At 71.3% G+C, this 56,069-nt stretch carries 54 protein-coding genes (1 of these 54 running past the window's edge); 31 read left to right on the top strand and 23 right to left on the bottom strand.

Going from position 1 to position 56,069, the window contains the following annotated elements; genetic code table 11:
* The 5 genes in view from AC3A3J_RS01475 to AC3A3J_RS01455 are tightly spaced (at most 45 nt apart) and all read right to left on the bottom strand, a layout consistent with a single transcriptional unit that may run on beyond the window.
* Positions 1-620, bottom strand: partial view of a PLP-dependent cysteine synthase family protein gene (locus AC3A3J_RS01475; protein ID WP_487670580.1) — the 5' portion only. It extends 439 nt beyond the left edge of the window; the window shows 620 of its 1,059 coding nt (coding positions 1-620); its start codon is at positions 618-620; the stop codon falls past the left edge of the window.
* A 19-nt stretch (positions 621-639) separates the two neighbouring features.
* The gene (locus tag AC3A3J_RS01470; protein ID WP_487670579.1) at positions 640-1,863 is read right to left on the bottom strand and encodes a hypothetical protein; all 1,224 of its coding nucleotides are present in this window, start codon (positions 1,861-1,863) and stop codon (positions 640-642) included.
* Positions 1,860-2,684 carry a GntR family transcriptional regulator gene (locus AC3A3J_RS01465; RefSeq protein WP_487670578.1) on the bottom strand — a complete coding sequence of 275 codons (825 nt, stop codon included), beginning with the start codon at positions 2,682-2,684 and terminating at the stop codon, positions 1,860-1,862. Before AC3A3J_RS01465 ends, AC3A3J_RS01470 begins: the two co-directional genes overlap by 4 nt.
* Before the next feature lies 1 nt (position 2,685).
* Entirely contained in the window at positions 2,686-3,090 is a 405-nt protein-coding gene (gene rbsD, locus AC3A3J_RS01460; protein WP_487670577.1) for a D-ribose pyranase, read from the bottom strand.
* Positions 3,091-3,135: 45 nt separating this feature from the next.
* Positions 3,136-4,101, bottom strand: coding sequence for a ribokinase (locus AC3A3J_RS01455; protein ID WP_487670576.1), 966 nt, complete (start codon positions 4,099-4,101; stop codon positions 3,136-3,138).
* A gap of 120 nt (positions 4,102-4,221) precedes the next feature.
* On the opposite strand from AC3A3J_RS01455, the gene AC3A3J_RS01450 reads away from it, so the two are divergent.
* Positions 4,222-4,884, top strand: coding sequence for a transaldolase family protein (locus AC3A3J_RS01450; RefSeq protein ID WP_487670575.1), 663 nt, complete (start codon positions 4,222-4,224; stop codon positions 4,882-4,884).
* 29 nt (positions 4,885-4,913) lie between these two features.
* On the opposite strand, the gene AC3A3J_RS01445 is transcribed toward AC3A3J_RS01450, so the two are convergent.
* Positions 4,914-5,591, bottom strand: a complete 678-nt coding sequence (locus tag AC3A3J_RS01445; protein WP_487670574.1) for a FadR/GntR family transcriptional regulator — start codon at positions 5,589-5,591, stop codon at positions 4,914-4,916.
* A 47-nt stretch (positions 5,592-5,638) separates the two neighbouring features.
* On the opposite strand from AC3A3J_RS01445, the gene AC3A3J_RS01440 reads away from it, so the two are divergent.
* Complete coding sequence (locus tag AC3A3J_RS01440; protein ID WP_487670573.1) at positions 5,639-6,613, top strand: amidohydrolase family protein; 975 nt, start codon at positions 5,639-5,641, stop codon at positions 6,611-6,613.
* Between the two features lie 181 nt (positions 6,614-6,794).
* Here AC3A3J_RS01440 and AC3A3J_RS01435 read toward each other — a convergent pair whose 3' ends face one another.
* Together AC3A3J_RS01435 and AC3A3J_RS01430 are read right to left on the bottom strand one after the other, a co-directional pair.
* Entirely contained in the window at positions 6,795-7,547 is a 753-nt protein-coding gene (locus AC3A3J_RS01435; RefSeq protein WP_487670572.1) for an SDR family NAD(P)-dependent oxidoreductase, read from the bottom strand.
* Positions 7,544-8,404 (bottom strand): fumarylacetoacetate hydrolase family protein, encoded by an 861-nt coding sequence (locus tag AC3A3J_RS01430; RefSeq protein WP_487670571.1) that lies wholly within the window; start codon positions 8,402-8,404, stop codon positions 7,544-7,546. The genes AC3A3J_RS01435 and AC3A3J_RS01430 overlap by 4 nt, the downstream gene beginning before the upstream one ends.
* A 126-nt stretch (positions 8,405-8,530) precedes the next feature.
* On the opposite strand from AC3A3J_RS01430, the gene AC3A3J_RS01425 reads away from it, so the two are divergent.
* The 3 genes from AC3A3J_RS01425 to AC3A3J_RS01415 are packed head-to-tail and all read left to right on the top strand — an operon-like array spanning position 8,531 to position 11,226.
* Entirely contained in the window at positions 8,531-9,826 is a 1,296-nt protein-coding gene (locus tag AC3A3J_RS01425; protein WP_487670570.1) for an L-fuconate dehydratase, read from the top strand.
* On the top strand, positions 9,813-10,790 hold the full coding sequence (locus tag AC3A3J_RS01420) for an aldo/keto reductase (RefSeq protein WP_487670569.1): 978 nt from the start codon (positions 9,813-9,815) through the stop codon (positions 10,788-10,790). The genes AC3A3J_RS01425 and AC3A3J_RS01420 overlap by 14 nt, the downstream gene beginning before the upstream one ends.
* A 16-nt stretch (positions 10,791-10,806) precedes the next feature.
* Positions 10,807-11,226, top strand: a complete 420-nt coding sequence (locus AC3A3J_RS01415; RefSeq protein ID WP_487670568.1) for an RbsD/FucU family protein — start codon at positions 10,807-10,809, stop codon at positions 11,224-11,226.
* A gap of 59 nt (positions 11,227-11,285) precedes the next feature.
* On the opposite strand, the gene AC3A3J_RS01410 is transcribed toward AC3A3J_RS01415, so the two are convergent.
* Complete coding sequence (locus tag AC3A3J_RS01410) at positions 11,286-12,287, bottom strand: LacI family DNA-binding transcriptional regulator (protein WP_487670567.1); 1,002 nt, start codon at positions 12,285-12,287, stop codon at positions 11,286-11,288.
* Positions 12,288-12,497: 210 nt separating this feature from the next.
* Between AC3A3J_RS01410 and AC3A3J_RS01405 the strand changes: the two genes are divergently transcribed.
* From AC3A3J_RS01405 to AC3A3J_RS01390, 4 genes are all read left to right on the top strand, one after another.
* Positions 12,498-13,367 (top strand): sugar phosphate isomerase/epimerase family protein, encoded by an 870-nt coding sequence (locus AC3A3J_RS01405; RefSeq protein ID WP_487670566.1) that lies wholly within the window; start codon positions 12,498-12,500, stop codon positions 13,365-13,367.
* A gap of 198 nt (positions 13,368-13,565) precedes the next feature.
* On the top strand, positions 13,566-15,068 hold the full coding sequence (locus AC3A3J_RS01400) for a sugar ABC transporter ATP-binding protein (RefSeq protein ID WP_487670565.1): 1,503 nt from the start codon (positions 13,566-13,568) through the stop codon (positions 15,066-15,068).
* A complete protein-coding gene (locus AC3A3J_RS01395; RefSeq protein ID WP_487670564.1) occupies positions 15,068-16,099 on the top strand; it encodes an ABC transporter permease in 1,032 nt (343 codons plus the stop codon). The genes AC3A3J_RS01400 and AC3A3J_RS01395 overlap by 1 nt, the downstream gene beginning before the upstream one ends.
* A 142-nt stretch (positions 16,100-16,241) precedes the next feature.
* Entirely contained in the window at positions 16,242-17,231 is a 990-nt protein-coding gene (locus AC3A3J_RS01390) for an ABC transporter substrate-binding protein (protein WP_314650060.1), read from the top strand.
* A 394-nt stretch (positions 17,232-17,625) separates the two neighbouring features.
* On the opposite strand, the gene AC3A3J_RS01385 is transcribed toward AC3A3J_RS01390, so the two are convergent.
* From AC3A3J_RS01385 to AC3A3J_RS01355, 7 genes are all read right to left on the bottom strand, one after another.
* Positions 17,626-17,922, bottom strand: coding sequence for a putative quinol monooxygenase (locus AC3A3J_RS01385; RefSeq protein ID WP_487670563.1), 297 nt, complete (start codon positions 17,920-17,922; stop codon positions 17,626-17,628).
* A gap of 211 nt (positions 17,923-18,133) precedes the next feature.
* Positions 18,134-19,096, bottom strand: a complete 963-nt coding sequence (locus AC3A3J_RS01380; RefSeq protein WP_487670562.1) for a phosphotriesterase family protein — start codon at positions 19,094-19,096, stop codon at positions 18,134-18,136.
* A complete protein-coding gene (locus tag AC3A3J_RS01375) occupies positions 19,093-20,076 on the bottom strand; it encodes a shikimate dehydrogenase family protein (protein WP_487670561.1) in 984 nt (327 codons plus the stop codon). The genes AC3A3J_RS01380 and AC3A3J_RS01375 overlap by 4 nt, the downstream gene beginning before the upstream one ends.
* Before the next feature lie 9 nt (positions 20,077-20,085).
* Positions 20,086-21,063 carry a phosphoglycerate dehydrogenase gene (locus AC3A3J_RS01370; protein WP_487670560.1) on the bottom strand — a complete coding sequence of 326 codons (978 nt, stop codon included), beginning with the start codon at positions 21,061-21,063 and terminating at the stop codon, positions 20,086-20,088.
* Complete coding sequence (gene xylB, locus AC3A3J_RS01365) at positions 21,039-22,529, bottom strand: xylulokinase (RefSeq protein WP_487670559.1); 1,491 nt, start codon at positions 22,527-22,529, stop codon at positions 21,039-21,041. Before xylB ends, AC3A3J_RS01370 begins: the two co-directional genes overlap by 25 nt.
* 9 nt (positions 22,530-22,538) lie before the next feature.
* Positions 22,539-23,123, bottom strand: a complete 585-nt coding sequence (locus AC3A3J_RS01360; protein ID WP_487670558.1) for a glucose-6-phosphate isomerase family protein — start codon at positions 23,121-23,123, stop codon at positions 22,539-22,541.
* Positions 23,124-23,284: 161 nt separating this feature from the next.
* Positions 23,285-23,821: a CGNR zinc finger domain-containing protein gene (locus AC3A3J_RS01355; protein WP_487670557.1), complete on the bottom strand. Its 537-nt coding sequence runs from the start codon at positions 23,819-23,821 to the stop codon at positions 23,285-23,287.
* Positions 23,822-23,859: 38 nt separating this feature from the next.
* On the opposite strand from AC3A3J_RS01355, the gene AC3A3J_RS01350 reads away from it, so the two are divergent.
* From AC3A3J_RS01350 to AC3A3J_RS01325, 6 genes are all read left to right on the top strand, one after another.
* Positions 23,860-24,927 carry an EamA family transporter gene (locus AC3A3J_RS01350; protein WP_487670556.1) on the top strand — a complete coding sequence of 356 codons (1,068 nt, stop codon included), beginning with the start codon at positions 23,860-23,862 and terminating at the stop codon, positions 24,925-24,927.
* Positions 24,928-25,041: 114 nt separating this feature from the next.
* Positions 25,042-25,719 (top strand): GntR family transcriptional regulator, encoded by a 678-nt coding sequence (locus tag AC3A3J_RS01345; RefSeq protein WP_487670555.1) that lies wholly within the window; start codon positions 25,042-25,044, stop codon positions 25,717-25,719.
* Entirely contained in the window at positions 25,716-27,242 is a 1,527-nt protein-coding gene (locus AC3A3J_RS01340; protein WP_487670554.1) for an MmgE/PrpD family protein, read from the top strand. Before AC3A3J_RS01345 ends, AC3A3J_RS01340 begins: the two co-directional genes overlap by 4 nt.
* Positions 27,242-28,144, top strand: coding sequence for a methylisocitrate lyase (prpB, locus tag AC3A3J_RS01335; RefSeq protein WP_487670553.1), 903 nt, complete (start codon positions 27,242-27,244; stop codon positions 28,142-28,144). Before AC3A3J_RS01340 ends, prpB begins: the two co-directional genes overlap by 1 nt.
* 2 nt (positions 28,145-28,146) lie before the next feature.
* Positions 28,147-29,280 carry a bifunctional 2-methylcitrate synthase/citrate synthase gene (locus tag AC3A3J_RS01330; RefSeq protein ID WP_487670552.1) on the top strand — a complete coding sequence of 378 codons (1,134 nt, stop codon included), beginning with the start codon at positions 28,147-28,149 and terminating at the stop codon, positions 29,278-29,280.
* Positions 29,281-29,398: 118 nt separating this feature from the next.
* Positions 29,399-31,039, top strand: coding sequence for a hypothetical protein (locus AC3A3J_RS01325; protein WP_487670551.1), 1,641 nt, complete (start codon positions 29,399-29,401; stop codon positions 31,037-31,039).
* A 246-nt stretch (positions 31,040-31,285) separates the two neighbouring features.
* Here the strand turns inward: AC3A3J_RS01325 and AC3A3J_RS01320 are convergent, their stop codons facing one another.
* The gene (locus AC3A3J_RS01320) at positions 31,286-31,870 is read right to left on the bottom strand and encodes an antibiotic biosynthesis monooxygenase (RefSeq protein ID WP_487670550.1); all 585 of its coding nucleotides are present in this window, start codon (positions 31,868-31,870) and stop codon (positions 31,286-31,288) included.
* 129 nt (positions 31,871-31,999) lie between these two features.
* On the opposite strand from AC3A3J_RS01320, the gene AC3A3J_RS01315 reads away from it, so the two are divergent.
* Complete coding sequence (locus tag AC3A3J_RS01315; RefSeq protein WP_487670549.1) at positions 32,000-33,187, top strand: thiolase family protein; 1,188 nt, start codon at positions 32,000-32,002, stop codon at positions 33,185-33,187.
* Between the two features lie 154 nt (positions 33,188-33,341).
* Here the strand turns inward: AC3A3J_RS01315 and AC3A3J_RS01310 are convergent, their stop codons facing one another.
* Entirely contained in the window at positions 33,342-33,845 is a 504-nt protein-coding gene (locus AC3A3J_RS01310; protein WP_487670548.1) for a MarR family winged helix-turn-helix transcriptional regulator, read from the bottom strand.
* A 106-nt stretch (positions 33,846-33,951) separates the two neighbouring features.
* Here AC3A3J_RS01310 and AC3A3J_RS01305 point away from each other — a divergent pair, with 106 nt between their 5' ends.
* The 5 genes from AC3A3J_RS01305 to AC3A3J_RS01285 all read left to right on the top strand — a co-directional run bounded on the left by AC3A3J_RS01305 (position 33,952) and on the right by AC3A3J_RS01285 (position 39,632).
* Positions 33,952-34,890, top strand: coding sequence for an NADP-dependent oxidoreductase (locus tag AC3A3J_RS01305; RefSeq protein WP_487670547.1), 939 nt, complete (start codon positions 33,952-33,954; stop codon positions 34,888-34,890).
* 301 nt (positions 34,891-35,191) lie between these two features.
* Positions 35,192-36,691, top strand: coding sequence for a CoA-acylating methylmalonate-semialdehyde dehydrogenase (locus AC3A3J_RS01300; protein ID WP_487670546.1), 1,500 nt, complete (start codon positions 35,192-35,194; stop codon positions 36,689-36,691).
* 34 nt (positions 36,692-36,725) lie between these two features.
* On the top strand, positions 36,726-37,910 hold the full coding sequence (locus tag AC3A3J_RS01295; protein ID WP_487670545.1) for an acyl-CoA dehydrogenase family protein: 1,185 nt from the start codon (positions 36,726-36,728) through the stop codon (positions 37,908-37,910).
* Positions 37,907-38,794, top strand: coding sequence for a 3-hydroxyisobutyrate dehydrogenase (gene mmsB, locus AC3A3J_RS01290; RefSeq protein ID WP_487670544.1), 888 nt, complete (start codon positions 37,907-37,909; stop codon positions 38,792-38,794). Before AC3A3J_RS01295 ends, mmsB begins: the two co-directional genes overlap by 4 nt.
* A gap of 61 nt (positions 38,795-38,855) precedes the next feature.
* Positions 38,856-39,632: an enoyl-CoA hydratase-related protein gene (locus tag AC3A3J_RS01285; RefSeq protein ID WP_487670543.1), complete on the top strand. Its 777-nt coding sequence runs from the start codon at positions 38,856-38,858 to the stop codon at positions 39,630-39,632.
* Positions 39,633-39,676: 44 nt separating this feature from the next.
* Here AC3A3J_RS01285 and AC3A3J_RS01280 read toward each other — a convergent pair whose 3' ends face one another.
* The 3 genes from AC3A3J_RS01280 to AC3A3J_RS01270 form a co-directional block, all read right to left on the bottom strand.
* Positions 39,677-40,120, bottom strand: a complete 444-nt coding sequence (locus tag AC3A3J_RS01280) for a YdeI/OmpD-associated family protein (RefSeq protein WP_487670542.1) — start codon at positions 40,118-40,120, stop codon at positions 39,677-39,679.
* A 62-nt stretch (positions 40,121-40,182) separates the two neighbouring features.
* On the bottom strand, positions 40,183-40,674 hold the full coding sequence (locus AC3A3J_RS01275) for an SRPBCC family protein (RefSeq protein WP_487670541.1): 492 nt from the start codon (positions 40,672-40,674) through the stop codon (positions 40,183-40,185).
* Between the two features lies 1 nt (position 40,675).
* Positions 40,676-41,212 (bottom strand): MarR family winged helix-turn-helix transcriptional regulator, encoded by a 537-nt coding sequence (locus tag AC3A3J_RS01270; protein WP_487670540.1) that lies wholly within the window; start codon positions 41,210-41,212, stop codon positions 40,676-40,678.
* 122 nt (positions 41,213-41,334) lie between these two features.
* Here AC3A3J_RS01270 and AC3A3J_RS01265 point away from each other — a divergent pair, with 122 nt between their 5' ends.
* From AC3A3J_RS01265 to AC3A3J_RS01255, 3 genes are all read left to right on the top strand, one after another.
* Entirely contained in the window at positions 41,335-42,111 is a 777-nt protein-coding gene (locus AC3A3J_RS01265) for an electron transfer flavoprotein subunit beta/FixA family protein (RefSeq protein WP_487670539.1), read from the top strand.
* A 1-nt stretch (position 42,112) separates the two neighbouring features.
* Positions 42,113-43,081, top strand: coding sequence for an electron transfer flavoprotein subunit alpha/FixB family protein (locus AC3A3J_RS01260; protein WP_487670538.1), 969 nt, complete (start codon positions 42,113-42,115; stop codon positions 43,079-43,081).
* A gap of 663 nt (positions 43,082-43,744) precedes the next feature.
* Positions 43,745-45,031, top strand: coding sequence for a cytochrome b/b6 domain-containing protein (locus AC3A3J_RS01255; protein ID WP_487670537.1), 1,287 nt, complete (start codon positions 43,745-43,747; stop codon positions 45,029-45,031).
* 144 nt (positions 45,032-45,175) lie between these two features.
* Here AC3A3J_RS01255 and AC3A3J_RS01250 read toward each other — a convergent pair whose 3' ends face one another.
* On the bottom strand, positions 45,176-45,682 hold the full coding sequence (locus AC3A3J_RS01250) for an N-acetyltransferase family protein (RefSeq protein ID WP_487670536.1): 507 nt from the start codon (positions 45,680-45,682) through the stop codon (positions 45,176-45,178).
* A gap of 130 nt (positions 45,683-45,812) precedes the next feature.
* Here AC3A3J_RS01250 and AC3A3J_RS01245 point away from each other — a divergent pair, with 130 nt between their 5' ends.
* From AC3A3J_RS01245 to AC3A3J_RS01215, 7 genes are all read left to right on the top strand, one after another.
* The gene (locus AC3A3J_RS01245) at positions 45,813-46,373 is read left to right on the top strand and encodes an acyl-CoA thioesterase (RefSeq protein ID WP_487670643.1); all 561 of its coding nucleotides are present in this window, start codon (positions 45,813-45,815) and stop codon (positions 46,371-46,373) included.
* Positions 46,374-46,612: 239 nt separating this feature from the next.
* Positions 46,613-47,173 (top strand): hypothetical protein, encoded by a 561-nt coding sequence (locus tag AC3A3J_RS01240; protein WP_487670535.1) that lies wholly within the window; start codon positions 46,613-46,615, stop codon positions 47,171-47,173.
* 185 nt (positions 47,174-47,358) lie between these two features.
* Positions 47,359-51,039: a proline dehydrogenase family protein gene (locus AC3A3J_RS01235; RefSeq protein ID WP_487670534.1), complete on the top strand. Its 3,681-nt coding sequence runs from the start codon at positions 47,359-47,361 to the stop codon at positions 51,037-51,039.
* Between the two features lie 238 nt (positions 51,040-51,277).
* Positions 51,278-51,778: a hypothetical protein gene (locus AC3A3J_RS01230; RefSeq protein ID WP_487670533.1), complete on the top strand. Its 501-nt coding sequence runs from the start codon at positions 51,278-51,280 to the stop codon at positions 51,776-51,778.
* 337 nt (positions 51,779-52,115) lie between these two features.
* A complete protein-coding gene (gene ddaH, locus AC3A3J_RS01225; RefSeq protein ID WP_487670532.1) occupies positions 52,116-52,994 on the top strand; it encodes a dimethylargininase in 879 nt (292 codons plus the stop codon).
* Between the two features lie 14 nt (positions 52,995-53,008).
* Complete coding sequence (gene rocD / locus AC3A3J_RS01220) at positions 53,009-54,238, top strand: ornithine--oxo-acid transaminase (RefSeq protein ID WP_487670642.1); 1,230 nt, start codon at positions 53,009-53,011, stop codon at positions 54,236-54,238.
* A gap of 56 nt (positions 54,239-54,294) precedes the next feature.
* On the top strand, positions 54,295-55,485 hold the full coding sequence (locus AC3A3J_RS01215) for a hypothetical protein (RefSeq protein WP_487670531.1): 1,191 nt from the start codon (positions 54,295-54,297) through the stop codon (positions 55,483-55,485).
* A gap of 142 nt (positions 55,486-55,627) precedes the next feature.
* Here the strand turns inward: AC3A3J_RS01215 and AC3A3J_RS01210 are convergent, their stop codons facing one another.
* A complete protein-coding gene (locus tag AC3A3J_RS01210) occupies positions 55,628-56,005 on the bottom strand; it encodes a hypothetical protein (protein ID WP_487670530.1) in 378 nt (125 codons plus the stop codon).
* Positions 56,006-56,069 lie beyond the last annotated feature (64 nt).

Raw genomic sequence — 56,069 nt, 5'->3', positions numbered from 1 at the left:
TGCGTCTCGTGGCGCCGGTACCGCACGTACCGGCCGAAGGTGGCGCTGGTTCCGCCGGTTCCTGCTCCCACGACGATCCAGCGGGGGATCGGATGCCGCTCCTGCGCGAGCTGACTGAAAACGCTCTCGGCGATGTTGTTGTTGCCGCGCCAGTCGGTGGCCCGCTCTGCGAACGTGAACTGGTCGAGGTAGTGGCCGTCGCAGTCGCTCGCCAAGCGTCGGGCCTCGTCGGACATGTCCTCCGCGCGGTCGACGAAATGGCAGGTGCCGCCGTAGAACTCGATGAGAGCGATCTTCTCCTGCACCGTCGAGCGCGGCACGACCGTCACGAACGGCAACCCGAGCATCCGAGCGAAGTACGCCTCGGACACGGCCGTCGACCCGCTCGACGACTCGACGAGCGTGGTGCCCTCGTGGATGTGCCCGTTCACGAGGCCGTACAGGATGAGCGACCGCCCCAACCGGTGCTTGAGCGAGCCCGTCGGATGCACCGACTCGTCCTTCAAGTACAGGTCGATGCCCCACTCGGCGGGGAGGGGGAAGACGTGCAGGTGCGTGTCGGCGCTGCGGTTCGCGTCGGCCTCCAGCAGGGCGATCGCGCGGGAGGTCCAGATGTCCACGGGTCGAGCGTACCGGGCGTCAGTTGTCGGTGTAGCCGCCCTCGCCGGTGTCGCCGTCGTACGTGAAGGTTCGGTCTTCGAGCACGATGCGGATGTCGCTGCCGAGTGGTTCACCGGCGAGCAGCTTGCGTTCGAGCTCTTCGACGTCGCCGAGGTACTCCGACGCGTCACCGCCCCAGATCGTTGCGACCTTCATGTCGGTGAGCAGGTAGAGGAACGCGCTGACCGCGGTCTGGTTGAACTCGGTGTTCGGGATGCGTTCCCACAGCGAACCGTCCTGGCGGGCGGCCTTGTACTCGTCGATCTTCCCCTGGATGACCGCCTCGGCGGATCCGGGGTCGGTGGCGGGCGGGGCCTCCGACGGGGCGGCGGACGGCGCGCTCGACGGGGTGGGAGGCGGGGTGGGCGCCGCGGTCTCGCTGCGCGTGGGAACGGGTGACGGCACCGCTTCGGGGCGTCCGGGGTTCGACAGCAGCACCGCCGCGGTGACGATGCCGCCGATGACGACGATGGCGCCGAGCGCGATGAGTCCGACCACGAGACCGGTGCGCTTCGGACCCGGGGTGGGCGACGGGGCGGACGGATATGCCGGGTAGCCGGTTCCGCCGGGCGGGTAGGAGCCTCCGGATGCAGGCGCGGACGGTGCGGGGCTCCCCGGCGGGTAGGAGCCACCTGATGCCGGCGCAGACGGGGTGGGGCTCCCGGGCGGGTAGGCACCACCGGATGCCGGCGGGTAGGCGTTGCCTGCGGACGGAGAGGCGCTGCCGGGGTGGGTGGGGCCTCCGGATGCTGGCGGGTAGGCGTTGCCTGCAGACGGGGAGGCGCCGCCGGGGTAGCCGGTGCCGCCGGGCGCGGGCGCCGTGCCGCCGGGCGCGGGCGCCGGGCTGCCGGGCGCGGCGGAACCCGGGTGGTAGGCCGGGGTGGGCCGGTACGGCTGCGGCGGCTGGTACCGCGGCGGCTGGAAGGGCAGGCCGTTGCCCTGCGGCGGCTGGTACTGGGGCGGCTGCGGTGCGGCCGGTGCCCCGTAGGCGGGCTGCGCCCCGTGCGGCGGCTGCGGCGTTCCGGGTGCGCCGTAGTGCGGCGGCCGCGGTGCTCCGGCGGGGAGGCCCGGGGCCGAGGCATTCGACCCGACCGGCGGTGCCAGCGGCGGCTGCGACGCGGGAGGTGGCGGCGGAATCGCACCCGAGGGCGGCGGCGGCACGACCTCGTCGGGGTTCGACTGCTGGTCGTCGTGCGCGGTCATGACTGTGCCCTCGTGCGTCCGGCGAGCGTCATGCCTCCGCGTCCGTCGACGTGGAGGAGCGAAGCCTGCGACTGCTCCTGCTGCAACTGGAATTCGAACCGCGAGCGGTCGCCGCGGTGATACGCGATGAAGTACTCGATCGGCGTGCCGTCGTCGGTGCGGCTGACGCTGCGCAGACGCAGCAGCGCCGACCCCGCGCTCACCCCCAGGTGGCCCGCCTGCTCGTGCGTCGCGACCGTGGCCTCCGCCGACCGCACGCCGTGCGTCGCGACGATGTCGTGCTCCGCAAGGAGGCGGTAGAGCGAGGCATCCGACAGGTCGACGTCGAGGGTGACGGCGCCGACGGCATCCGGCATCCAGGTGGTCGACAGCGACCACGGCTCGTCGTCGACGTGCCGCAGACGTTCCAGCACCACCACCGGCGAACCGACGGCGATCTCGAGGGCCGCGGCGATCTCGTCGTCGGCGGTCGTGCGCTCGTGCCGCAGCACGTCGCTGTGCACGTGGCCCCCGCGGCTCTCGACGTCTTCGTACAGTCCGACGAGCGTGTGCACCAGACTCTCGGCGGTGCGCGGGCGCGAGACGAACGTTCCCTTGCCCTTGACCCGCTCGACCAGACCCTCGTGCTCGAGCTGCGCCAGCGCCTGCCGCACGACCGTGCGCGAGACGCCGTAGCGCTCGCAGAGGCCGTGTTCGCCGGGCAGCGGATCGCCGGGCTGCAGACCGTCGCGCGCGATCCCGTCGATGATGAGCCGGCGCAGCTGGTCGTACATCGGGGCCGCCGAGCGGCGATCGATCGCGTCGAGGGTCGGCGAGGTCATCTCAGTACGCTACCCCCGCATGCAGGATCACGTTCGCGTACGGGGTGAACTCGCCCGACCGCACGAACGCGCGAGCGCCGCGGGTGCGCTCCTTGAACTCGACGTGCGGCACCATCTCGATCTCGAATCCCATGCCGGCGAAGCGCTCGCGCAGGGCATCGAGCACCTCGGGGCTCTTCTCGGCGACCTCGGCCGAGACCGTGGCGCCCTCGACGACGAGTTCGGCGAGCACCGTGTCGAGCACGTCGAGGAACGCCGGGGCGCCGGGGCGGTAGGCGAGGTCGATGCGCTCCGACCCGGGCGGGATCGGCAGGCCCGCGTCGGTGACGACGATGAGGTCGGTGTGGCCGGTCTCGCTGATCACGCGCGAGAGCGCCGGGTTGATGGTCGTCGAGGTCTTGCGCATGGAGAGCTCCGGTCGGGTGGGGAAGGCGGTGGGTCGGGGTGCCGGTCAGGCGGCCGGGATGCTCGCGCCCTCGCGCTCGGCGAGGAAAGCGTCGACCTCGGCGCGCAGCGGCAGGCTGGGCGAGGCGCCCTGCTTGGTGACTGTCAGGGCCCCGGCCGCCGTCGCCAGGCGAACGGCTTCGGTGAGGTCGAGGCCGTTCGCGAGTGCGGCCCCGAGATACCCGGCGTAGGCGTCGCCGGCGGCGGTGGTGTCGACGGCCTCGACCGGGAACGGCGGGATGACGGACGCCCCGTCGGCGGTGACCACGCATGACCCCTGGCCCGCGAGGGTGACGACCGCCGCGCCGACGCCCTGATCGAGGAACCAGCGTCCGGCGAGTTCGGCCGATGCGGCATCCGTCACCTCGATGCCGCTGATGAGTGTCGCCTCGGTCTCGTTGGGGGTGACGATGTCGATGCTCGCCCAGACCTCGGGCGGCAGCGGGGCCGCGGGGGCGGGGTCGAGGATGACGGTCATGCCGTGCTCGCGGCCGCGCGCCGTGATGTGCGCGGTGAGGGCGGACGGGGTCTCGAGCTGGGTGAGCAGCACCGACGTGGTGGGGGCGAGCGCCGCGAGGGCCTCGTCGATCTGCGCGGTGCTGAGGGCGGCGTTCGCGAGCGGCACCATCACGATGTCGTTCTGCGCCGAGGAGTCGACGCGGATGTGCGCGATGCCGGTCGGGCCGGGCACGGTGCGCAGGTGTGCGAGGTCGACCCCGGCGTCGGTGAGCCCGTCAACGACGAGGTCGTGGAAGAGGTCGTCGCCGACGCAGCCGACGAAGCTCGTGCGCGCGCCGGAGCGGCCGGCGGCCACGGCCTGGTTCGCGCCCTTGCCGCCGAGCATCAGGGTGAACTGGTCGCCGAGGATGGTCTCTCCGCGCGCGGGGAGGCGCTGCGAGAACGTCGTGACGTCGGCGGTCACGCTGCCGACGATGACGACGCCGGTGCGGTCGGAGGGGTGTGCGGTGGCCATGGCGCTCCTGGTCGTCGTCGACGGAAGGGGGCGGCGCGGATGCTTTGACATCGGTCCGCGCCTGTCATTACATTAGCCGAAGCCGAACCTGTAACGACAGGTCGACCCCGAGGAGACCCGATGACCGCGATCGCCCCCCGCCTCTACGTCGACAGCGCCGACGTCGACCGGGTCTCCCGACTGCTGACGGCGGGCGTCGTGCACGGTGTGACGACGAACCCGACGATCCTCGAGCGCGGAGGTCGCACCGCGGCCGAGATCCCCGACCTCTACGCGCGGTGGGAGGGCGAAGGCGCCGAGGAGATCTTCTTCCAGACGTGGGGCGGCGACACCGCCTCGTTCCTGCGCAATGCCGAGACCATCCGCGGCCTGGGCGATCGGGTCGCCGTGAAGGTGCCCGCCACGGCGGCCGGGTTCGCCGCCGCATCCGCCCTCGTGCGCGACGGCGCGACGGTGCTCGTGACCGCCGTGTACTCGGTCGCTCAGGCGCTGGCCTGCGCGAGCATCGGGGCGCAGTACATCGCCCCCTACCTCGGACGCATGCGCGATGCCGGCCTCGACGGCGACGCCGTGATCGCCCGCATGCAGGAGGTGTGCGCGGGCAGCGGCTCGAACGTGCTGGCCGCGTCGCTGCGGTCGGCCGACGACATCGTGGGACTGCGGCTCGCAGGGGTGCCGTATTTCACGGCCGCGCCCGACGTGATCGAGCAGACCCTGTTTCACGACGTGAGCGACAGCTCGGCCGCCGAGTTCGACGCCGCCATGGTGCGCCTGGGGGCGTAGCGCACTGACCCCCGTGCGACGGGGCGGGGCTAGGCCGTGGCGGCCTGGCGGAGCCAGCGCTCCACGCCCGCGATGTGCGCGGTGGCGAGCGAGGTCGCGAGGGCCGAGTCGTGCTGGGCGATCGCGTCGGCGATGGCGCGGTGCTCCGACAGGGTGCGCTCGACGGCGTTCGCCTCGGTGAGTCCGCGCCACACCCGGGCGCGCACGGTCTGGCTGCTGAGGTGCTCGATCAGGCTCGCGAGGTAGGCGTTGCCGGCCATCCGCACGATCTCCCGGTGGAAACGGATGTCGTGCGCCACGAGTTCCTCGATCGTCACCGACGCGTCGACGCCCTCGACCTCCGCGACGAGCGCCGCGATGTCGTCATCGTCGCCATGGGTTGCGGCGAGGCCCGTGGCCTGCGATTCGAGCATCCGTCGCACCGCGAAGATCTCGAGCATCGAGTCGTCGTCGTGCATGTCGACCACGAACGCGATGGCTTCGAGCAGCAGGTGCGGTTCGAGGCTGGTGACGTAGGTGCCGTCGCCGCGGCGCACGTCGAGCACGCGGATCACCTCGAGCGCCTTCACGGCCTCCCGCATCGAGTTGCGCGAGAGGCCCAGGCGCTCCGACAGCTCCTTCTCGGGAGGCAGTCGGTCGCCGGGGGAGAGTTCGCCCGACACGATCATCGCCTTGATCTTCTCGATCGCCTCGTCGGTCACTGCCATGGGCGTCATCCTAGCCAGTCATCCGATGTCTGAGGCAGGATGGGGGCATGCGAGTCCTCGATTCCCATCTGCACCTGTGGGACGACGAAGTCCTCACCTACACGTGGCTGAAGGGCCCATACGCCTTCCGCTTCGCGGAGACCGAGCTCGAGCACGCCCGCCTGCCCGGTGTGCACCGCGAGGAATGCGTCTTCGTGCAGGCCGAGACGGTCGACGACGACTACCTCGGCGAGGTGAAGTGGGTGGAGTCGATGGCCGACCGCCTCGGCATCGTCGGGATCGTCGCCGGCGCGCAGCTGCATCGCGGCGTCGACACGGTCACGCACCTCGAGGAGCTGATCGCGCATCCGCTCGTCGTCGGCGTGCGGCACAACCTGCAGGACGATCCCGACGGGCTCGCGATGTCGTCGGCCTTCGTGATGGGCGCGCGCGAGGTTGCCGCCCGGCTGCTGAGCTTCGACGTGTGCGTGCGGGCCGATCAGCTCCCCGACATCGCGCGGCTCGCCGGGGCGGTGCCCGACCTGCGCATGGTGCTCGACCACCTGGGCAAGCCGGCGGTCGGCACGGCGGATGCTCCGCTCGGGCCGACCGCGGAGTGGGTGCGCGACCTCGAGGAGGTGGCGAAGCATCCGCAGACGTTCTGCAAACTGTCGGGGCTGCCGGCCGAGGCGGGCGGCGCGTGGAGTGCCGAGCAGCTCGTGCCGTTCCTCGACGCGGCGGCCGATGCCTTCGGCGCCGATCGCCTGATGTGGGGGAGCGACTGGCCGGTCTCGGCGGTCGGTCCCGCGGAGGAGGGCGACCCGCACGCGCCCGCCGACGGCTCGGCGACCTACCAGTACACCGCGCGGAGCCGGTGGGCGGATGCCGTGACCACCTGGGCCGCCGCACGCGGGCACGACGTCGAGGCGATCATGTGGGGCACCGCGCGTGCGTTCTACCGCCTCGACGAGCCGCGCATCGTGCCGGTCGAGCCGCCCCGCCGACGCGGGTTCTTCTCGCGGCTGCTCGGCCCGCGCGCGTAGCGACCGAAGCGCCGCGCGTAGGGGGCGCCCGCGCGTAGCGTAGGAGATCTCGCGCTTTGCAGGAGTGGATCGCGCGGATGCTCCTCCGCACCGCGAGATCTCCTTCGCAGCCGCGAGGCACGGCGCCGCGGCCGGGGCGGTTCGAGGTGCAGCCCCGGGCGCTGCGCGCGACCCGCCCGGGCTACTCCGACCGCAGGCGCAGCTGCGCCATCCCGCCGTCGACCTCGATGAACGTGCCCGTCGTCGACCCCGACGCGGGCGACACGAGATACGCGACGGCCCCGGCGACCTCGGCCGGGCTGACCAGGCGTCCGTGCGGCTGGCGGGCCTCGAGGGCGGCGCGTTCGGCGTCGGGGTCGGATGCCGCGTCGAGCAGTCGTCCGACCCATGGGGTGTCGGCGGTGCCCGGGTTGACGGCGTTGACGCGGATGCCTTCGCGCAGGTGGTCGGCGGCCATCGCCCGGGTGAGCGCAGAGACGGCGCCCTTCGACGCGCTGTAGAGCGCGCGCTGGGGCAGGCCCGTGGTGGAGGCGATGGATGCCGTGTTGCAGACCGCCGCCGAGGGCGACTTCCGCAGCCACGGCAGCGCGGCCGAGGTCACGCGGGCGATGCCGGTGACGTTGATGGAGAGCACGCGCGCCCACTCGGCGTCGTCGTTCGCGGAGATGTCGCCCTGCGCCCCGACCCCGGCGTTGTTGACGACGATGTCGATGCGTCCGAACTCCTCGGCGACGGCGGCCACCGCGGCGTCGACGCTGGCGCGGTCCGACACGTCGGCGGTGAACGCCGAGTAGCGGGCATCTGCTCCCGAGGTGTCGCGGTCGAGCACCGCGATGCGGGCGCCGTCGGCGTGAAGGCGGTCGGCGATCGCCGCCCCGATGCCCGAGGCGCCGCCGGTGACGATGGCGACCAGACCGTCGAGCGCGCCGGTCATGCGCGGGCCTCCCACGCCACGAACTCCTGGCGCTGGTGGCCCAGGCCGTCGATCTCGACCTCGACCACGTCGCCCGGGGCGATGTACGGGAAGTTTCCCGACAGGGCCACGCCCTGCGGGGTGCCGGTGAGGATGAGGTCGCCCGGCTCGAGCGTGACGTACTGCGACAGGTGGTGCACGATCGTCTCGACGTCGAAGATCATGTCGCTCGTGTTCGAGTCCTGCCGCGGCTCGCCGTTGACGAAGCTGCGCAGGCCGAGGGCGTGGTGGTCGACCTCGTCGGGGGTGACGAGCCACGGGCCGGTCGGGTTGAAGCCCGCGGCGATCTTGCCCTTCGACCACTGGCCGCCCGAGACGGCCATCTGGAAGTCGCGCTCCGAGACGTCGTTCGCGAGCACGAAGCCGGCGACGTGCGCCATCGACTCGTCCGGGGAGTCGAGGTACGCGGCGCGGGCGCCGATCACGATGCCGAGCTCGACCTCCCAGTCGGTCTTCGTGCTGCCGCGGGGGATGGTGACGGTGTCGTTCGGGCCGACGACGGTGTTCGGCGTCTTGAGGAACAGGATCGGGATGGCCGGCGGCTCCGAGCCCGACTCGGCCGCGTGGGCGGCGTAGTTCATGCCGATGCAGATCACGGCGCTGGGCCGGGCGATGGGGGCGCCGATGCGCAGCGCGTCCGCGCCGTCGAGCTCGGGGAGCTCTCCGGCCTCGCTCGCGGCGGTGACGCTAGCGACGAAATCGCTGGCCAGGAAATCACCGTTCACATCGGATGTCACGGGGCGGAGATCGAGGTAGCGATCACCCTCCACCAGGACGGGGATCTCTTCTCCGGGGGTGCCGAGCCGCGCGAACTTCATGATTCTCCTGATCCTTCGGGGGACCGCCCGGGGACGGCCATCGTCGTTGACAGTATAGACATCGGATGTTTACACTCCAAGGGATCCGCGCGGTACATCCGGCCGCGCTCGAGAGGAACCGCACCCGTGAGCCGCATCGTCGCACTCGACACCACCGACATCCGCTTCCCCACGTCGTTGAGCCTGGACGGCTCCGACGCGATGAATCCCGATCCCGATTATTCCGCGGCGTACGTGATCGTCCGAACGGATGCCGACGACGACATCGAGGGGCACGCCTTCGTCTTCACGATCGGCCGCGGCAACGACGTGCAGGTCGCCGCGATCGACGCCCTCGCCGGGCACCTCGTCGGCCGCGAGATCGAACCGCTGCTCGACGACATGGGCGGCACGTTCCGCGACATCATCGGCGACTCTCAGCTGCGCTGGCTCGGCCCCGAGAAGGGCGTCATGCACATGGCGATCGGCGCCGTCATCAACGCGCTGTGGGACATCAAGGCCAAGCGGGCCGGGCTGCCCCTCTGGCAGCTGCTCGCCCGCATGACGCCGGAAGAGCTGGTCGACCTCGTCGACTTCCGCTACCTCACCAACGCCCTCACCCGTGACGAGGCCCTGCAGATCCTCCGCGCCGCCGAGCCCGGCCGCGCCGACCGCGAGCGCGAACTGCTCGCCACCGGCTACCCGGGGTACACCACCAGTCCCGGATGGCTCGGCTACTCCGATGAGAAGCTCGAACGCCTCGCCCGCCAGGCGATGGCCGACGGCTTCACGCAGATCAAGCTCAAGGTGGGTGCCGACCTCGACGACGACATCCGCCGTTTCCGCAAGGCCCGCGAGGTCTGCGGCCCCGACTTCCCGATCGCGATCGACGCCAACCAGCGCTGGGAGGTGTCGGAGGCGATCGAGTGGGTGAACGCGCTCGCCGAGTTCCACCCCGCGTGGATCGAGGAGCCCACGAGCCCCGACGACATCCTCGGGCACGCCGAGATCGCCCGCGGCGTGGCTCCGATCCGCGTCGCCACCGGCGAGCACGCGCAGAACCGCATGATCTTCAAGCAGCTGCTGCAGGCCGATGCGATCTCGGTCATGCAGATCGACGCGGTGCGCGTCGCCGGCGTCAACGAGAACATCGCCAACCTGCTGCTCGCCGCCAAGTTCGGCGTGCCCGTGTGCCCGCACGCCGGCGGCGTCGGCCTCTGCGAAGCCGTACAGCATCTGTCGATGTTCGACTTCGTCGCCGTCACGGGCACCCGCGAGGGCCGCATGATCGAGTTCGTCGACCACCTGCACGAGCACTTCGTCGTGCCGACCGACATCCAGGGTGGGTCGTACATGGCCCCCACCGCCCCGGGGTCGGGCATGGAGATGAAGGCCGACAGCATCCGGACCTACACCTGGACGGGCGCGCATGTCGTCGTCTGAACGCGCCCTCGCCCTGCCCGCTCTCGGCTACGGTGCCGCGAACGTCGGCAACCTGTTCCGCGCACTGAGCGACGACGACGCCTGGGCCGTGCTCGACGCGGCGTGGGAGAGCGGCATCCGCTACTACGACACCGCCCCGCACTACGGACTCGGACTGTCGGAGCGCCGGCTCGGCGCCTTCCTGCAGACCAAACCGCGCGACGAGTACGTGCTCTCCACCAAGGTCGGCCGGCTGCTGCGCCCCAACCCGCAGCACGCGGGCGGGCTCGACACCGCCAACGACTTCCACGTGCCGGACGACCTGCAGCGCGTGTGGGACTTCTCGGCCGACGGCATCCGCGCCAGCCTCGACGAATCACGCGAGCGGCTCGGCATCGAGCGCATCGATCTGCTCTACCTGCACGACCCCGAGCGGCACGACCTCGACCTCGCACTCGCCGAGGCCTTCCCGGCGATGCAGCAGCTGCGGGCCGACGGCGAGGTGGCGGCCATCGGCATCGGCTCGATGGTGTCGGATGCTCTCGCCGCCGCCGTGCGGTCGGCCGACCTCGACCTCATCATGGTCGCCGGTCGATACACGCTGCTCGAGCAGCCGGCCGCGGCCGACGTGCTGCCCGCCTGCCGCGAGACCGGCACGGGGATCGTCGCGGCGTCGGTGTTCAACTCCGGCCTGCTGGCCGCGAGCGAACCCCGCCGCGACGGCCGGTACGAGTACGGCCAGCTGCCCGACGAGCTGTGGGATCGCCTCGTGCGCATCGCCGCCGTGTGCGCCGACCACGACGTGCCGCTGCCCGCCGCGGCGATCCGGTTCCCCCTGCAGGCGACCGAGGTGCGGTCGGTGGTCGTCGGCGGCAGTCGCCCGGCACAGCTCCGGCAGAATGCGGAGTACGCAGCGCTCCACATCCCCGACGCACTGTGGCACGACCTCGCCGCGCAGGGGCTCATCCCCGGCGCGGACGACTGATCGAGAGGAGCATCCGTTGCTCGAAGGCATCCACCCCCTGCTCACCGGCGAGCTGCTGCTGCACCTCGACCGCATGGGGCACTCCGACTCCGTCGTCGTCGCCGACGCGCACTTCCCGGCGTGGGCGCTGGGCGCGCGCGTCGTCGACCTGCCGGGCACGTCGACCCCGGAGGTCGTCGCGGCGATCCGCACCGTGCTCCCGCTCGACGACGCCCCCGGACTCGACCTGATGGAATCGGCCGACGGCGAGGTGCTCGACGTGCAGCACGAGCTTATGGCGGCGGCCGGCACGGCGCTTGAGACGACGCGCTTCGTCGAGCGATTCGACTACTACGAGGTGGCGAAGGGCGCGTACCTGATGGTGCGCACCGGCGAGACGCGCAAGTACGGCAACGCGCTGCTGCGCAAGGGCGTCGTCGGGCACGCCTCGGCCTGACGCGGGCGCTGTCGGCGCGGCGGGGCGGGCGGCGGGGGCCGGGCGGGATGCGACCGCGGCTAGCGGCCGGCGGTCGACTCGCGTACGACGAGTTCGGCGGCGAAGGGGGTCATCGCGGGCGGGGGAGCGGTCGGGTCGGCGAGCTGCTGCAGCAGCACGGCTCCGGCGGCGCGGCCGATGTCGTACCCGGGCTGACGGATGCTCGTGAGCGGCACGACACCCTGGTGCGCCTGGTCGACGTCGTCGAAACCGATGATCGCGATGTCGTCGGGCACCCGGATGCCGTGGCGCAGCAGCACGGTCAGCACACCGAGTGCCACCATGTCGTTCGCGGCGAACACCGCATCGGGGCGCTCCTCGGGCGGGAGAGCCGCGAGGCGCTCGCCGGCCGCCATGCCGTCGTCGGTCATCAGGTGCGCTACCTCCTGCACCTCGACCGTCGCCCCGGTGCCGGCGACGGCCTCTCGCAGACCCGCCAGGCGGTCGTTCGACTGGCTGACCGTCGGAGTGCCGAGGAAGAGAATGCGGCGGCGGCCAAGGCCGAGCAGGTGCTCTCCGGCGAGGCGCCCTCCGCCCGTGTCGTCGAACAGCACAGAGGCGACGGAGCGCGAGGGGCGGATCGGGCCGACGACGACCGAGCGGATGCCGCGTTCGGCGAGCGTCTCGAGCCGGGGAACCACGTCGTCGAGGGGGTAGATGATGATGCCCTGCACGCGGTGGGCCTCGAACATGTCGAGGTTGCGGCGCTCCTGCGCGCGGTCGCGGTTGCTGTTGCTGAAGAACAGCGACCACCCGCCCTCGCGCGCCACGTCCTCCACCCCGCGGGAGAGCTCGTGGAAGTAGGGCAGCCACGCGTCGAGCAGGATCAGCGCCAGCGCCTTGCTGGCTCCGGCGCGCAGCTGCCTCGCCGACTCGTTGGGCACGTAGCCGAGTTCGGCGATCGCGGCGCGCACTCGTTCACGACTCGCCTCACCGAGCACGTGAGGGTGGTTGAGGTAGTTCGAGACCGTCGACGACGAGACTCCGGCGAGTGCGGCGACGTCTTTGACGCTCGCGGGCATCGGTGCTCCCTGGTGAGATGGCGGCCGGCACGGGGCCGGTGCGGGCGACTCGCCCGGACGATCGGCCTCAGCGTACCGACGTTATTGGCACGTTACAAGAATCTTCTTGACAGGGGATCGCAGGGCCGCATAACGTGACCTGCACACCGAGTTGGAACGTGCCAACTCGAACGAGGCGATGGTGCCGCACACCCGTCTCCGAAGGACTCCATGAACATCGGATGCCACGGACTGGTCTGGACCGGGAACTTCGACGCCGACGGCATCCGCCTGTCGGTCGAGAAGACCAAGGAGGCCGGCTTCGACCTGATCGAGTTCCCCCTCATGGACCCCTTCGCCTTCGACGTGGCGGCCGCGAAGGATGCGCTCGAGGAGCACGACCTCGCCGTCAGTGCCTCACTCGGACTCTCGGAGGCGACCGACGTCACCAGCGCCGACCCCGCGATCGTCGCGGCCGGCGAGGCGCTGCTGCTGCAGGCCGTCGACGTGCTCGCCGACCTCGGCGGCACCCACTTCTGCGGCGTCATCTACAGCGCCATGAAGAAGTACATGGAGCCGGTCACGCCGGAGGGGCTCGAGAGCAGCCGACGCGCGATCGCGAAGGTCGCCGACCACGCGGCGGAGCGCGGGGTGCAGGTGGCGCTGGAGGTGGTGAACCGCTACGAGACCAACGTGCTGAACACCGCGCGCCAGGCGATCGACTTCGTCGGGCGCATCGATCGCCCGAACCTCGGCATCCACCTCGACACGTATCACATGAACATCGAGGAGTCGGACATGTTCGCGCCGGTGCTCGACGCGGCGCCGCTGCTGCAGTACGTGCACATCGGCGAGAGCCACCGCGGCTACCTCGGCACGGGCTCGGTCGACTTCGACACGTTCTTCAAGGCGCTCGGTCGCATCGGCTACGACGGGCCGATCGTGTTCGAGTCGTTCTCCTCGGCGGTGGTCGCTCCAGACCTCAGTCGGATGCTCGGCATCTGGCGCAACCTGTGGACCGACAACGCCGAGCTCGGGGCTCACGCGAACGCGTTCATCCGGGACAAGCTCGTCGCGGTCGACAGCATCCGTCTGCACTGAGCCGACCGGCCGGAGCGCGGAGGCGGCGTCAAGCCGTGACCAAGATGTTATTACAGGTCTTCCGCGAACCGACCTCCTTAGATACATTTAGATACAACTTGCGCGGGAGATCGCGGCGAGACACAATTGATCCGATGTTTCACCCCTTGCGGGTGAACGCAGCAGGATTCAAGACCTTCAAGGAAGCAGGTGAGGCACGTGAGTGATCCCATCCTCAAAGTGGAGGGCATCAGCAAGGGATTCCCCGGTGTCCAGGCTCTCAAGGACGTGCACCTCGAGGTGCGCGCCGGCGAGGTCCTCGTGCTCGTCGGCGAGAACGGCGCCGGCAAGTCGACGCTCATGAAGATCCTTTCGGGGATCTACACCAAGGACGAGGGCACGATCTCGTTCGAGGGCCGCGAGGTCGAGCTGACCAGCCCGCTGCAGGCGCAGGAGCTCGGCATCACGATCATCCACCAGGAGCTCAACCTCATGCCCGACCTCACGGTCGCGCAGAATATCTACGTAGGCCGCGAGCCGAAGGTCGGCCCGTTCCTGTCGGAGCGCCGGCTCAACGCCCAGACGGCCGAACTGCTGCAGCGCCTCGGCATCCATCTCGACCCGCGCCAGCGCGTGGGCGAGCTCACCGTCGCCGAGCAGCAGATGGTCGAGATCGCCAAGGCGCTGTCGTTCAACGCCAAGGTGCTCATCATGGACGAGCCCACCTCGGCCCTCACCGACTCCGAGGTCGAGACGCTGTTCGTGCTGATCGAGCAGCTCAAGGCATCCGGCACCGGCATCGTCTACATCTCGCACCGCATGGACGAGCTGCGCCGCCTCGCCGACCGCGTCACGGTGCTCCGCGACGGCGCATACATCGGATCACTGGAGAAGTCCGAGGTGAGCATTCCGCGCATCATCGAGATGATGGTCGGGCGCCCGATCGACGAGGGTACGCGTCCGACGGCGCGCGAGCACCTGAACGACCCGGTGGTGCTCGACGTGCAGGACCTGTCGACCAAGAGCCTGCTCAAGGACGTCTCGTTCCAGCTGCACAAGGGCGAGATCCTCGGCTTCGCCGGCCTCATGGGCGCCGGCCGCACCGAGACCGCCCGCGCGATCATCGGCGCCGACCCGAGCGACGGCGGCACGATCACCATCGGCGGACGATCGGCCCGCATCTCTCAGCCGGCGGATGCCGTGAAGCACGGCGTCGGCTACCTCTCGGAGGACCGCAAGCTGCTCGGTCTCATGCTCGAGCAGGACGTCACGTTCAACACCGTGCTCGCCTCGCTCGGGTCGTACGCCAACGGCATCGGCTGGATGGGCGACAGCAAGGCTAAGAACCGCACCAAGGAGTACGTCCAGCAGCTGCGGGTGAAGACGCCCTCGGTGAACCAGGTCGTCAAGCTGCTCTCGGGCGGCAACCAGCAGAAGGTCGTCATCGCCCGGTGGCTGATGCGCGACTGCGACATCCTCATCTTCGACGAGCCCACCCGAGGCATCGACGTCGGAGCCAAGGAGGAGATCTACCGCCTCATGCAGCAGCTCGCTGATGCAGGCAAGTCCATCATCGTCATCTCGTCGGAGCTGCCCGAGATCCTCCGCGTCGCGAACCGCATCGCCGTGTTCGCGAACGGCCGGATCACCGGGACGCTGCGCAACGAGGAAGCCAGCCAGGAGAAGATCATGCAACTCGCAGCCCATGGGGAGGAAGACTGATGAGCACCCCGCAGAACGGGTCGTCGACGACGACGATCATCCAGACCGCCGTCGCGGAGAACACCGACAAGCGCGACATCGGCGGGTTCCTCCGCCGCCAGGTGCAGCAGTCGCTGGCGTTCGGCACGCTCGTCGTGCTGTTCATCTTCTTCTCGCTGGCCAGCCCGAACTTCCTCACGTGGAACAACGTCTCGGGCATCCTGCTCTCCACCGCCGTGATCGGCATCCTGGCCCTGGGTACGACCTTCGTCATCATCACCGGCGGCATCGACCTGTCGCTCGGCACCGGCATGGCCCTGTGCTCGGTCATGACCGGTGTGTTCATCACCAACATGGGCCTGCCCGTGGTGGTCGGCGTGCTCGGCGGCATCCTCACCGGCATCCTGATGGGGCTCGTCAACGGCCTCAACATCACGTTCCTGCGCCTGCCCCCGTTCATCGCGACCCTCGCGATGATGATGATCGCCGGCGGCCTCGCCCTGGTGATCTCGGGCGTCGCGCCGATCTACTTCTCGGGCTCCGCCCCCGACTTCAAGCAGATCGCGCTCGGCATGTTCATCCCCGGTCTGCCCAACGCCGTGCTCATCACGCTCGTGCTCGCGGTCGTTGCCTACCTGGTGCTGTCGAAGACGCTCCTCGGCCGGTACACGTTCGCGATCGGCTCGAACGAGGAGGCCACCCGCCTCTCGGGCGTCAACACCCGCCGCTGGACGATCTTCGTCTACATGTTCGCGGGCGCCTTCACCGGCATCGCGGGCGTCATCATCGCCTCGCGCCTCGACTCGGCCCAGCCGCAGATCGGCACCGGCTACGAGCTGCAGGCCATCGCGGCCGTCATCATCGGCGGCACTTCGCTGCTCGGCGGACGCGGCTCGATCCTCGGCACCGTGATCGGCGCGCTCATCATGAGCGTGCTCGTCAACGGCCTGCGCATCATGTCGATCCAGTCGGAGTGGCAGAACATCGTCGTCGGCGTCGTCATCCTCATCGCCGTCTTCTTCGACTCGCTGCGCAACCGCGCACGCACCTGACCCCGGAGGCGGCGCCCGTGCCCGCCGCCCCCGATTCGGCGACCCGGCCGATGACCCGCGGAACCCTCCGCACCGGCACACCGCACCACGAAGTCCCACGTCGGCTCCTGGGCCGACGCCCATCACAAACAACGGAGTTTCCATGAAGTTCGGCAAGAAGGCCGCATTCGCGGCACTGGTCGTCACCGCGGCGATCACCGTCGCCGGGTGCTCGAGCAACGGCGGCAGCGCCGGCAGCGGCAGCGAGGGCAGCGGCGACAAGATGTACATCGCACTCGTCTCGAAGGGCTTCCAGCACCAGTTCTGGCAGGCCGTCAAGAAGGGTGCCGAGGAGAAGGCGGCCGAGCTCGGCGTCGACATCACCTTCGAGGGTCCCGCCGCCGAGACCGAGGTCGACGCGCAGCTGCAGATGCTGCAGACGGCCATCGACAAGACGCCCGACGCGATCGCATACGCCGCCCTCGACCCCGAGGCCTGCGTGCCCTACCTCGACAAGGCAAAGGCCGCCGACATCCCGGTCGTCTACTTCGACGCCCCCTGCGACGGCGACGTGGGTCTGAGCCTCGCCGCGACCGACAGCAAGGTCGCCGGTGCGCTGGCCGCCGAGCACATGGCCGAGCTGATCGGAGGCGAGGGCGAGGTCGCCATCGTCGGCCACTCGCAGATCAACTCGACCGGTGTCGAGCGTCGTGACGGCTTCGTCGAGAAGATCGAGTCGGACTACCCCGACATCGAGATCGTCGACATCCAGTACGGCGACGGCGACCACCTGAAGTCGGCCGACATCGCCAAGGCCATGATCGCCGCGCACCCCGACCTCAAGGGCATCTACGGCACCAACGAGGGCTCCGCGATCGGCGTCGTCAACGCCGTGAACGAGCTGGGTCTCGAGAAGGGCAAGCTGACCATCATCGGCTTCGACTCGGGCGCCGCGCAGATCAACGCGATCAAGGACGGCACGATGGCCGGTGCCATCACGCAGGACCCGATCGGCATCGGCGCGCAGGTCGTGCAGGCCGCGTACGACGCCGCCAACGGCGACTCGGTCGACGAGTTCTACGACACCGGTTCGTACTGGTACGACAAGTCGAACCTCGAGGACGAGAAGATCGCCGCGGTCCTGTACCAGTGATCTGAGTCCCCACGAAAGGCCCCTCACCGTTCGCGGTGAGGGGCCTTTCGTGTGCGCGGCGGGGTGGGTTCGTCGGCCGGGTTCGGCGGCCGAATGCAGGCAGGAGTGGCGGATGCGGGCGGCGACGGGCGGATTCCGCCTGCAGGTCGCCGCGGTGCCTGCAGTTCGCCAGGCGGCGGCGGCCGGTTGCACGAGCTCTGCACGCATGCACGGACGGAGGCCCGGATTCTCCGTGCATCCGTGGCCGGTCCGTGCAGGCGACGACGGGGCGGCCGAATGCAGGCAGGAGTGGCGGATGCGGGCGGCGACGGGCGGATTCCGCCTGCAGGTCGCCGCGGCGCCTGCAATTCGCGGCGGGCCAGCGGCGGGCCGGTGGCGGGCCGGGCGGGGCGGATCAGAGGCGGCGGAGGAACGTGAGCTGGGACGACGGCTCGACGATGAGCTGCTGCAGGGCCGCGTTGAAGGGGACGCCGGCGGGGGCGGCGAGATGCGCGCGGAACGCCGCGTCGTCGCGATACACCTCGTAGACGAAGAACCGGTCGGGATCGTCGACGAGACGCGTGGCGTCGAAGACCACGTTCCCCTCTTCGGCGCGCACCTCGTCGGCGAAGTCGCGCAGCAGGGCGGCGACCTCGTCACCGCGGCCGGGCTGAGCAGTGAACTGGGCGTGGAGGATGGTCGGTTCGGTCATGAGGGCTCCTTCGTTGGGGGTGATGCGGGGATGGTCGGGCCGCGGGATGCACGGGATTCCCACGGATGCGCGGGCGGATGACCGGATGTTCCGTGCAGGTGTGCCCCATCCGTGCATCCCGCCCGTGCATCCCGCCCGTGGATCCCGCGCGTGCGGGCCGACGGCTCCGTGCCCGTGCGGGTGACCGGGGCGGAACGTGCATGGGCCCGGGTCAGGGACGGAGGTCGAGGAGGCGGGCGGGGGTGGTGACGAGCATCCGGTCGACCGCCTCGTCGCCGATGGCGGCGCGCAGGCGGGGGAGGTAGCGCTCGCCGAGGTACGCGAGCCCGGGCATCCCGTCGTAGGCGACGTACCGGGTACGGCGGGCGACGTCGCCGCCCAGCACGATCCGATCGCCCGCACCCCGCTCGACGACGGCCGTCGTGAGTGCCAGCAACTCGGCATCGGATCGGGTGCGGGGCCGGGCCATGCCGTCGTAGCCGAGGTGCGCGCCCCGCTCGGCGAGCGAGACGTGCAGGCCGGGGTCGGGGTCACGGTCGGCATGGGCGAGCACGACCCGGTCGGATGCCACGCCCGCGGCCGCGAGCAGGTCGAGCACCTCGTGGGCGGCGGTGCAGAACTCCAGGTGCACCATGACGGCGGCGCCGGTGGCGCGGTGGGCGGCCGCGAGCGCGTCGAGGGTCGTGCGCTCGAACGCGCTGATGCGCCAGTAGTCGATGCCGCCCTTGAGGATGCCGGCGCGCACCGGCGATCCGTCCGGCGCGGTCGCCGCCGCACCGGGCGACCCGGGGGTGACGGCCGCGTCGTCTGCGGGCATCCCCTCGACGAGGTCGCGCACGAACAGGGCGGTCAGCGCCTCGGCATCCCACGCGCGGGTCGGATGCTCCGCCGCATAGTGCGCCTCGCGGTGCCGTCCCGTCGTGGCGACCACCCGCAGCCCGGTCGCCGCGCTGATGCGTGCGACCGCCGCGGGGTTCCGTCCCACACCGAACGGGGTGGCGTCGACCATCGCGGCGAACCCGCTGCCGCGCAGCAGTGCGGCCTCGGCGCCCGACCGCTGCTCGTCGTCGAGCTCGTCGCCGGGCAGCAGCGGGGTGACCTGGAAGAGGTGCTCGTGATAGTTCGTCGGCCCGAGCGACGCCGGGTCGATGTCGCCGAGGACCGTGCGGATCATCGGCGGGCGGAGTCGGCGGCCTCGGCGAGGCGTTCGACGGTCTCGGGGGTGAGGTCGATCTCGAACACGTCGGCCACGACCTGCGACCACCCGTGGATGAAGTACCGCCAGCCGTCGACGACGACGAGCGACCGCTCCTGCTCCTGCGCGCGCGCCTGGTGCAGGAACTCCAGCGAGCCGCGGTAGTTGAACTCCCACACGTAGGCGCGTTCGGGGAACACCACGTCGTCGGGAAGGGGGGAGCCGGGCCGGTCCTTGCCGAGGCCGGTGGCGTTGACGATGACCGATCCGGCGGGCGCCGCGGCGACGAGCGCGGCGGCCTCCTCCGGGGTGTCCGTGCGCACGTAGCGGAGGAGGTCGGCGGGGGTGCCGTGCTGGTCGTGCACGCGGCGCAGGTGGGACAGTGCCTCGTCGGTGCGGGCGGTCACGGTCACGCGCGACGGAGCATCCGCCCGCTCGGCGAGCGCCCAGCTGAGCGCCGTGCCCGACCCGCCCGCGCCGAGGATGACGACCTCGGCGCCGGTGCGCGCGAAGTGGTCGGAGGGCAGGAAGTCGTTCAGTGCGAGGTCGACGGTGAGCGGGTCCTTCGCGCGGCCGATGAGCCGATCGCCGCGCTTCGAGATGCTCGAGATCTCGCTGCACGAGACGGCGAACGGGTCGAGCTCGTCGAACAGGTCGGATGCCGCGGCGTACACGTTCATCTTGTGGGTCGTGACGAGCGCACCGCGGTGGTTCGGGTCGTCGCGGATCTGCTCGACCATCGCGACGTACTGGGCGGGCGTGGCATCCATTGGCAGGTCGTGTCCGACCAGCTCGCGGGTGGGCAGCCCGAGCACGTCGGCCCACCGGGGGAACACCTGCATGATCGACGACGACCCGGTGCTCACGCCGACGAAGCCCATGTAGCCAGCGCCGGTGGGGGCTTCCGCGGGGTCGGTGGCGGCGCCGTCGCCGAGGTCGGTGGGGAGGGAGGTGGTCATCGCGGTCTCCTACGGGGCGGTCACGGGAAAGCGGGGGGCGTCGCCGCGTAGCACGGCGATCACGTCGGCGAGCGACAGGGCGCCCATGTTGTCGACCGCCTGGGTGGTCTGCGCGCCGAGGTGCGGCGTGACGATCACCCGGTCGGCGAGGTCGGGGGCGAGCAGCGGGCTGTCTTTCGCGGCGGTGTCGCCGTCGAGGGTGTCGGCGGCGTATCCGGCGAGGATGCCGTCGCGCAGAGCATCCGCCACGGCCCGCTCGTCGATCAGGTCGCCGCGCGCGGTGTTGACCACGATGCTCCCGCGGCGCATGCGGGCGAGGCGGGCGGCGTCGACGAGCAGCTGCCCGCCGGGCGCGTGCAGCGAGATCAGGTCGGCGGTCTCGAACAGGGCGTCGAGCTCGACGGGCTCGGCCCCGGCCGCGCGCACCGCGTCGGCGGGCACGTACGGGTCGGCGGCGAGGACGCGGCACCCGAAGCCGCTCAGGCGACGGGCCACCCCCTGGCCGATGCGCCCGAAGCCGACGATCCCGACCGTCGCCGCCCCGAGCTCGCGCCCGCGCCGCACGCCCCAGTCGCCGTCGCGGACGCGCCGGTCGCCGTCGGGCACGAAGCGCAGGGCGGCGAGCATGAGTCCGACCGCGTGATCGGCCACCGCATCTGCATTCGCGCCGGGGGTGTTCGACACGGGGATGCCCCGGCTGCGGGCGGCGTCGAGATCGACGGCCTCGGTGCCCACGCCGTAGCGCGCGATGATCTTGAGCTTCGGGGCGGCGGCCAGGTGCGCGGAGGTGACCGGGCCGGTGCCGGCGATCCAGGCATCCGCGCCGTGCAGCAGGGGACGCATCTCGTCGAGATCGTGGTGGGCGGGGCCGCGGAGGATGCGGTGGCCCGCGACCGTGGCGCGGGCGACGAGGTCGAGGTCGCCGTCCGAGAACGAGCGGCTCGTGACGAGGATGACGCCCATCAGCGGGGCCTCGATGCGAACCACGGGGCGAGCGCGGTGTACGCGTCGGCGAAGCGGCCGTGCCGCTCGGCGTAGACGGCGTGCCGCCCGGGGTCGGGGGCGAACTCGGCGGTGACCTCGCTCAGCGCGCGGGCGGCCGAGAACTCGGCGAGCCCGAGGCCCACGGCCCCCGTCACCGCGGCGCCGAGGCTGTTCGCCTCTTCGACGATCGTGCGGCGCCGCACGGGCACGCCCCACACGTCCGCCAGCACCGACAGGTACACGTCACTCTGCGCGCCGCCGCCGACCGCGTCGATGCGGTCGATCGTCGCGCCCGCGGCGCGGAACGCCTCGATGCAGGTGAGCAGGTTGAACGCCGTCCCTTCGAGCACCGCCCGCACGAGGTGGGCGCGGGTGTGGTGGCGCGACAGGCCGACGAAGGCGCCACGGGCGTCCGGGTCCCACAGCGGGGAGCGCTCGCCCAGCAGGTAGGGCAGGAAGTACAGATCGTCGGTGTCGACGTCGGCGCTCGCCTCGGCGGTGAGGCGCCCGGTCTCGGGGTGTGCCGGGTCGGGCGAGAGGGCTTCGGCGATCCACTGCACGGATGCTCCGCCCGCCTGCATCGTCGCGGTCGGCACGAACGATCCGGGCACGACGTTGTCGAAGGTGAACGTCGCCATCGCCGGGTCATGCAGCGGAGCATCCGCCGCGAACGAGATCCACGACGAGGTGCCGAGGCACACGTACGCGCCGTCCTCGGGGGCGACCACGCCCGAGCCGACGGCGGCGAGCGGGCCGTCGCCGCCGCCCATCACCACGCGCACCCCGGTGTGCAGACCGAGGGCCTCGGCCGCGGCATCCGTCAACGGCCCCGCGATCGCAGTCGAGTCGAGGATCTCGGGGAAGAGCGCCGGGTCGAGGCGCGCGGCCTGCAGCACCTCGTCCGACCAGGTGCCGGTGCGCTGGTCGTAGGCGTTCGTGCCCGAGGCGTCGGAGCGGTCGGTCGCGAGGCGCCCGGTCAGGCGCAGCACGATGAAGTCCTTCGCGATGCAGAAGCGGCGCACGCGCGCCCACACGTCGGGTTCGTTGTCGCGCACCCACATGATCTTCTCGACCGAGTAGGTGGGGTTCAGGCGATGTCCGAGGATGCCGTAGGCGTGCGCAGCGCCGAGGGCCTGCTCGAGTTCGCGCTGCTGCGCGCCCGAGCGGGTGTCGGCCCAGATGATCGCCGGACGCGCCGGCTCGCCGTCGGCGTCGAGCAGCACTGCGCCCATCATCTGCCCGCCCACGACGAGGCCCGCGACGTCGGCCGGGGCGGTATCGGTCTTCGCGAGCAGGGTGCGGGTCGCCTCGACGACCGCGTTCCACCAGTCGACCGGGTTCTGCTCGGCGACGCCGCCCGCCGCGAAGTGCGCGGGATACGGCACCGTGACCGACGACACGAGGCGCCCGTCGTCGTGGTGCAGCGAGGCCTTGTTGCCGGTGGTGCCGAGGTCGTGGGCGATGAGCATGGCGGTCGCTCAGCCCTCGGTCGTGTACGGGCGGAGGTCGGTCGAGCCGTCGGCGCCGCGGTAGGCGCGCGACCCCATGCCGTGCTCGAGCACCCAGCCGTAGTCGTGTCCGGCGCCGCCGGGGTAGACGGCGAGGAACGCGTAGGGCTCGTCGCCCGTGTTGACCGAGCGGTGCGCCCAGCCCGGGGGGATGTAGCCGATGGTGCCGGGCAGCATGTCGAGCCATTCGGTGCGCTCGCCGTCGAACATGAGCAGACCGCCGCGGCCCTTTAGTGCGAGGTAGATCTCGCCCTGGTGGTCGGGGTGCTGGTGGCCCTTCGTCATCCACAGTTCGCCGGAGGTGTCGCCGGGCATGATCGTGGTGATCGACTGCGGCAGCTCGCGGTCGACCTCGGGCACAGGCGAGCTGACGACGGTGTAGACGACGGGGTCGTCGCCCTCGGCGGCGGTCTTCCAGGCGTCGTGGTCGAGGAAGAGGCCTTCGAGGTCGGACATCCGCCGCGTGAGGGTCGGACCCTCGGGAGAGAGCGTGAGCTTCTCGGCGTCGAAGGCGATCGCCATCGGCGGGATCGGCGGGGTGTGGTACTCGGGCATCGGTGCTCCTCGTGCGGCGTGCGTCGTTGCGGGCGCGGCCGGGACCGCCACCTGTCATTACAGGTGAGCATACCTGTTATGACAGGTTGGCGTCTACTGCGCGCCGCTCATGCGCGCGGGAGGTGCTGCGCGGCTGCGCGGGAGCGGTGGGTCGTGCGGGGTCAGGGCGTCGCGCGGCGGGCGCGGTACGCAGCCACCGCGTTGCGGTTGGCGCAGGTGGGGGAGCAGTAGCGCTTGGAGCGGTTGCGGCTGAGGTCGAGGGCGATCGCCTCGCAGTCCCCGTCGTCGCAGACGGTGAGGCGCGACTCCTCCTGCTGGCGGATCACGTCGATCAACGCCATCGCCGTCTCGATCAGCACGCGTTCGGCGAGGGGGCGGTCGTCGCCGACGGCGTGCAGGTGCCAGTCGGCGTCGCCGTGGCGCACGAGCTGCGGCACGATGCGACTCTCGGCGAGCACCTCGTTGATACGCGATGCCATCTCGTCGCGCGGCGCGAGCAGCAGCGCACGCAGGCGGGGGCGGATGCTCCGCAGCTCGTCGAGCTCGCGCCGGTCGCGGTCGATGCGCCCGGTGTAGGGGAACTCGTGGAGGAAGGTCGCCTCGTCGTCGAGGCTCCCGAGCGTGTCCGGATGCTCCGCCGAGTTCGCGAGCCAGACGGAGGCCCGCAGAGCATCCGTCGTGTCATCGGTGAAGATCATCTTGACACCTTACATCGGGGTGCGTAGCGTCACATCCCATGAGCACTATGGCGCATGACACCCCCGTCCGCCACGGGGTGCGTTGGGGGCTGCCCCTCGCCATCGGTGCCGCGCTCGCCTTCGGCATGTCTGGCGCGTGGGCCCGGGGCCTCATCGACGCCGGCTGGACCCCGGGCGCCGCCGTGACCGCACGCATCTGGGTCGCCGCCCTCGTGCTGCTCGTGCCGACCGTGCTGTCGCTGCGCGGGCGGTGGCACCTGCTGCGCCGCAACCTCGGCGTGATCGCGGCCTACGGACTGCTCGCCGTCACGGCCACGCAGCTCTTCTACTTCCAAGCCGTGGCCGTGATGGACGTGGGGCTCGCCCTGCTCATCGAGTACACCGCGCCGGTCGCCGTCATCCTCTGGCTGTGGATCCGGCGCGGAGAGAAGCCCACCCGCCGCAGCTTGGTCGGCGCGGCCATCGCCTTCGTCGGGCTCGTGCTCATGCTCGACATCGTGACCGGGGCCGAGGTCAACGTCGCCGGCACCCTCTGGGCGCTCGGCGCCATGGTCGGGGCGGCGACGTACTTCGTGCTCTCGGCGAAGGCCGACACGGGACTGCCGCCTCTCGCGCTCGCCGGCAGCGGACTGCTGCTCGGAGCGGTCGGACTCACGATCGCCGGAGCTGTCGGCGTGCTCCCGATCGCGTGGACCACCGCCGACATCGCCTACCGGTTCGGCAGCGTGCCCTGGTTCGTCCCGGTGCTGGCGATGGGGGTGATCGCGACGGCGGTCGCCTACCTGCTCGGCATCGCCTCGACCCGGATGCTCGGATCCCGCCTCGCCTCGTTCGTCGCGCTCGCCGAGGTGGTCGCCGCGCTGCTGTTCGGGTGGCTGCTGCTCGGGCAGTTGCCCGACCTGCTGCAGGCGCTCGGGGGCGCCCTCGTGCTCGCCGGCGTGGTGGTGGTGAAGCTGGGCGAGCCCGCGCCCACCCCCGAGCTCGTCGAGCCGGTGCCCGCAGCATCCCCGTCTCTCACCACCCCGTCACCCGCAGCATCCCCGTCGCTCACCACCCCGTCACCCGCAGTCGAGGAGATCTCGCGTTCGGAAGGACCTGATCGCTGATTACCTCCTTCGTTTCGTGAGATCTCCTCCACAGTCGAGCGGGGAATGCATACGAAGCGGCGAGGGAAGCCGCGCGACGCGCCATCCGGTCGAGCTTATGTATACAATCGACCCATGACGATGGAGCGCACGGCGGGTGATCGCGCGTACCGGATGCTCCTCGACGAGATCCAGTCGGGCGAACTGCCCGCCGGGGCCATCCTGGGCGAGGTCGAGCAGGCCGCCCGCCTCGGAGTCAGCCGTACCCCGTTGCGCGAAGCGCTCCGCCGGCTCGCCGCCGACGGACTCGTCGTACAGCAGTCGCCGCGGGTGACCGTGGTCGCCGCGCTCGATGCGTCCGACATCCGCGAGCTGTTCGAGATCCGCCGCGCGCTCGAAGAGATGTCGGCCCGGCTCGCCGCCGCACGCGGCGACGCACGCGTCTTCGCCGCCCTCGCCGCCGAGTTCGCCGACGTCGACCTCGGCGCCGCCGCGGGACGCGACGCCTACTACGCGCTCATCGCCCGTTTCGACGCGGCCCTCGATGCGGCCGTCGCCAACGACTACATCGCCGCGGCGCTGCGCACCGTGCGCACCCACCTCGTGCGCGTGCGGCGCATGGCCCGCGACAAGCCCGACCGGCTGGCGGCATCCGCCCGCGAGCACCGCACGATCGCCGACGCCCTCGCCGCCCGCGACGGCGATCTCGCCGCCCACGCCACGCACGTGCACCTGCACAACGCGCTCACCGGCATCCTCGACTCCCTCCCCGCCGATTCGGCGGCAGACCCCGCGACCGAAGGAAGACCATGACCGTCACCCACCACGTCCGCGTCCACCGCAGCGACGAGAACCTCGCCCGCGAGAACCAGCTCGCCTGGAAGATCGCCGAGGTCGCCGCCGACCCGGTCGAGGTGCAGCCCGAGGTCGTCGACATGATCGTCAACCGCATCATCGACAACGCGTCGGTGGCGGCGGCATCCCTCACGCGCGCCCCGATCGTCGCGGCGCGCGCTCAGGCGTTCAGCCACCCCGTCTCGACCGGCGGCGCCGGGGCCAACCTGTTCGGCACGGCCCTCGACCGTCGCACGAGCCCCGAGTGGGCGGCCTGGGCGAACGGCGTCGCCGTGCGCGAGCTCGACTACCACGACACGTTCCTCGCCGCGGAGTACTCGCACCCGGGCGACAACATCCCGCCGATCCTCGCCGTCGCCCAGCACACCGGCGCCGACGGCCGTGCGCTCGTGCGCGGCATCGCCACCGGCTACGAGATCCAGATGGACCTCGTGCGCGCGATCTGCCTGCACCGGCACAAGATCGACCACGTCGCCCACCTCGGCCCGTCGGCCGCCGCCGGCATCGGCACCCTGCTCGGACTCGACGTCGAGACGATCTACCAGGCCGTGGGTCAGGCGCTGCACACCACCACCGCCACCCGCCAGAGCCGCAAGGGCGAGATCTCGACCTGGAAGGCGCACGCCCCCGCGTTCGCCGGCAAGATGGCCGTCGAGGCGGTCGACCGGGCGATGCGCGGCCAGACCAGCCCCGCCCCGATCTACGAAGGCGAGGACGGCGTGATCGCCTGGATGCTCGACGGCAAGGACGCCGCGTACGAGGTGCCGCTGCCCGCCGCCGGCGAGCCGAAGCGCGCGATCCTCGACTCGTACACGAAGGAGCACTCGGCCGAGTATCAGGCCCAGGCCTGGATCGACCTCGCCCGCAAGCTCGGCACGGCCACCCCCGCTCTGCGCGACCCGGCGAACATCGAGGCGATCGTGCTGCACACCAGCCACCACACGCACTACGTGATCGGCTCGGGCGCCGGCGACCCGCAGAAGTACGACCCGACCGCATCGCGCGAGACGCTCGACCACTCCATCCCGTACATCTTCGCCGTCGCCCTGCAGGACGGCGGGTGGCATCACGTCGACTCGTACGCCCCCGAGCGCGCCGGGCGCCCCGACACCGTCGCGCTGTGGCACAAGATCACCACGGCCGAAGATGCCGAGTGGACCCGTCGCTACCACTCGGAGGACCCCGACGAGAAGGCGTTCGGCGGGCGCGTCGAGATCCGTCTGACCGACGGTACGACCGTGGTCGACGAGATCGCCGTCGCCGACGCGCATCCGCTCGGTGCCCGCCCGTTCGCCCGCGAGCACTACATCGCGAAGTTCCGGCTGCTGGCGGCTCCCGTCCTCGACCGCGACGAGATCGACCGGTTCCTCGACCTCGTGCAGCGCCTGCCCGAGCTGACGGCCGCCGAGGTCGCCGAGCTCTCGATCGTCGCGAAGCCCGGTGTGATCGACGAGTCCGCCGCCCCGAAGGGCCTGTTCTGATGCTGTACTCGAACGTCACGCCCGCCGAGAAGCGGCGGCTGTTCCGCGAACGTCTGGGCAGCGGCGAGCTGCTGCGGTTCCCCGGCGCGTTCAACCCGCTGAGCGCGCGCCTCATCGCGCAGAAGGGGTTCGACGGCGTCTACATCTCGGGGGCGGTGCTCTCGGCCGACCTCGGGGTGCCCGACATCGGACTCACGACCCTGACCGAGGTCGCCGGTCGAGCGAAGCAGATCGCGCGCATGACCGACCTCCCCGCGATCGTCGACGCCGACACCGGCTTCGGCGAGCCGATGAACGTGGCCCGCACGATCCAGGAACTCGAGGATGCCGGGCTCGCCGGCACTCACATCGAAGACCAGATCAACCCCAAGCGCTGCGGGCACCTCGACGGCAAGAGCGTCGTCGACGAGCGCACCGCGATCCGCCGCATCCGCGCCGCCGCCGACGCCCGCCGCGACGAGAACTTCCTCATCATGGCGCGCACCGACATCCGCGCGATCGAGGGGCTCGACGCGGCGATCGACCGCGCGAAAGCGCTGGTCGACGCCGGTGCCGACGCGATCTTCCCCGAGGCGATGCGCACCCTCGCCGAGTTCGAGGCGATGGCCGAGGCGCTCGACGTGCCGATCCTGGCCAACATGACCGAGTTCGGCAAGAGCGAGCTGTTCTCGACGCAGCAGTTGCAGGACGCCGGGGTGAGTATCGTCATCTGGCCGGTGTCGCTGCTGCGCACGGCGATGGGCGCGGCGGGACGCGCGCTCGATACGCTGAACGACGAGGGGCATCTGACGTCGATGCTCGGCGAGATGCAGCACCGCGCCGATCTCTACGACCTCATCGACTACGAGTCGTACACGCGGTTCGACTCGGGCGTCGCCGGTTTCACCGTCACGAAGGAGTGAGCATGACCGAGTCCGACATCAAGAAGGGCCTCGCCGGGGTCGTCGTCGACACGACCGCGATCTCGAAGGTCAACCCCGAGACGAACAGCCTGCTGTACCGGGGTTACCCGGTGCAGGAGCTCGCCGACACACAGTCGTTCGAAGCGGTCGCGTACCTGCTCTGGCACGGCGAGCTGCCGACCGGTGACGAGCTCGCCGCGTTCCGCGTCGAGGAGCGGAAGCACCGCGCCCTCGCCGACAACGTGAAGCAGGCCATCGATCTGGTTCCGCTCGACGCGCACCCCATGGACGAGGTGCGTACGGCGGTGAGCATCATCGGCGCATCCGACCCGGGCGCCGGCGGGTCGGTGCTCGACGCGGGCGGCAGCCCGGAGCAGAACCTCGAGCGCAGCATCCGCCTGTTCGCGGCTCTGCCGGCGATCGTCGCCTACGGGCAGCGCCGGCGCCGCGGGGAGGACATCGTGGCGCCGCGCGACGACCTCGACTACTCGGCGAACTTCCTCTGGATGACGTTCGGCGAAGAGGCCGACCCGGTGGTGGTGGATGCCTTCAACCGCTCGATGATCCTCTACGCCGAGCATTCGTTCAACGCGTCGACGTTCACGGCCCGCGTCATCACCTCGACGTTGAGCGACCTGTACTCGGCGGTGGTGGGGGCGATCGGTGCGCTGAAGGGTCCGCTGCACGGCGGGGCGAACGAGGCGGTGCTGCACATCTTCGACGAGATCGGCTCGGCGGATGCCGTCGAGGCCTGGCTCGACAAGGCCCTGGCCGAGAAGCGCAAGATCATGGGCTTCGGGCACCGCGTGTACAAGAAGGGCGACTCGCGGGTGCCGACCATGAAGGCGGCGCTCGACACGCTCGTCGCGCACTACGACCGCCCCGACGTCGCGGCGCTGTACGACGCGCTCGAGTCGCAGTTCGTGGAGCGCAAGGGCATCCACCCCAACCTGGACTACCCGTCCGGGCCCGCCTACAGCCTCATCGGCTTCGACACCCTCACCTTCACTCCGTTGTTCGTGGCGGCGCGCGTCACGGGGTGGACGGCGCACGTGATCGAGCAGGCCGGCGCCAACGCGCTCATCCGGCCGCTGTCGGAGTACATCGGCGTCGACGAGCGCCACGTCGAGGGCTGAACCGAGGGGGAGTGGCCCGGCATCGTCGACGGATGCCGGGCCGCCACTCTCTAGGGGTGGGGAGAGGTACCCGTCAAGGGAGCCTTCCTGCCTCGTATGAGGGCACTACGATAATCGCGTGACCCAGAACGAGACGCCGGAGAATCCCCACGACCACCAGCCCGATCCGACGGTGCCCCCGGCGCCGTCCGACCAGGGCGCCCCGCCTGTCGAGCCCGCCCTCGGCGGCCACGCCTTCCCGAGCGCCGGCACGGCCTCATCGGATGCTGCGCCCGCCGGTGACTCGGGGCAGGCATCGGATGCCCCGGCGGCAGACGGCACCCCCGCGTCGGCTCCCGCGGCGCCGGTGCAGGACGCGACGCCCGCGCCGCCGACCGCCCCGACGTACGGCGCGCCGACCGCGGCCTACCCCGGTGCGGATGCGGGTCAGCAGCCGACGGCGGCGTACCCGGGTCACCCGGGCCAGCCGGGCCAGCCCGGTGCGGATGCCGGTCAGCAGCCGACGGCGGCGTACCCGGGCGCGGATGCGGGTCAGCAGCCGACCGCGGCGTACCCGGGTGCGGATGCGGGTCAGCAGCCGGCCGCGGCGTACCCCGGCCAGGCGGGTCAGCCGGGTCAGCCGGGTCAGCCCGGCGGGCAGTTCGGCGCCCCGTACGGAGCCGGCGCCCCCGGCGGTCCCTCGTACCCCGGCGGTCCGTCGTACCCCGGCGGCCCCACCCCGCCCGCCTCGGGCGGCGGCAAGAAGAAGCTCTCGACCGGCGCGCTCATCGCGATCATCGCGGGAGGTGTCGTGCTGCTGCTCATCATCGCCGCGGCGATCATCATCCCGCTGTCGATGCGCGGCTCCGGCGGGTCCGACAGCTCGGACGGCGACGAGCCGGCGCCCGATGCATCCACTCCGACCGCGTTCGTCGAGGGGTACCTGACGGCGCTGTCCGAGGGTGACGCCGAGGCGGCCAAGGGGTACGTCGACACGTCCAGCTACGACGACTCGCTGCTCACCGACGAGGTGCTGCAGGCGTCGCTCGAGCTCGGCGCGATCGACGACATCGAGCTCGGCAAGGAGAAGGAGAACGAGTACGGCGACGTCGTCGTGCCCGCGACCTTCACGATCGGCGGCGAGGAGGTGTCGCGCGACTTCGAGGTGTACGTCGGCTACGACGGCGACATGACGATGTTCGACGGTCTCGTGTCGGCCTCGCCCTACGGCTTCGAGCAGCTCGACCTCACGGTCAACGGTGTCGAGGCCCCGGAGCGCTTCGCGCTCTTCCCCGGTACCTACGAGTTCGCGGTGGGCGTGGAGGCCTTCGCGATCGAGGGCGAGTCGACCTACCGTCTCGCGACCGACGACGACGAAGAGGCGCTGTACGACCTCAAGCCGGTGCTCAGCGAGTCGGGCATCGCGACGTTCCGCGAGCTGGTCACGGCGTCGCTGCGCGAGTGCCTGGCGATGAAGACGTTCGACACCCCGTGCGGACTCGACGTCACCGACATCGACACGAACGGCAACGGCTTCACCCCGATCGACGGCACGGTCACGCGCACGCTGACCGCCGAGGGCGAGTCGACCCTCGCGAACCTCAGCGCCCGCGTGACCGAGGGCACGGTCGTCTCGGCCAGCGACTACCTCGCGACCGACGTCACGCTCGACGCGCAGAACGCGGCCGGCGAGCGCGGCACGTTCTCGACCTACGGCGTCACGCTCGACACCCCCAAGGTCGACTTCGGGGCCGAGGAGCCCACCGTCGTCTGGGAGTGACCCCGCCGCATCCACCGCGACGAGCCCGGCATCCTTCTCGGATGCCGGGCTCGTCCCGTCTCTGCGCGCCCCCGCGCCCGCGCCCTCTCCGGTCGCACGAACGGTCGTTCTCTCCGCTCCGGTCGCACGAACGGTCGCTACGACGCGTGAGAGGAGCCGTTCGCGCGACCGGAACGGATGCAACGCGGGCCGGAGCGCGACCGGAACGGATGCAGCGCGGGTCGGAAGCGACCAGCGGAAGCGCGACTAGCGGGCGAGCCAGCGGCGCAGCCGCCGCGTGACCCATGGCAGCACGAGGTACGCCATTATCGGCGTGAGCACGAGGGTCGTCGTGAGCACGCGCAGCCAGATCGGCAGCCCGTCCCACCCCGGCACCGGGGACATCGCGTACGTGAAGGCGAGGTTCACGGGGAAGAACCCGAGCCAGATCGACACCGCCTGCTTCCATCGCGGGGGTGCGTTCACCACGGCGACCTCGGTCGTGCCGCCGGGGGTCTGCACCGTGACGGTACCCGTGGTCGGTTCGTCGAACCAGCCCTCGATGCCGGTGCGTCGCCGCGAGCGCTCGCTGCGCACGAACCCCTCGCCCATCGACAGCCACCAGCCGCGCTCGCCCGACTGCTCCCATGCGGTCAGCGTCGCCTCGTCGGCGAAACGGTAGAGCATGTGCCACACGTTGGTCTCGTCGCCCGAGCGCACCCAGCCCGACCCGAGGAATCCCGGGTACTTGTTGGCGAGGTTCACGCCGGTCTGCACCCAGGCGGTCGCCTCGGCGATGCGGGCGGGGTCGACCTCGCGGCGGATGGACACGGTGATCGGGTCATGGGACATGGTGGGTCCTCGGAGTGCGGGCGCGCCGGATCGCGGCGTGCATGGAGCGGGATGCGCCGGGGTCGTGGCGCGTCGACGATTCTATGCAGGCCGTGTGACGAGGGCGTTACAGGGGCGCAGAATGGGGGGATGAGTGCGCGCAGCGAAGCCGTTCTGATCGATGTGGTCCGTACCCCGGTGGGCCGGGGCAAGCCGGGCGGCGCGCTGTCGCACGTGCATCCGGTCGACCTCGCGGCCGGGGTGCTGCAGGCGGTGCTCGACCGCAACGGCCTCGACTCCCGCGAGGTCGACGACGTGCTGCTGGGCTGCGTGAGCCAGGTGGGAGACCAGTCGACGAACATCGCCCGCCAGGCGGTTCTCGCCGCGGGGTTCGACGAGCGCGTGCCGGCGGCGACGATCGACCGGCAGTGCGGATCGAGTCAGCAGGCCGTGCATCAGGCGGCGCAGGGCATCATGGCCGGCGCCTACGACGTGGTCGTGGTCGGCGGGGTCGAGTCGATGAGCCGCGTGCCCCTCGGATCGTCGGCGTCCGGCGGCTCGCCGATGTCGCCGCGACTGCGGGCGCGGTACCCCGAGGGGCTCGTGAACCAGGGTGTCTCGGCGGAGTTGATCGCGGAGCGCTGGGGCCTCGACCGCGACGTTCTCGACGCGTACGCGGCTGAGTCGCATCGGCGGGCGGCGGATGCCTGGAATGCGGGCTTCTTCGATCGCACGGTCGTGGCGGTCGACGAGGCGCCGGATGCGGTCGCCGACGAGACCGTCCGCCCCGGCACCACCGCGGAGGGTCTCGCCGGCCTGCACCCCGCATTCCGCACCGACGCGCTTGCGGACCGGTTCCCCGAGCTCGACTGGCGCATCACCCCGGGGAACTCCTCGCCCCTCACCGACGGCGCCTCGGCGGCCGTGCTGATGAGCGCGGAGCGCGCGGAGTCTCTGGGCCTCTCGCCGCGCGCGAGCATCCGTTCGTTCGCCGTGGTCGGAGACGACCCGCTGATGATGCTGACCGGTCCGATCCCCGCGACCCGCCGCCTGCTCGACCGGTCGGGCCTGACGATCGACGACCTCGACGCGTACGAGGTCAACGAGGCGTTCGCGTCGGTGCCGCTCGCGTGGGCGGCCGAGCTCGGTGCCGATCCCGCGAAACTCAACGCTCGGGGCGGGGCGATCGCCCTCGGCCACGCCCTGGGGTCGTCGGGCACCCGCCTGCTCGGCACGCTCGTCGATCACCTCGACGCGGTCGGCGGGCGCTACGGCCTGCAGACCATGTGCGAGGGCGGCGGCATGGCGAACGCGATGATCGTCGAGCGGCTCGGCTGAGGTCGGCGGCGGGGCACAAGATAGACGGCGCGACCCGGGCGATCCGGCGCGGCCCTCGGCGCGAGCAGGCGCGGCCCGTGCAACCCCGCGCGCTCGGGCCATCCGGCGCGATCCGGCGCTGGCCGCGCCGCCGCGGGTCGTCGGAGCGCCCGCCTCAGTCTGTGGTCTTCCGTCGTCGCGGTGCGGCCGACCGGGGAGGGATCTGCCGCATGTGCGTGCGCACGCGTTCGAGAGGGCCGGCGAGCGCGGCGATGTCGTCGGGGTCGAGCGGTGCGAGGAAGAGTGCGCGCAGCACCTCGATGTGCCCGGGGAACACGGCGGCGAGCACGTCGCGGCCGCGGTCGGTGATGGTGAGCGTCACCCCGCGCTCGTCGTCGGGGGAGGGCGCGCGGGTGACGAGGCCCATCTTCTCGAGCAGTCCGGCCTGGTGGGTGAGTCCGCTGCGGCTGTAGACGACCCCGTCGGCGAGCGTGGTCATGCGCTGGCTGCCGTCGGGTGAGTCGCCGAGGGTCGCGAGCAGCTGGAACTGCACGTAGCTGAGCCCTCCGGCCTCGCGGAGCTGCTGCTCGACCGCGTGCCGCAGCAGGCTGCTCACCTCGATGAGCGAGAAGTACACGCCGAGTTCGGCGGGGTCGAGGGCGGGGGAGTCGGATGCCATGCGCCCATCCTACTGCTTCGAGATCGAACTAGTTGCTTCGATATTGAAGCAGTGCTACGGTGAGGACATGCTTCAACATCGAAGCACTTGACGAGAAGAGAACATCATGAAGGCAGTGCGTTTCCACCAGCTCGGAGGCCCCGAGGTTCTGGCGGTCGACGAGGTCGAGGTCCCCGAACCGGCAGCGGGACAGGTGCGGGTCCGCGTCGCGGGCGCCGGGTTCAACCCCGCGGACGGGGGCATCCGGGCGGGCACCCTCCCGTTCCCCGTCTCGCTCCCGCACGTCCCCGGCTACGACCTCGCCGGCACCGTCGACGCCTGGGGTGCGGGCGTCGACGGGTTCGCGGTCGGCGACCGCGTGGTCGGATTCCTGTCGATGACCGAAGACGGGGCGAGCGCCGAGTACGCGATCGCGCCCGCCGAGCTGCTGGTGCAAGCCCCGGCGGCGCCCGACCTCGCGGATGCCGCGGCCCTCCCCTCGGTGGGCCTCACCGCCTGGCAGGCGCTGTTCGATCTCGGCGGGCTGGAGAGCGGTCAGCGGGTGCTGATCGTGGGCGCCGGAGGCGCGGTCGGACGGTACGCGGTGCAGCTGGCGAAGGATGCCGGGGCGCGCGTCGTCGCCACGGCGAGTCCGCGCAGTCGGGCGTCGGTCGCGGCGGCCGGAGCCGACGAGATCGTCGATCACACGGTCGCCTCGGTGGGCGATGCGGTCACCGAGCCGGTCGACCTGCTGCTGAACCTCGCCCCCATCGATCCGACGGAGTTCGCGGCGCTGGTCGGGCTCGTGCGCGACGGCGGAGCGGTCGTGAGCACGACGGCGTGGATGCCCACCCCGGGCGACGAGGGGCGCGGGGTGCGCGCAGAGACGGTGTTCGTGCGCAGCGACCCCGCACAGCTCGCACATCTCGTGTCGCTCGTCGACGCCGGGCGACTGCGGCTGGTCGACTCCCGTCGCATCGGGTTCGACGAGCTCGCCGAGGTGCACGCCGCCGCGGCCGACGGCTCCCTCCGGGGCAAGGTCGTGCTCGTTCCCACGGCGGACTGATCGGTCGCGGCATCCGCTCGTTCCCCCCGCCGCGCAGGTATGGAGAAGCCCCCGCCGACCCGATTCGGCGGGGGCTCGGGAGCGCGATGCGCTCTCCGTGGCGCGGAAACCTGTGACTACCCGATCCGGTCTGAGTCCGTCCGCGCACGTACAGGTGTAGTCGGCGCAGGTGACGCGTCGGTGAACGCCGCGCGAACACCCGAAACGCGCCCGGTCGTTAATACATGGACGCCCTAGTAAATGTGCGGCCATCGAAGTAAACTCCTCTTGTGCCAACGACGGCACGAAGGGATGTCACACAATGACTCGTACCATTCCCCATTTCCTTGGCGGATCGCTCCACGCTCCGACCGAGGGGCGCTTCGCCGACGTGTTCGACCCGAGCTCCGGCGCCGTGCAGGCTCGCGTGCCCCTCGCCTCGGCCGACGAGGTTCGCGCGGCGATCGACGTCGCCGAGGCCGCACAGCCCGGATGGGCGGCGACGAACCCCCAGAAGCGGGCGCGCGTGCTGCTGCGCTTCCTCGACCTCGTGCAGCGCGAGATGCAGTCGCTCGCCGAGATGCTGGCGAGCGAGCACGGCAAGACCGTCGACGACGCGAAGGGCGACATCCAGCGCGGGTTGGAGGTCGTCGAGTTCGCCGCGGGCGCGCCCCATCTGCTCAAGGGTGAGTACTCCACCGACGCAGGCTCGGGCATCGACGTGTATTCGATGCGGCAGCCGCTCGGCGTGGTCGCCGCCATCACCCCGTTCAACTTCCCCGCGATGATCTCGCTGTGGAAGGCGGGGCCCGCGCTCGCCGCCGGTAACGCGGTCGTGCTCAAGCCCAGTGAGCGCGACCCCTCGGTGCCGGTGCGGCTCGCCGAGCTGTTCCTCGAGGCGGGACTCCCGTCGGGCGTTCTCAACGTGGTGCACGGCGACAAGGAGGCGGTCGACGCGCTGCTGACCGACGACCGCATCCGTGCCGTCGGCTTCGTCGGCTCGACGCCGATCGCCGAGTACATCTACGCCACCGCCGCCGTGAACGGCAAACGGGCACAGTGCTTCGGCGGGGCGAAGAACCACATGATCGTCATGCCGGACGCCGACCTCGATCAGGCCGCCGATGCGCTGATCGGTTCGGGCTACGGGTCGGCGGGCGAGCGCTGCATGGCCATTTCCGTCGCCGTGCCGGTCGGGCAGGAGACGGCGGATGCTCTCGCCGCCAAGCTCGTCGAACGCGTCGAGCGCCTGCGCGTGGGCCCGGCCCTGGCGCCCGATGTCGACTACGGCCCGCTCGTGACGCGCGCCGCCGTGGAACGCGTCGAGGGGTACATCCAGCAGGGCGTCGACGAGGGCGCGACGCTGCTCGCCGACGGCCGCGGCTTCTCGGTCGCCGGCTACGAGGAGGGCTTCTACCTCGGTCCGACGCTCTTCGACCACGTCACGACCGACATGGCGATCTACCGCGAGGAGATCTTCGGGCCGGTGCTCGTCATCGCCCGCGCCGACGACTACGAGCAGGCGCTGCGCATGGCGTCGGAGCACGAGTACGGCAACGGCGTGGCGATCTTCACGCGCGACGGCGACGCGGCGCGCGACTTCGCCGCCCGCGTCGAGGTGGGGATGGTCGGGGTCAACGTGCCGATCCCCGTGCCTATCGCCTACTACACGTTCGGCGGCTGGAAGCGCAGCGGCTTCGGCGACCTCAACCAGCACGGCGCCGACGCCTTCCGCTTCTACACGAAGACCAAGACGGTGACGAGCCGCTGGCCCTCCGGCATCCGCGAGGGCGCCAGCTTCGTCATCCCCACCATGCACTGACCCGGCCACGAGCCGCCCACCCGAGGAGTCGACGATGACCATGACCTCCGTCCCCACCACCACCGCCGAGGAGCGCCAGGCGATCCTCGAGGCGGTCCGCGAGTTCGCCGACGCCGAGCTCGCCCCGCACGCCCTCGAACGCGACGAGCAGCACATCTTCCCCCGGGAATCACTCGGCCGTGGCGGCGAGCTCGGACTCGGCGGCATCTACGTGCGCGAGGAGTCGGGCGGCTCCGGGCTCAGCCGTGCCGACACCGTCGCGATCTTCGAGGAGCTCGCGCAGGGCGACCCCGCCGTCGCCGCGTATATCTCGATCCACAACATGGTCGCGTGGATGATCGACACTTACGGCACCGACGAGCAGATCGCCCGCTGGATGCCCGACCTCACCGCCATGGCGGCCTTCGGCGGCTACTGCCTCACCGAGCCGGGCGCGGGATCGGACGCCGCGAACATCGCCACCAGCGCGGTGCGCGACGGCGACGACTTCGTGCTGAACGGCGTGAAGCAGTTCATCTCGGGGGCGGGGGAGGCCGCCGTGTACGTCGTGATGGCCCGCAGCGGCGGGCCCGGCGCCGACGGCATCAGCGCGTTCCTCGTGCCCGGCGACGCCGAGGGGCTGAGCTTCGGCGCGCTCGAGAAGAAGATGGGCTGGCACGCCCAGCCGACCCGGCAGGTGATCTTCGACGGCGTGCGGGTGCCGGTATCCGCCCTGCTCGGCGAGGAGGGCCGCGGCTTCCGCATCGCGATGTCGGCGCTCAACGGCGGGCGCCTGAACATCGCGGCCTGTTCGCTCGGCGGCGCGCAGTGGGCGCTGGACCGGGCCGTGCAGTACGTGCACGAGCGCCTGGCGTTCGGTGAACCGCTGGCCGAGAAGCAGTCGATCCTGTTCCAGATCGCCGACATGCGCACCGACCTGCAGGCCGCACGCCTCATGGTGCGCGACGGCGCCGAAGCGGTCGACGCGAAATCTCCCGATGCGACGATGCGCTGCGCGATGGCCAAGCGCTTCGCCACCGACGCGGGCTTCGACGTCGCCAACCGCGCGCTGCAGCTGCACGGCGGGTACGGCTATCTGCAGGACTACGGCATCGAGAAGGTCGTGCGAGACCTGCGGGTGCACCAGATCCTCGAGGGCACCAACGAGATCATGCGACTCATCGTCGGGCGCGAGATGCTCCGGCCCGCCGGGTCGACCTCGATGCGGAGCGCATCATGACGCGCGTCGCTTTCCTCGGCCTCGGCCACATGGGGCTGCCGATGGCGGTGAACCTGCAGAAGGCCGGGCACGAGGTGCACGGCTTCGACCTCGTGCCCGCCGCCGTCGATGCGGCCACGGCCGCCGGCATCCGGGTCGCCGCGAGCGGGGCGGATGCCGTGGCCGACGCCGACGTCGTGATCACCATGTTCCCGGCCGGGAAGCACGTGCTCGACGCGTACCGCACCGAGCTGCTGGCCGCCGCCCGCCCCGGCACGCTGTTCATCGAGTCGTCGACGATCGCCGTCGACGAGGCTCGCGCCGCGCACGCCCTGGCGCTCGCCGCGGGACACCGCAATATCGACGCGCCCGTGTCGGGCGGCGTGGTCGGTGCCGAGAACGGCACGCTGGCGTTCATGGTCGGCGGCAGCGAGGACGATGTCTCCGAGGCGAGGCCACTGCTCGAGACGATGGGGAAGCGCATCGTGCACTGCGGCGGACCCGGGCTCGGGCAGGCCGCGAAGGTGTGCAACAACATGATCCTCGCGGTGTCGCAGATCGCCGTCGCCGAGGCGTTCGTGCTGGGGGAGCGGCTCGGGCTCGAGCATCAGGCGCTGTTCGACGTCGTGTCGCAGGCCTCGGGCCAGTGCTGGTCGATCACCACGAACTGCCCCGTGCCCGGTCCGGTGCCGACGAGCCCCGCGAACCGCGATTACCGGCCCGGCTTCGCCGGCGCCCTCATGGCGAAGGATCTCGGACTCGCCCTGCAGGCGATCGAGCAGACCTCGACGGATGCCCGCATGGGGCGCCTCGCCCAGCAGCTCTACGCCGCGTACGCCGCGGGCGACGGAGCCGGGCGCGACTTCTCGGGCATCATCACCGACATCCGCGACGGGTCGGTGTGACGCCGTGCGCGCCAGCCGACAGACTGAGGGGACCGACGACGACGTGGAGGCGGAGCATCCGATGAATCAGTACGAGACGATCCTGGTCGAGCAGCGCGGACGGGTGGGGTGGATCACCCTGAACCGTCCGCAGGCCCTCAACGCCCTGAACAGCCGGGTGTCGGAGGAGGTCACCGCCGCGGCGGTCGCCTTCGACGCCGACCCCGGGGTGGGCGCGATCGTCGTCACCGGGTCGGAGAAGGCGTTCGCCGCCGGCGCCGACATCAAGGAGATGGAGGGCATGACCGCGGCCGACATGCTCGCCACCGACCACTTCGGCTCGTGGAGCGACTTCGCCGCCGTCCGCACGCCGGTGATCGCCGCCGTCTCGGGCTTCGCGCTCGGCGGCGGCTGCGAGCTCGCGATGATGTGCGACATCATCCTCGCCGCCGACACCGCGAGGTTCGGGCAGCCGGAGATCAATCTCGGCGTGATCCCCGGGATGGGCGGCACGCAGCGCCTGATCCGCGCGATCGGCTATTACAAGGCCGCCGAACTCGTGCTCTCGGGGCGCATCATCGACGCCGCCGAGGCCGAGCGGATCGGTCTCGTGTCGCGGGTGGTGGCGGCATCCGACCTGTCGACTGAGGCCGAGAAGCTGGCCGAGACCATCGCGTCGAAATCGCTGCCGTCGGTGTACGCCGCCAAGGCCGCCCTCGACACGGCGATGGAGACGAGCCTCGCCGACGGGCTGGCTCATGAGAAGCAGGCGTTCGCGTCGCTCTTCGACACCGCCGACCAGAAGGAGGGCATGGCCGCGTTCCGCGAGAAGCGGCAGCCCGACTTCCGCCATCGCTGATGCTCGGCGACGACCAGGGGCGGGTGCGCGGCTGGCGCGACGGGTCAGCCGCGCAGCGTGTCGACGACCTTGGCGATGCGGCGGTCGCGGGTCGCGTCCTGTTTCGCGTCGGCGACCGAGCGGGCGTGCTCCTTGCGGGCGCTGTAGCTGAGCGCGTCGAACGCGGCCCGCAGGGCCGGATCGGCGTCGAGGGCGGCGACGAGGGCGGGCGGCATCTCGACGGTGCGCTCCTCGGCATCGACGCGGATCACCGCATCGACCTCCTGGTCGATGTCGACGCCCATCTCGGCGCGCACGGCCTTGGTGAAGCCGATCATGTTCTCACCGCCCATGCGTGCCAGCCGCAGTCGCGCGGTACGACCGTCGATCGTCACCGCGACGGGAAATGTCTTGCCCGCGCCGAGGGACGCGACCTGCTCGTCGTCGAGAAGGAGCGCGGCGGCAGGCCCGCGGCGCACGAGGGTGGTGTGGAGGCGCAGTTCGCTCATGGGCACAGGGTACGCCCGGGCGGGCAGGGCGAGACAGGGGTGAGGGCCGAGGGTGCCCCGAGTCAGGGGCTCTCCGGTGTGGGGGTGTGCGGCTCGGGGCCGGTCGACCGCGTCAGCTCCGCGACGAGCGTGCGGTTGCGCTCGGCGATCACGCGCTGCAGATGCGCCCGCATGACCACGCGGTCGACGAGACGGCCGAGCGGGCCGAAGGGCGAACGGAAGGTCACGACGTCGCGCATGAGCGTGCCCTGCGGATGCTCCGCGAAGGTGTGCTCGTGCAGGAACGAGGCGAAGGGGCCGGCGATCTGCCGGTCGCGGAAGCCCCGCGGCGCATCGATGTCGAACACCCGCGATCGCAGCCGGAACGGGATGCCGAAGTGCCGCGCCCGCCAGGTGACCGTCGACCCCTCGGTGAACACGCCGCCCGCCGGGGCCTCGACCATCGTCTCGCCGTGCGCCGCCATCGACCGTACATGCAGCTCGGGGTCGAGCGAGGCGGCGAAGACCTCGGCCACCGGCGCGGCGATCACGGTCTCGAGCACGAAGCGGGCCATGTCAGAGCGGGTCGGGCGCGGGGCGCGGGTCGGTGAAGTCGCCGGCATGCTTGCGCAGACGCGCGACGATCGCCACGAGTTCGGCGGCGTCTTCGGCGTCGATGCCGGGCGAGGAGAAGACCTCGGCGTTCAGCGCGGTGGTCGCGCGCTCGACCAGGTCGCGACCGGCCGGGGTGAGGGCGAGCAGGGCCGCGCGGCCGTCGTGCGGATGCGGTTCGCGCACGATCAGTCCGTCGCGCACGAGGCGGTCGGCGGTGCTCGTGACCGTGGTGGCATGCACCTGCAGGCGGGCGACGACGCTCGACAGCGGCAGGCGACCCTCACGGCTGAACCCGAGCAGTCGCAGCACCTCGTATCGCGCAAAGCTCAGCCCGAACGGCTTGAGGGCGGCGTCGACGCGCGCGAGCAGCAGCTGTTGAGCCCGCATCACCGAGGTGACCAGGGCCATGCCGTCGGCCGCATCCGTCCACCCGTGCGCGAGCCACTGCCGCTTCGCCTCGGCGAGCGGATCCACGGGCAGCGGACGGGGACGGGCCACGCCTCTACGGTACCGGCCGCGCGGTGCCGGATCGGGGTCGCCGGGCCGCTGGTTCTGGGTTTCAACCCACCTGAGACGCAGTGTCGCAGGACTAGAATCGACACAGTCGTGAGGAGCATTCGATGAAGATCTTCGTCCTGGTCAAAGAGGTGCCGGACACCTACGGCGACCGCACACTCGATCTCGAGACCGGTCTGGCCGATCGCGCCGCGGGAGACCTGGTGCTCGACGAGATCACCGAACGCGCCCTCGAGGTCGCTCTGACCTATGCCGACGCGCACGAGGGCACCGAGGTCGTGGCCGTGTCGATGGCTCCGGCGGGCTCGACCGCCTCGGTCCGTCGGGCGCTCGCGATCGGAGCGGCGTCGGCCGTGCACATCGCCGACGAGCAGTTGCGGGGCGCCGACCTCGGCCTCACCGCCGAGGTGCTCGCCGCCGCCATCCGCCGCGGTGAGCCCGACCTCGTCATCACCGGCAACCTCTCGACCGACGGCACCGGCGGCGTGATGCCCGCCATGCTCGCCGAGCACCTGGGTTGGACGCAGGCGACCGCGCTCACCGCCGTCGAGATCGGGGCGGATGCCGTGACCGGCACGCGCGCCACCGACTTCGGGTCGCAGACGGTCACCGCCGCGCTGCCCGCTGTGATCTCGGTCACCGAGGCGATGCCGGATGCCCGGTTCCCCAACTTCAAGGGCATCATGGCCGCGAAGAAGAAGCCCCTCGAGGTCGTGTCGCTCGACGATCTCGGCGTCTCGGCCGACCCCGCGGTCGCGCCGCGCTCGATCATGACCGCGGTGTCGGAGAAGCCACCGCGCGCGGCGGGCGTGAAGATCGTCGATGAGGGTGACGCCGCCCAGCAGCTCGTCGACTACCTCGTGCAGAACAGGCTGGTGTGAGATGAACCGTCCCGAGAACCCCGTGCTCGTGCTGGTCGACGTCGACCCGTCGGGCGGCATCGCCAGCAGCACCGCCGCGCTCCTCGGCGCTGCCTCGACCATCGGCACCCCCGTCGCGCTGATCGTCGGCGGGTCGGCGGAGGCTCCCGCACAGGCGGCTGCCGCCGGGGCATCCGTCGTGCTGACCGCCGACGGCGACGCGACCCTACTGACCGTCCCCGTGGTCGATGCGCTGCACGCCGCCTTCGCGCAGGTGCAGCCCGACGCCGTGCTGGCCTCGCACTCGATCGCCGGGCGGGACGCCGCCGGTCGCTTCGCCGCCCGCGCGCGGCTCGCGCTGTGCGTCGATGTCGTCGGCGTCTCGCGCGACGAGGAGGGGGTCGTCGCCCACCACTCCGTCTACGGCGGCTCGTATCTCGTCGATGCGGCCGCGACGTTCCGTGCCCCCGTCATCACGGTGCGCCAGGGCGCGGTCGAGGCGCGCGCGGCAGCCGTCGCGGAGCCCGAGGTCGAGGCGCTGCAGGTGCCGCCCTCCGGCATGGCTGCGGCATCCGTCGGCCCCGTCGAAGCCCTCGCTGCGACGTCGACCCGCCCCGAGCTGCGCGGCGCGACGCGGGTCGTGTCGGGCGGCCGCGGTCTCGCGTCGAAAGAGAAGTTCGCCCTGGTCGAAGAGCTCGCCGATGCCCTGGGTGCCGCCGTGGGCGCTTCGCGCGCGGCCGTCGACGCGGGATACGTGCCGCAGTCGTACCAGGTCGGTCAGACCGGCGTCTCGGTGTCGCCGCAGCTCTACGTCGCGCTGGGTATCTCGGGCGCCATCCAGCATCGCGCCGGTATGCAGACCTCGAAGACCATCGTCGCGATCAACAAAGACGGCGACGCGCCCATTTTCGACGTGGCCGACTTCGGTATCGTCGGAGACCTGTTCACCGTCGTCCCGCAGGTCATCGCCGCCCTCGAAGCCCGGAAGTAGGGAGCCATGGTCGCTGAGGCACGCGAAGGCCGGATGCTGCGCCGCGGTCTGCCGCGCGTCGCAGGCGGCGACCCCTGGCCTCCCGAGACGCCGTTGCCGGCGAGTGAGGGGCCCGTCGACGACACGGGCGCGGCTGGGCCCGCGCACGCGATACAGGATGCCGCCGAGACAGCGGGTGTTGCCGGGGCTGCGGGTGTGGCGGAGCCGGGCGTGGATGCTGTCGCCCACGGGGCTCATGGGGCCGCACCGGGGGCGGATCCTGCTGCGGGCGAGGCCCAGGGCTCCGCAGTGGAAGCGGGCGCCGCTGCGAGCGAGGCCGATGACTCCGAAGCGGGAGCGCATGCCGCTGCAGAAGCGGCGACGAGTGGGACTGCCGAGCCCAGGGCTGCGGAGAATGCCGGTGGTCCGCGAGTGCGTCGAGGGCTGCCGCGCACGCCCGGTGGCGAGCCGTGGCCGCCCGCCCTCGCCCCCGTTGCGGTCGCCGCCGGTGCTGAGTCGACGACGGATGCCGGAGCGTCCGCTGCCTCCGGCGGAGCCGTCGATGCGGCCGGCGTCCCGAAGGCCCCCGCGTCGGCAGCGCCCGCTGCGAGTGATGTGCCCGCTGTGATCGCGCCCGGAGAGGCAGCCGCCGATGGCGTCGCGGTCTCCTCCCCGGCTGCCAGGGTGGCCGACGCTCATGCGGCCTCGGGCCGGGCGTCGGGCATCCGCCGCGGCCTGCCGCGCGCGCAGGGTGGCGAGCCCTGGCCGCCCGCCGACACCGTCCCCGCCGACACGGTCCACACGGCATCGTCGCCCGTGGCCGCCGACCACGCGCAGGCTCCCGCGCCCGTCCAGCCCGCGCCCGTCCAGCCCGCATCGCCGTCCCCCGCGTCGACATCCGAGCCCGTGCCCGCTGAGGCGTCGGCTCCGGCGGCTTCCACGGCCGTCGCTCCGACCGAATCGGTGCTCGCGCGCGACCTGGCGACACCCCTCGCCGTGCCCCGCACGGTGTGGGACGGCCGCGCGCCGCGCCGCATCCGGGCGGCGCCCGCGACCCCGGCTGCGGCATCCGCCCGTCCGCGCCCGACATGGACTCAAGGCATCGCTCTGCTGTTCGGCGCCGCCGCGCTGGGTGTGCTCGCGGGTGCGGCGGTGGCCCTGGTGCGCGCGCTGCTCAGCCTGCCCGCCCTGCAGGACTTCCTCGCGACGTACCCGGGCGAGTACGCCCCCGCGGTCGCCGTCGAGCCCGGCTTCGCGCCGTGGGTCGGGTGGCAGCACTTCTTCAACGCCTTCCTGATGGTGCTGATCATCCGCTCGGGCCTGCGCATCCGTCACGAGAAGCGTCCGACGGCGTTCTGGACGCCGCGGAACAACCCGAAGGGCAAGACCAGCCTGACGATCTGGTTCCACCAGGCGCTCGACGTGCTCTGGCTGGTGAACGGCGTGATCTTCGTGGTGCTGCTGTTCGTCACCGGGCACTGGGTGCGCATCGTGCCGACGAGCTGGGAGGTCATTCCCAACGCGCTGTCGGCGGCCCTGCAGTACGTGTCGTTCGACTGGCCGCACGAGAACGGCTGGAACAACTACAACAGTCTGCAGCAGCTCGCCTACTTCGCGACCGTCTTCATCGCCGCACCGCTCGCCGCGATCACCGGGTTCCGCATGTCGGGCATGTGGCCGAAGAAGGCCGAGCGACTCTCGAAGGCGTACCCCGTCGAGTGGGCGCGCAAGCTGCACTTCCCGATCATGATCTACTTCGTGATCTTCATCGTGGCGCACGTCGCCCTGGTCATGCTCACCGGCTTCCTGCGCAACCTCAACCACATGTACGCGGCGCAGGACGCGGTCACGTGGACGGGGTTCTGGGTGTTCATCGCCTCGCTCGTGGTGATGGCGCTCGGCTGGGCCGCGGCCCGCCCGGTCGTCATTGCGCCGATCGCGCGCCTGTTCGGCAACGTCTCCGGACGCTGACGGCGAAGCCCGGCTCTGACGGCGAAGCCCGGCGCTGACGGCGAAGCCCGGCACCGACGACGAAGCCCCCACCGACGACGAAGCCCCCGCCTGCAGACGCTCGCAGGCGGGGGCTTCGTTCGCGGGCGGTGCCGCCCGAGGGGATCAGCGCGTGAAGCGCACCTCGGTCAGCGTCTCGCCGAGGAAGGGCTCGGTGTGCGTCGCTCCGTCGAGGGTGAAGCCGTTGCGCGTGTAGAAGCGGTGCGCACGGGGGTTGTCCTCGGCGACCCAGAGGTAGACCGAGGAGTCCTTCTCGACGGCAGCGTCGAACAGCTTCTGGCCGATGCCGGTGCCGTGGTACGCGTCGAGCAGGTAGATGAAGTACAGCTCGCGCATGGCGGGAGCATCCTTGTCGCGGGCCGGACCCGAGCCGACGAATCCGACGATCTCGCCGTCGACGAGTGCGGCGCGCATCGTGAAGTCGGGTCCCTGCGAGGCCCAGTGCGTCCAGAGCTCGGCCATGCGACGCGGCGAGATCTTTTCGAGCGCGGCCTTGCTGATGAGGTGGTCGTAGGTCTCGTGCCAGCACTGCGCGTGCACGCGACCGAGGGCTTCCGCGTCGACATCACGGACCGGGCGGACGATGACTTCAGGCTGGGCTTCGGCGCTCATGCGGTGACTCTACGCGCGGCATCCGCGATCTGGAAATCGGACGGATGCCCCGCGCGACGCCCCGCCCGGTGATGGAGGTTTCCGACAACGATGTGGGGCGATCGTGCGCCGAAGAATACGATCGATGCTCGTGAACGTGATCTGGCGTACCCTCCTCGTCATCCTCCGGGCCCGCGCGCGCGTGCGCCGCGGCAAGGCGCTCGACCCGACGTCGGTGGCGAGCATCCGCCTGACGACGCTGCCGACCGACATCGACATCCTGCGGCACATGAACAACGGGCGGTACCTCTCGCTGTTCGACCTGGGGCGGTGGGACCTGCTCATCCGCACCGGCCTGTTCGACGCGATGAACGACCGCGGCTGGTACGCGGTCGTGTCGAGCGAGACCATCACCTTCCGCAAGTCGCTGCAGCTGTGGCAGCGCTTCGAGGTGCAGTCGCGGTTCATCGGGCACGACGACAAGGCGCTGTTCCTCGAGCATCGGGCGGTGGTGAAGGGCGAGGTGTACGCGCGGGCGATCATCCGGGCGCGCATGCTGCGCCGCACCGGCGGCACGGTCCCGAACGAGGAGCTGTTCGCGGCGGTCGGCAAGCCCGAGGGAGTGCCAGAGATCGACGCGTGGGTGCACGACTGGGCCGCGGCCTCCTCCCTCCCGCCCGTGCGGCAGCCCGCGCCCAGCATCTGGAACTGAGCCCGCCCGGCCTCTGTTTTCCCCTGGTGGCGCGGTATATCAATACGCCTCGCACAACTTCCGAGTGAGGTCTCGACACGCCGTGGCGCAGCGCCCTATCGTGGCGTGTCGGCGGGCGATATCCGAAGTCGTGCGCCATAGCGGAGACGCCCTGCTCCGGTCGATACCCTGACAGACCGAACCCCAGAGCCGGGCGTCGTCCGCCCGATGCCGTCTGACGACGGCGAGGGGGGAGTGTCATGACCGAGTGGCTCAGCCGACCGACGCGCGATGGCGGCCCAGAGCGGGTGCCGGTCGGGGAGCCGATGCTCGCCCCGCAGGAGCGGATGCCGGCGGCGGAACGGTTGCCCGGTGGAGAAGGCGGGCCTGCCGCGAGACGGGTGGCCGGTCGCGATCGGATGCCGTGGACGATGGTCCTCGCGCTCCTCATCTCCGCGGTGTCCGTGGGGGCGTGGGTCGCGGGCGGTCTGTTGCTGATCGCCGCTCTCCAGCGAGCGCTGGTGACGAGCGACGTGCTCCCCGTGTGGATCGCCGGGGTCGCGGCGGGGGTGGCGGCCAATGCGGCGGTGGTCGTCGGCGGCATCCGACGGGCCGCGTGGACGCGGTGGATCGTCGCGATGCAGGCGCTGGTGATGATCGTGCTGCTCTCGGCCGCCGAGCAGGGAGGGTGGGCCGTCGCCGGCGCTCTGCTGCTCGCCGTTCAGTGCGTGCTCATCACCATGCCCTCGGCCAACGACTGGTTCGGTCCCCAGCCCGCCGCGCGCACAACTTCGGAGCGCGCCCCGCGACACCCCGTTTGAGGCATCCGTCGCCCGGCGTGGCGTGCCGAAACTCCGAAGGTGTGCGGGGAAGAGGGCGCGGCGCGTGCCGTGACTCCGAAGTTGTTCGGAGGGGAGAAGGGCAATCGGGCGCGGACCCAGAGCGCGGGGAACCGGCGTGGCGTGCCGACGGGGCCGCACGGGGGTCCGGTCCTAGGGTGAGAGGCATGGCAGAGTCGTCGTCTCCCGCTCCGGATGCCGCGGCATCCGCCCCTCTGGCCGACCGTGCCGTCGAGCTCGCGCGCCGCTGGGTGATCGAGGCGGCGGCGGCCGACGTCGATCCCTCGGCAGCGCGCCTCGCAGGGGTGCTGCGCGACGAGAACGGCCTACCCTTCACCCTCGGATTCGTCGACGGCGTGATGCGTCCGGAGAGCCTCGGCGCCGCGGCATCCCGCCTGCATCGCCTCGCGCCGATCGTGCCCGACTTCCTGCCTTGGTACCTCAAAGGTGCGGTCAAGCTCGGCGGCGGTATCGCCCCGATGCTGCCCGCCCCGACGGTGCCCATCGCGCGCCGCGTGCTGCGTGAGATGGTGGGGCACCTCGTCGTCGACGCCCGCCCCGCGAAGCTCGGGCCCGCGATCGAGCGCATCCGCGAATCGGGCGCCCGGCTCAACCTCAACCTGCTCGGCGAGGCGGTGCTCGGCGAGGCCGAGGCGCGGCGCCGTCTCGACGGCATCCACGAGCTCATCCGCCGACCCGACGTCGACTACGTGTCGGTGAAGGTGTCGGCCGTGGTCAGCCACATCTCGATGTGGGCCTTCGACGAGGTCGTCGATCGGGTCGTCGAGCGGCTGCTGCCGCTGTACCTCACCGCGGCGGACAACGGCACCTTCATCAACCTCGACATGGAGGAGTACCGCGACCTCGACCTGACGATCGCGGTGTTCACGCGCATCCTGGAGGATCCGCGTCTTGCCGGACTCCACGCCGGCATCGTGCTGCAGGCGTATCTGCCCGACGCGCTGCCCGCCCTGCAGGAGCTCACGGCATGGGCGCGCGACCGCGTCGCCCACGGCGGCGCGCCCATCAAGGTGCGTCTCGTGAAGGGCGCGAACCTCGCCATGGAGCGCGTCGAGGCGACGATGCACGGCTGGACACCGGCGACATACGACACGAAGCTCGACACCGACGCCAACTACCTGCGCTGCCTCGACTGGGCGCTGCGGCCCGAGAATACGGATGCCGTGCGCCTCGGCGTCGCGGGGCACAACCTGTTCGGCATCGCCTATGCCTGGCTGCTCGCCGGAGAGCGCGGGGTGCGCGAGCACGTCGAGTTCGAGATGCTCCTCGGCATGGCGCAGGGTCAGGTGCAGGCGGTCTCGCGTGAGGTCGGCCCTGTTCTGCTGTACGTTCCGGTCGTCGCGCCGGCCGAGTTTGATGTCGCGATCAGCTACCTCGTGCGCCGACTGGAGGAGAACGCGTCGAGCGACAACTTCCTCTCGGCCGCGTTCCGGCTGGGGGAGGACGAGACGCTGTTCGTGCGCGAACAGGACCGCTTCCTCGACGCGCTGGAGCGCTCGAGCGACCCGACCCTCGCGACCGGACCCCGGCGCACGCAGGACCGTTCGGCGCCCGCGCACGAGTCGGTCCGGCCGCTCCCCGTCGCGCCGCTGCCGGAAGTCGACCTCACCAAAGCGGTGCTGGGCATCTCGCGCGGCTCCGACGAGGCATCCGCTTTCGACGGCGAGGCGTATCTCGAGACCGCGGTGTACTCGTCGCGCGAGGTCATCGACCCGACGGGCGGCGCCCCGGGGTTCGCCAACACGGCCGACAGCGACCCGGCCCTGCCGGCGAACCGCGAGTGGGCGGCCGGCATCCGTGCGCGCATCGCGGGGTCGACCGCCGGGGACGACGTGCTCGCCGCGGCGCGCATCGACGAGGCGGATGCCCTCGACCGCGTCGTCGCCGAGGTCGGTGCCGCGGCGTCGGGGTGGGGCGCGCGTCCTGCGGTCGAACGGTCGGAGGTGCTCATGCGGGTCGCGGCCGCGTTGGAGGCATCGCGCGGCGAGCTGATCGAGGTCGCCGCATCCGAGACCGGCAAAGTGCTCGCCGAGGCCGACGTCGAGGTGAGCGAGGCCGTCGACTTCGCGCGCTACTACGCGGCGAAGGCCCGCGAGCTCGATGCGATCGCGGGAGCGTCGTTCGTGCCGGCATCCGTCACCGTCGTCGCCCCGCCGTGGAACTTCCCGCTCGCCATCCCCGCCGGTGGCGTGCTGGCCGCGCTCGCCGCGGGATCGGGTGTCGTATTCAAGCCGGCCCCGCAGGCGCGCCGGTGCGCGGCCGTGATCGCCGACATTCTCTGGCAGGCCGGTGTACCGCGAGACGTTCTCGCCTTCGTCGACATCGACGAAGGCGACCTCGGGCAGCAGCTCATCACTCACGACGCCGTCGACCGAGTCATTCTCACCGGGTCGTGGGACACGGCGGCCCTGTTCCGCTCGTGGCGACCCGACCTGCCGCTGCTCGCCGAGACGAGCGGCAAGAACGCGATCGTCATCACACCGTCGGCCGATCTCGACCTCGCGGTCGCCGACCTCGCGAAGAGCGCGTTCGGTCACGCGGGGCAGAAGTGCTCGGCGGCATCGCTCGCGATCGTCGTCGGACCCGTCGGGCGGTCGCAGCGGTTCGCGCGGCAGCTGGCGGATGCCGTGCGCTCGCTGCACGTCGGCTTCCCCACCGACCCGCTCGCCGAGGTCGGACCGGTGATCGAGAAGCCCCAGGGCAAGCTGGCCTGGGCGCTTAGCGAGCTGGAAGGCGACGAGAAGTGGCTCGTCGAGCCCGCGCTGTCGCCCGACGACGACGGCAGCGGACGGCTGTGGCGCCCCGGCGTGCGCGTGGGGGTGCGCGCGGGGTCGCGGTTCCACCTCGAAGAGTTCTTCGGGCCCGTGCTCGGGGTCATGTACGCGCCGTCCCTCGACGCGGCGATCGAGATGCAGAATGCGGTCGCCTACGGCCTCACCGCCGGCCTGCACACCCAGGATCCCGAGGACCTCTCGGTGTGGCTCGACCGCGTGCAGGCCGGCAACCTCTACGTCAACCGCGGCATCACCGGGGCGATCGTGCAGCGGCAGCCGTTCGGCGGGTGGAAGCGTTCGTCGGTCGGCCCCGGCGCCAAGGCCGGCGGCCCGAACTACCTGCTGGGGCTGGGGTCGTGGCGCTCTGTGCCCGGTTCGACCCCGTCGAGCACCCTGCACCTGCGCGGCCTCGACTCGCGCATCACCGCGCTGATCGAGTCGGCTCAGCCGTCGCTCGCATTCGAGGCCTTCGAGTGGCTGCGCAAGTCGGCGCTCTCGGATGCCCTCGCCTGGGACCGCGAGTTCGGCCAGGTGCGCGACGTCTCGCGGTTGGGTGTGGAGCGCAATCTGTTCCGGTACCGTCCGGTGCCCGTCGAGCTGCGGGCCACGGCGGATGCTCCGCTGCAGGAGGTGCTGCGCACGGTGCTCGCCGCGGTGCGGGCGGGGGCGGTGTTCACACTCTCGGTCTCGACGGGGCTCCCGGCCGGGGTGCGGCACGCGCTCGGGGATCTCGACGCGGCGGTGTTCCTGGAGACGGACGAGGAGTGGCTCGCGCGAGTGAGCGGCCACCGTTCGCCGTCGGATGCGGAGGGCGAAGGGGCGTCCGCGGCCCGGGCCTCGCGCATCCGTCTGGTCGGACCGCGTGACGCGGTGTCGACGCTGCACGCGGCGCTCGCCCGCGCGGTCGAGGGCGATCCCGATGTCGCCGTGTACGACGGCGAGGTGACCTCGGCCGGACGTATCGAGCTGCTGCCGTTCGTGCACGAGCAGGCGATCTCGATCACCGCCCACCGCTTCGGCAATCCCGACCCGGTGTTCGCCGACGTGATCTGAGGGGTGTCAGCGGGGCCGAGCGAGATCTCGCAGATCTGCTCCCGTCGCACTTTCTGTCGCTCGCGGGCCGCCGGAGCGACAGAAAGTGCGACGGGAACGGGGCGGGGGGAGCTCTTTCGGGCGGGGAGGTGGGGGGGCAGAATGGTCGGAAGGTCGTTTTCCTGCACCACCCGTCACGACGGAGGGGTCGACTCGGCGGTGATCGACGACTCCGCCGACTCATCGCGAAGGAGACGGAATGACGGATGCAGTCGCACTCGAGCGGATCTCGCAGATTCAAGACGAGATCCTGCGGTTCACGTGGGCTCAGGTCGCCGATCGCGTCGACACGTTCTACGTGCAGGGCAAGGTGACGGACGACGAGTCCGGACAGATTCTGATGCTCCAGGGCAACTTCGTGTGCGGCACCCGGGGGACCCAGCTCATCGACAACGCGGACGCTCTCGACGACGAGGAGTTCGACAGTAACTCCGGGTTCATCTGCCCGCGGATCCGTGAACTCCACGACCTTCTCTTCGCCTCGCAGGGCAGGTCTCCCGTGCGGTTCCGGTGGATGATCGACACCCGCACCGGTCGTGTGGAGAGTGACTGGACGTACTACGACGACCTCACCGACGCGGAGAAGAAGGACGATTTCTGGAAGCACTGGGAGGGCGATTTCGCCTGGATGGATGAGATCCGAGCCCGCCTCGCAGCGCAACCCGCGACCCCGTCCGTGAGGGGTCACAACACGCCTTGATGGATGCCGCGGACGCGGCGTTTCCTGACCCCTCGCCCCCTCCCGCCCCCGCGCCTCCTGCTCCCGTCGCATTTTCTGTCGCTCGCGGGCCGCCGGAGCGACAGAAAATGCGACGGGAACCCGCGGGGGCGGGGCGGGGGAGGGGGAGGGGGATTCATACGAGACGCGAATCGGCGAGGAAACCCGGCGCTCTGGCGTCGCGCGACCCGCGGGTGGCACAATGGACGCGGCGTGCCCGAGTCGCATCTTCCCCGCCACCTCCCGCGAGAGGAGCGGGTCGAAGGACCGCCGGGCCCCTGGACAGCGTCCGCCGCACCCGTTCATTCGAGGAGCATCCATGTCGACGCCTGAAGCCGCCGTCACGTCCGCCCCCGCGCGCACCGCGCACCGCCGCCGCTACCTGATGTGCCGCCCCGAGCACTTCACGGTCAACTACTCCATCAACCCCTGGATGGAGCCGTCGCGCCCGACCGACACCGCCAATGCGGTCGCGCAGTGGCAGAAGCTGTACGACCTGTACCTCGAGTTGGGTCACGAGGTCGAGCTCATCGAGCCGCTCGCCGGCTACCCCGACATGGTCTACACGGCCAACGGCGGATTCCTCATCGACGGTCGCGCCTACGTGCCCGAGTTCCGCTTCGTCGAGCGTCAGGGCGAGGCCCCCGCGTTCGCCGAGTGGTTCCGCGCGAACGGCTACGACACCGTCATGCCGCAGGAGGTCAACGAGGGCGAGGGCGACTTCCTGCTCGTCGGCGACGTGATCCTCGCCGGCACCGGGTTCCGCTCGACCGGCGACAGCCACCGCGAGGTGGGCGAGGTCTTCGGCCGCGAGGTCGTCTCGCTCAACCTCACCGACCCGCGGTTCTACCACCTCGACACCGCCATCGCGGTGCTCGACCCGGTGCAGGGCGTCGAGAACGGCGGCCCCGAGCGCGCTAACATCGCCTACCTGCCTGGCGCGTTCGACGACGCGAGCCGCGCGATCCTCGAGGAGCGCTTTCCCGACGCGATCCTCGTGTCGGACGAGGACGGCGCCGTGTTCGGCCTCAACTCGGCCAGCGACGGCTACAACGTCATCATCTCGCCGCGCGCGGTCGGCTTCGAGAAGCAGCTGCGCGAGCGCGGCTACAACCCGATCACGGTCGACCTCTCCGAGCTACTGCTCGGCGGCGGCGGCATCAAGTGCTGCACGCTCGAGCTGCGGGGTGCGAAGTGACGACGGTGGATGCCGTGACCGGCGCCGAGGGCGTCGAGGACCTCGAGTCCGTCGACGAGAAGCAGGCGCACGCCGAGCCGCACGTCGCGCACAACTACCACCCGCTGTCCGTGATGATCGCCCGCGGCGAGGGTGCCTGGGTCACCGACGTCGAGGGCAAGCGCTACCTCGACCTGCTCGCGGCGTACTCGGCCGTGAACTTCGGGCACCGGCATCCGGCTCTCGTGGCCGCGCTCACCGAGCAGCTCGGCCGGGTGACGCTCGTCAGCCGCGCGTTCATGAGCGACCGCATGGAACCGTTCGCGGCCGCCCTCGCGCAGCTCGCCGGCAAGGACCTGGTGCTGCCGATGAACACCGGGGCCGAGGCGGTCGAGACCGGCATCAAGGTCGCCCGCGCCTGGGGCTACCGGGTGAAGGGCATCGCCGAGGGTCGCGCGCGCATCGTCGTCGCGGCCGGCAACTTCCACGGCCGCACGACGACGATCGTGAGCTTCAGCGACGACGACCAGGCGCGCGAGGGCTTCGGCCCGTACACGCCCGGATTCGACGTCGTGCCGTACGGAGATGCGGATGCCATCGCCGCAGCGATCACCGACGACACCGCCGCGGTGCTCGTCGAGCCCATCCAGGGCGAGGCCGGCGTCATCATCCCGCCGGAGGGCTATCTGCGCCGCATCCGCGAGATCTGCGACGAGAAGAACGTGCTGTTCGTCGCCGACGAGATCCAGGCGGGCCTCGGCCGTGTGGGCGAGACGTTCGCCTGCGACCGCGAGGGCGTCGTGCCCGATCTCTACCTGCTCGGCAAGGCCCTCGGCGGCGGCGTGCTGCCCGTGTCGGCCGTCGTCGGCAACGAGGACGTGCTGGGTGTCATCCGTCCCGGCGAGCACGGGTCGACGTTCGGCGGCAACCCGCTCGCCTCGGCGGTGGGGCTGCGCGTCGTCGAGATGCTGCAGACGGGCGAGTTCCAGGAGCGCGCCCGCGCCCTCGGCGCCCACCTCGCCGAGAAGCTCGAGCCGCTGATCGGCCACGGCGTCACCGAGGTGCGGATCGCCGGCCTGTGGGCGGGCGTCGACATCGACCCCGCGAAGGGCACCGGCCGGGAGATCGCGGAGAAGCTCCTCGATCGCGGCGTGCTCGTGAAGGACACCCACGGCCAGACCATCCGTATCGCTCCGCCGCTCGTGATCCGCGCGACCGAGCTCGACTGGGCGGTCGAGCAGCTGAAGGTCGTGCTCGGCGCATAGCGCCAGCATCCGCTCCCCCTCCGTGCGCTCGCTAGGCTGGCGGCGGAGGGGGAGTCATGGCATATCAGAATCCGGAATCGGTGGCGGCCGGTGCGCCGCCCTGGCATCTGCCGCAGCCGCAGCCGAGGTCGCGCCCGTCCGGCATCCAGGCGTTCGTCTGGGCGGTCTGGCCGTGGATGAACTGGATCCTGCCGGCGTTCTTCGTGCTGCACGGCTTCCTCGGCGTCGGCGGATGGGGAACGCTGCTGCTGCTCTTCGCCTCGCCGATCTTCATCCCGGCCGCCGGCCTGCTGGGAGCCCTGCCGCGCTTCCTCCTGCGCAAGCGCGGGCACACGACGACGCCCGCCCCGATCGTGGGGCTGCTGTTCGTCAACTGGTGGGGGTGGGTCGCCCTCACGCTCACCATGCAGGATGCCGGCGACTCCGGCCCCCTCATGTCACTGCTGCGCAGCATGCTCACCGTGCCGCTGTCGGTCGACTACGAGCAGGGGCTGTACGTCGTCGCGATCTGCGTCGCCATCGCGGCCTGGCTCGCCGTGCTCATCATCGCGATCGTGCTGCCACGGGCATCCGCTGCGCCGTCGTCCGAGCCGACGATGGCGACCGGGCGCGGTTCCGAGCGGCCGTGGGTCGTCGTCGCCTGGATCAGCGCGTTCCTCGTTCCCGCCCTGTTCGTGGCGACGGTGGTCGTGGGCGTCGAGGTCACGGCCGCCCAGCCGGATGCCTCCGGCGACACGGTCGCCGAGGTGGAGGCCATGCCGATCTCCGCGCAGGCGGATCGCGCGCAGCAGAACTACGAGCGCACGCAGCAGCGGCTGTCGGAGGTGCGCGAGCTGATCGCCGAGGACGGCTGGCGGCTGCGCGCCGAGGACGGCGAGTGGGTCGGCTCCGTGGGGTTCGGCACGCGCCCGTGGGAGTGCCGGCAGGCCGACGTCGAGTGCTACACCTTCCAGGTGCGGTTCTCCCTCGACGAGGCTCCGGCCGACTTCGACCGCGACCGGTTCGATGACGCGCTGCGCGACGCGGGATGGATGCCGCCCGAGTACGGCGACGGATGGACGGATGCCGAGGGCCACCGCCTGCGGGTGACCGTGTACCCCGCGAACAACCGCCTGTCGATCGAGCTCGAGAGCCCCCAGTGGTGGGGCGACACCTACGAGCTGGGGAACGAGATGGGCTGGAGCGATGAGGAGAGCCTCGGGCTCGGGCGCACCTACCGCTTCGACGAGTGGCCGCCCCTGGAGTGAGCTTGTCGCTGAGCTGAGGCCGCCGATGGACTGACGCCGCACGTGCGAAACACCCCCTGCGTCATGTGCGAGAAGGGGATCACTCGCCGGCGAGGAGGTGTTCGCGCGCCGCTGGGGACGGCGCTCGCCCGGTAGCTGGGGACTACGCGGGCGGGTCTTCGGGGTCGAGGGTCTTGAGCGTGTCCTCTTCGGCCGGGTTGTCCGCGTCGAGCTGCGCCGCGGTGGTCGCGTCGCCCCCGAGGTCGGCCTCGCGGCCGGGACCGGCGTCACCCTGGATGGCACCGCGCGGCGAGTCGCCGTGCGAGCTGTCGCCCTGGATCGCACCGCCCTGTGCTGCGCCCTGGTTGCCGTTGTCGTCGGTGTGGTCTTCGTCGGCGTCGCCCTGGATCGGTCCGCGCGGCGAGTCGCCGTGCGAGCTGTCACCCTGGATCGCGCCGCCCTGACCGCTCGTCCCGGGCACGCCGGCGCCTTCGGCGCCCTCGGCCGGGTCCTGCGGGTGCGGAGTGCTGTTGTCGTCCATGCGCGAGAAAATACGCCCGCACCAGCCCTTCGGTCACCCCGTTGACATCGTCCCCCTCGCCCCC

This window comes from Microbacterium sp. Soil_N32, assembly GCF_057655505.1.
The sequence above is the reverse complement of the archived record's forward strand: the minus strand, read 5'-3'. Positions and strand labels throughout refer to the sequence as shown.

Coding starts and splice junctions, on each gene's coding strand:
- AC3A3J_RS01410 (WP_487670567.1), bottom strand. CDS start 12,287: ATGCCCGCGAGCGTCAAAGACGTCGCCGCACTCGCCGGAGTCTCGTCG.
- AC3A3J_RS01345 (WP_487670555.1), top strand. CDS start 25,042: ATGACGATGGAGCGCACGGCGGGTGATCGCGCGTACCGGATGCTCCTC.
- AC3A3J_RS01405 (WP_487670566.1), top strand. CDS start 12,498: ATGAACATCGGATGCCACGGACTGGTCTGGACCGGGAACTTCGACGCC.
- xylB (WP_487670559.1), bottom strand. CDS start 22,529: ATGCTCATCGCCCACGACCTCGGCACCACCGGCAACAAGGCCTCGCTG.
- AC3A3J_RS01250 (WP_487670536.1), bottom strand. CDS start 45,682: ATGAGCGCCGAAGCCCAGCCTGAAGTCATCGTCCGCCCGGTCCGTGAT.
- AC3A3J_RS01275 (WP_487670541.1), bottom strand. CDS start 40,674: ATGGCCCGCTTCGTGCTCGAGACCGTGATCGCCGCGCCGGTGGCCGAG.
- AC3A3J_RS01380 (WP_487670562.1), bottom strand. CDS start 19,096: ATGATCCGCACGGTCCTCGGCGACATCGACCCGGCGTCGCTCGGGCCG.
- AC3A3J_RS01465 (WP_487670578.1), bottom strand. CDS start 2,684: ATGACCTCGCCGACCCTCGACGCGATCGATCGCCGCTCGGCGGCCCCG.
- AC3A3J_RS01445 (WP_487670574.1), bottom strand. CDS start 5,591: ATGGCAGTGACCGACGAGGCGATCGAGAAGATCAAGGCGATGATCGTG.
- AC3A3J_RS01230 (WP_487670533.1), top strand. CDS start 51,278: ATGACGGATGCAGTCGCACTCGAGCGGATCTCGCAGATTCAAGACGAG.
- AC3A3J_RS01450 (WP_487670575.1), top strand. CDS start 4,222: ATGACCGCGATCGCCCCCCGCCTCTACGTCGACAGCGCCGACGTCGAC.
- AC3A3J_RS01435 (WP_487670572.1), bottom strand. CDS start 7,547: ATGACCGGCGCGCTCGACGGTCTGGTCGCCATCGTCACCGGCGGCGCC.
- AC3A3J_RS01295 (WP_487670545.1), top strand. CDS start 36,726: ATGACCATGACCTCCGTCCCCACCACCACCGCCGAGGAGCGCCAGGCG.
- AC3A3J_RS01455 (WP_487670576.1), bottom strand. CDS start 4,101: ATGGCCACCGCACACCCCTCCGACCGCACCGGCGTCGTCATCGTCGGC.
- AC3A3J_RS01440 (WP_487670573.1), top strand. CDS start 5,639: ATGCGAGTCCTCGATTCCCATCTGCACCTGTGGGACGACGAAGTCCTC.
- ddaH (WP_487670532.1), top strand. CDS start 52,116: ATGTCGACGCCTGAAGCCGCCGTCACGTCCGCCCCCGCGCGCACCGCG.
- AC3A3J_RS01320 (WP_487670550.1), bottom strand. CDS start 31,870: ATGTCCCATGACCCGATCACCGTGTCCATCCGCCGCGAGGTCGACCCC.
- AC3A3J_RS01310 (WP_487670548.1), bottom strand. CDS start 33,845: ATGGCATCCGACTCCCCCGCCCTCGACCCCGCCGAACTCGGCGTGTAC.
- AC3A3J_RS01395 (WP_487670564.1), top strand. CDS start 15,068: ATGAGCACCCCGCAGAACGGGTCGTCGACGACGACGATCATCCAGACC.
- rbsD (WP_487670577.1), bottom strand. CDS start 3,090: ATGCGCAAGACCTCGACGACCATCAACCCGGCGCTCTCGCGCGTGATC.
- AC3A3J_RS01340 (WP_487670554.1), top strand. CDS start 25,716: ATGACCGTCACCCACCACGTCCGCGTCCACCGCAGCGACGAGAACCTC.
- AC3A3J_RS01300 (WP_487670546.1), top strand. CDS start 35,192: ATGACTCGTACCATTCCCCATTTCCTTGGCGGATCGCTCCACGCTCCG.
- mmsB (WP_487670544.1), top strand. CDS start 37,907: ATGACGCGCGTCGCTTTCCTCGGCCTCGGCCACATGGGGCTGCCGATG.
- AC3A3J_RS01470 (WP_487670579.1), bottom strand. CDS start 1,863: ATGACCGCGCACGACGACCAGCAGTCGAACCCCGACGAGGTCGTGCCG.
- AC3A3J_RS01235 (WP_487670534.1), top strand. CDS start 47,359: ATGGCAGAGTCGTCGTCTCCCGCTCCGGATGCCGCGGCATCCGCCCCT.
- AC3A3J_RS01240 (WP_487670535.1), top strand. CDS start 46,613: ATGACCGAGTGGCTCAGCCGACCGACGCGCGATGGCGGCCCAGAGCGG.
- AC3A3J_RS01305 (WP_487670547.1), top strand. CDS start 33,952: ATGAAGGCAGTGCGTTTCCACCAGCTCGGAGGCCCCGAGGTTCTGGCG.
- prpB (WP_487670553.1), top strand. CDS start 27,242: ATGCTGTACTCGAACGTCACGCCCGCCGAGAAGCGGCGGCTGTTCCGC.
- AC3A3J_RS01315 (WP_487670549.1), top strand. CDS start 32,000: ATGAGTGCGCGCAGCGAAGCCGTTCTGATCGATGTGGTCCGTACCCCG.
- AC3A3J_RS01430 (WP_487670571.1), bottom strand. CDS start 8,404: ATGAAGTTCGCGCGGCTCGGCACCCCCGGAGAAGAGATCCCCGTCCTG.
- AC3A3J_RS01375 (WP_487670561.1), bottom strand. CDS start 20,076: ATGACCACCTCCCTCCCCACCGACCTCGGCGACGGCGCCGCCACCGAC.
- AC3A3J_RS01385 (WP_487670563.1), bottom strand. CDS start 17,922: ATGACCGAACCGACCATCCTCCACGCCCAGTTCACTGCTCAGCCCGGC.
- AC3A3J_RS01420 (WP_487670569.1), top strand. CDS start 9,813: ATGTCGTCGTCTGAACGCGCCCTCGCCCTGCCCGCTCTCGGCTACGGT.
- AC3A3J_RS01260 (WP_487670538.1), top strand. CDS start 42,113: ATGAACCGTCCCGAGAACCCCGTGCTCGTGCTGGTCGACGTCGACCCG.
- AC3A3J_RS01280 (WP_487670542.1), bottom strand. CDS start 40,120: ATGAGCGAACTGCGCCTCCACACCACCCTCGTGCGCCGCGGGCCTGCC.
- AC3A3J_RS01215 (WP_487670531.1), top strand. CDS start 54,295: ATGGCATATCAGAATCCGGAATCGGTGGCGGCCGGTGCGCCGCCCTGG.
- AC3A3J_RS01265 (WP_487670539.1), top strand. CDS start 41,335: ATGAAGATCTTCGTCCTGGTCAAAGAGGTGCCGGACACCTACGGCGAC.
- AC3A3J_RS01390 (WP_314650060.1), top strand. CDS start 16,242: ATGAAGTTCGGCAAGAAGGCCGCATTCGCGGCACTGGTCGTCACCGCG.
- AC3A3J_RS01350 (WP_487670556.1), top strand. CDS start 23,860: ATGAGCACTATGGCGCATGACACCCCCGTCCGCCACGGGGTGCGTTGG.
- AC3A3J_RS01285 (WP_487670543.1), top strand. CDS start 38,856: ATGAATCAGTACGAGACGATCCTGGTCGAGCAGCGCGGACGGGTGGGG.
- AC3A3J_RS01210 (WP_487670530.1), bottom strand. CDS start 56,005: ATGGACGACAACAGCACTCCGCACCCGCAGGACCCGGCCGAGGGCGCC.
- AC3A3J_RS01330 (WP_487670552.1), top strand. CDS start 28,147: ATGACCGAGTCCGACATCAAGAAGGGCCTCGCCGGGGTCGTCGTCGAC.
- AC3A3J_RS01360 (WP_487670558.1), bottom strand. CDS start 23,123: ATGCCCGAGTACCACACCCCGCCGATCCCGCCGATGGCGATCGCCTTC.
- AC3A3J_RS01355 (WP_487670557.1), bottom strand. CDS start 23,821: ATGATCTTCACCGATGACACGACGGATGCTCTGCGGGCCTCCGTCTGG.